The organism is Evansella clarkii, from assembly GCF_002019695.1.
Classification (GTDB): domain Bacteria; phylum Bacillota; class Bacilli; order Bacillales; family Salisediminibacteriaceae; genus Evansella; species Evansella clarkii.
The window spans coordinates 2,579,355-2,635,197 of sequence record NZ_KV917376.1; the positions used below are offsets into that span (position 1 = coordinate 2,579,355).

Genomic DNA, 55,843 nt, shown 5'->3' on the forward strand with positions numbered 1-55,843 from the left:
GCCTGAGCTGTATGAGCGAAAGAAACCCGGCAAAGGATGAGACATCATCACTTGCCGGGTTTTTACGTCTGATTTAATATAAAAGAGATCCTTCCACTGTTTTATATTCATATCCAAGGTCCCTTGCCACTGCCTCATAAGTTACATTACCCGCAGCTGTATTCACACCTTTAACAAGTCCCGGGTTTTCTCTGAGAGCTGTACTCAGTCCTTTGTTTGCGATCTGAAGAGCGTATGGCACCGTTACGTTGGTTAAAGCTATCGTTGAAGTCCGTGGGACTGCGCCAGGCATATTAGCTACAGCATAATGTACGACACCATGTTTTGTGTAAGTCGGGTCATCGTGTGTAGTAATACGGTCCACAGTTTCAAAAATACCGCCCTGGTCGATTGCTACATCCACGATTACTGAACCAGGCATCATATCTTTTATCATTTCCTCTGTAACGAGCTTCGGCGCTTTAGCTCCAGGAATCAGGACCGCTCCGATAACAAGATCTGACTCCCTTACTGCATTTGCAATATTCAGCGGGTTGCTCATCAGCGTATTAATTTCCGTTCCGAAAATATCGTCCAGCTGCCTTAGGCGTTCGTGGCTCAGATCAATAATGGTGACGTCAGCGCCAAGCCCCATGGCAATTTTTGCTGCGTTTGTTCCTACAACTCCTCCTCCAATAATAGTTACCTTTCCTCTTTTTACTCCAGGCACCCCTGAGAGAAGGATACCGCTTCCGCCTTTAGGCTTTTCTAAAAACTGGGCACCAATCTGGGATGCCATCCGGCCTGCTACTTCACTCATAGGAGTTAACAGAGGCAAAGTCCGGTTTACTTCCACAGTCTCATAAGCAACAGCCGTAACTTTTTTTTCAGTAAGTGCCTCGGCAAGCTCCGGCACTGCCGCAAGGTGAAGGTATGTAAATAAAATCAGATCTTCCCTGAAATAACCATATTCAGAAGGTAAGGGTTCTTTCACCTTCATTACCATCTCAGCAGTTTCCCATGTTTCACGTGCTTTATCCAATATAACGGCACCTGCGTCTCTGTAGTCCTGGTCAGTGAAACCGCTTCCAATTCCAGCGTCTTTTTCTACAAAGATCTCATGGCCGGCCTGATGGAGTGTAAGAACACCTGCAGGAGTTAATGCAACACGATTTTCATTATTCTTTATTTCTCTTGGCACACCGATATTCATGGATATCCTCCTTAAATTTAAATAGTATCTTAATTATTGTAGCTAATTAGCAACTACCTGTCACTTATTTGCTGTTTCAGGAAGAGTTGCATTGGTCAGCCAGAACATAAATTAAAACCAGGGGATGACAAAAGGCCCCCTGGCCAGTTTTTAGGCGTTATTTATTGTTTTAAAAGGGTAACGAGTCTGAATTCTTTCTTCAAAATACTTACTCATATTGTCACTTGAAAAGATTCCCACATAGTCGATTTTGAATACTTCGTAATAGATCAGATAATCGCCGTTTTCAAATCTCACATGCAGTTCCCGTGTCATTTCATCATATCCGATGGATTTAATATTGCCGTCGTTTAGTTCGGTCATTTCCATAACGATATCCTCCCCTTCCAAATACTGTGAGGAAAAATTATTGCTGTGAATTTTGCCATGACAGTTCACCATTTTCTTGTTATATGTTAGAATACCCAAATTTAATAAAAAGAAACCTTTAATATCTGGAGGCTTACATCGTCTACAGCAAAAGTTTGATTCTTATAGAGAGGCTTTGTCACCGTGAAAAGGGGTAAAATAGTTTAAACTAGGAATATTATACAAAGTTGTGCAAAAATATTGAAAATTGGTATGGAATAATACTAAAATTGATATATCAGCGAATAATGCAATCATTAAGGGATGCGAGGAACACATATCTTCATCTGGGCACTTGGATATGTAGGAGCAATTAGTGCAACCGGCCATTTATTCAGGCCGGCTTTTTTTATGGATAAGAACCTTACAGGCCAGAAGCAGGCAGCAGTTACTTGACGAAAAAAAATCCATATCATGACTTCCGGACCTGTATTCCGGTACAGCTGGAAATTAGCTCTCCTGGAGCAGCTATGAGAAAAGAGAAGAAAGAAGGAGGGAGAATATGAAAGAAGAACATAATGCTTTTACTATATCTGAACAGAAAGGATTCAGCATAAAAGATTCAAACGAAGAGCTGGTGAATTTGTTCCAATCATGGGACGACATAAATATGGGAGAAACGAAAGCTGGCTTTCCTGGCTTGATAAGAAATTTATTTAACGCCCTTGAAGAAACATCTCATGTAGTAATTTCAGATGAAAAGGGAAGTATGGCATATGTTAGTGAATCGTTTTGCAGCATATTGAAATACAGGAAAGAGGAACTTGAAGGAAAGTACTATACAGAACTGCGGGACCGTTTAATGACCGGAAGTGACAGGGAGAGGCTTAAAGAAGTGTTTTTATCAGGAACGAATTACGAGACAGAAACTATGCCTGTTTCTAAAGATGGCAACCCTTTTATTATGAAAACGAGTATAATGCCGCTGGTTAAATCAGAAGAAGGGATAACTAAGTTTTCGATCATACTCCATCAGGACATTACAAGACTGACGCAGGCAGAGAAAGCGATTAAGCAGCTGGCAAGTACTGATAATTTAACAGGGCTGCCAAACCGGGGCAAGTTTGAACAGGATGTTGCTGAATATATAGAAGGTGATAAGAGTCTTCAGAGATCTTTCGCTGTTTTATTAATTGATCTTGACCGTCTCGGTTATTATAGTGAAATCCTTGGCCAGCATACAGGGGATAAACTGACAAGGAATATTGCGAACGCTCTTGTAGGGCTGAATCATAAGGGGATACAAATATACAGGTACGGGGCTAATGAATTTTCCATCCTTTTGAAAGAACCTGAATCAGCTTCAGAAGCAGAAGGGATTGCTAAGGACATCCTTCAATTGTTTAACAGTCCTTTCTCAGCTGATGGTGATGAGCTGATGTTATCCGCCAGTATTGGCATTACCGTATATCCTGACCAGGGAAACACACAGGAAGCTGTTATTAATCATGCGGAAGACGCGATGCATCATGCAAAAGAAGCAGGTCAGGCAAACCTGCAATGGTTCAGACCTTCTATACGAACAAAGCAAAAGGAAAAATTAATTATGGAACGGAAGCTGCGGGCAGCAGTGGAGAATAAAGCTTTTCAATTGAAATACCAGCCTCAGATTGATCTGAAGAATATGGCAGTGATCGGTGCAGAGGCATTAATAAGATGGGAAGATAAGGAACTGGGAGCTGTTTCTCCGGAAAGGTTTATTCCTCTGGCGGAAGAAACAGGGCTGATTAATCCGATTGGGGACTGGGTGCTGGAGGAAGCATGCAGACAGGCAAAGAAATGGAGTGATGAGGGATATTCATTACGCATCGGAATTAATATTTCCCCGCTGCAGTTTCAAAAGCGAGGGTTTGTAGAAAAAGTAAATGCGGTTCTTCAGGACAGTGGCCTGGAACCTGGTAAGCTGGACTTAGAAATTACCGAAAATCATTTACTTCGTAACAGAGAAGAAAGCCTTCGTACACTTGGAAAGCTCAAAAAAATCGGTATTCGGATTTCAATAGACGATTTCGGCACGGGATATTCTTCGTTAAGCTATTTACAGCGCTTTCCTGTAGATACTCTGAAAATCGACCGGACATTCATTAAAGATATTATAAATAACAGTAAAGACCAGGCAATTGTTACATCGATTATACAACTGGCCCATAATATGAACCTGCGTGTTATTGCTGAAGGAGTGGAATCTTCGGATATGCTTCCCTTTTTAAACGCGAGAAACTGTAATGAAATGCAGGGTTTTTTATACAGTAAGCCTCTCCCTCCTTCCGAATTCACACAATACATAAAGATAATACCACCGGCTGAAATTCTGACGGGCAGCTGAAATCAGGAAGAGACTCCACCTTGTTTATAGGCGGAGTCTTTGTTTTTTACAGTTATCCCTAATAATTTATTGAAAATAAACAAAAGTTAAAATTCCTATTTGCTATTGCTTTGGTTCATTATATGATAAACAGACAGGGAGAGATGAAAGAGAGGGAAGCGCTTGAACAAAAAGATTGAGAATGCCTTATTTGGTGCATGGGCAATCGCGTTAACAGCAACAGCAGGTTCTTTGTACTTTTCAGAAATACAAAACTTCATACCGTGCACTCTATGCTGGTATCAGCGAATATTCATGTATCCTCTTGTTATTATTTTGGCGATTGCTTCGGTCAGAAAAGATCCTGGCCAGGCTGTTTACACACTTTCGCTCAGCCTGGCAGGGGGAGGAATTGCGATCTATCATTATATGCTGGAAAAAATTCCTGCGCTTAATAACCAGGCTGCAGCGTGCGGGACGGTACCGTGTAATTACGAATATGTTAATTATCTTGGTTTTATAACGATACCATTTATGTCGATGACCTCGTTTTTGCTGATCTCCGGACTGCTGATTTATATCATAAAAGTTTCTAAGGAGTGACTGTATGAAAAAGTTAATTATTTTCGCTGTTATTATAGTAGTTCTTTTTTCTGCCCTGGCATTGATCACTTCCGCACAAAATAAGCAGCAGTCGGAAGGAAATCCGTTTGGAAAGAGTACGCTGCATCCCGAAACGATTAAACAACTGGAAGATCCGAATTACCAGAATATAATTCTCCCCGAAGAACTCTATTCTGCTCTTAAACTGGAAGAGAAAGTAACGGTTTATTTCTACAGCCCAACTTGTGAGTACTGTAACCTGGCAACTCCTCAAATTGTGTCAGTTGCTGAAGAACTTGGCACAGAAGTTAAGATGTTCAACCTCCTTGAGTTTGAACAAGGATGGAGAGAATACGAAATAGACGGAACACCGACATTAGTCCATTACGAGAATGGGCGTGAAACCGCCCGAATCGACGGACTGAGAGAAAGAGAGGACTATGAAAGCTTCCTTGGAAATAATTAAGTAAGAGATACAAAACAACTTCTGTCTAAAAGACCGGGGTTGTTTTAATTTGCATATAATTTTCGAAAACAGACAGTGTTTGTTAAAATAAACACTCAAACTGTTTATAAAAAGGGTAAACAGGAAATTCATATAATAAATAATGTGGAAAATGGGTATATTTTATGTAGAAGCTGCATACTACGCTGGGAGGTGAGCGGAAATGAAGAAGTTGTTATTATACATAGGCATCGGTTTATTCACGGGCTGGATTATTGCTATGGTAAGTAATTTTCAGATTTACCGTGAGACTACACAGCAGCCAATTTTATTCAGTCCACTGATTGACGGAATTGTGTTTATGGCAATCATGCTTATATTGTATCTGGGCATTATTGGTTTATATAACCGTAGGCCGGCGAATGCCTCATATGCACTGGCAATACTGGGAGCTGTATCTCTTGGATTTGCGATCTTTCTTTATATGGCCAGTTTCCCGGGCACTTGAACCACCTCGGTACAAAACAGACCTGTTCAGGTTAAAAAGGTTCCAATCATACATTGATGATTGGAACCTTTTTTGGTGGTCTCAAACAGCCTGGCAATGTCCCGCCCCCTTTTTTATGTTATATTGATTTTGATCGAAATGTTTAGAAAATTTTGTGAGGAGCATTCAGAATGATTACACTGCTGAAAAGTGGAGAGGTATACGCACCGGATTATCTGGGGCAAAAGGATATTCTTACAGCCGGAGGAAAAATTGCTGCGATTGAAGATAACATTGAGTTGCCAAACTCATTTAATGATCATATTGAGGTGTATGACGCAGCGGGAAAAATAATAATACCAGGGCTGATTGACGGTCACGTACATATAACAGGCGGGGGAGGAGAGGGCAGTTTTAAAACACGCACCCCGGAATTAATGCTTTCTGATTGTGTTAAAGGCGGAATAACTACTGTCGTAGGAGTTATTGGGACAGATGGTTCTACGAGGACGATGACAAACTTAATCGCAAAAGCGAAAGGGCTTACTGAAGAAGGGATTACCTGTTACTGCCTTAGCGGTAACTATCACGTTCCTGTGAAAACAGTTACCGGCTCTGTGGAGACAGATATTATCCTGATCCATGAGGTAATCGGAACAGGGGAAATCGCCATCGCAGACCACCGCTCATCACAGCCTGCCTTGCAGGAGCTGGCCCGCTTGTCAAGTGAATCGAGGATCGGAGGTTTACTTGCCGGAAAAGGAGGCGCTGTAGTAGTCCATGTAGGTGACAGCAGACAAAGGCTGACTCTTCTTGAGAAACTTGTAGAAAAAACAGACATTCCCATCAGTCAGTTTATTCCGACTCATATTAACAGAAACAGGGAACTTCTTAAGGCAGGAATCGAGTATGGGAAAAGAGGGGGCTATATTGATTTAACGACGAGCAGTGTTCACGGAGAAGACAATGAACTGAGCAGCAGCAAATGCCTGAAAAAGCTTCTAGACAGTGGGGTTGATATATCAAGAATCAGTTTTACTTCTGACGGGCAGGGAAGCCTTCCAAAGTTTAATTCCTACGGAGAGCTGACAGGGATGGAAGTTGGCAGAGTAACAAGTCTTTTCCAGGAAGTCAGGAATGCATTTTTAAAAGAAGGGGTAACTATGGAAGACGCAGTGAGAACAGCAACTTCCAACCCTGCTGAGATGCTGAAGCTAACTGAAAAAGGAAGGATAGAAGCTGGAAAAGACGCAGATTTTGCGTTACTGGACAGAACAGATTACTCAGTTAGCGGGGTCATAGCTTTAGGAAAATGGATGATGAAGGAAAAGGAAATTATTAAAAAAGGGACATTTGAATAAGCATTAAACAGCAGCCAGGAGGATCTTTCTCCCAGGCTGCTGTTTTGCCTTTTTTAAGCTTTCTCACAGATAAAACAGGCATAATCAAAATACGCAAGATATTTATTTGTCAGCTCCATATGTTTTTCCAGTGTTTCAATGTGTTCTTGCTGAAGCTGAGGATCGAGTACAAATTCAGGAATATTACTCTCTTCTTCAGGTTCGCCTGTAACATCGTCACCGTATACAATTTCTTTACTGGTAAACTGATAGCGGGAAAACAGCTTTTTCCATTCGTTCTCACTTAAAAGTGATTTAAATCCATAAAACTTTTTGTATTCCTGCAGTATTTCTTCGGGAAGTCCTCCTGAATAGACTGGTTCCAGCATACATACTTTTCCCCCAGGTTTCAGCAATCTGCAGAATTTCTCTATACAGTTTTCCGGATCAACGAAGGAGAGAACGGATTCACCAATAATAAGATCAAACTGTTTGTCCTGGAAATTCTGTTCAAGAAAACAACCTTCTATCCATGTTATTCCTGGAACCCCTTCATGTCTCTGCCTTGCTTTTTTGATCATTTTTCGGTTTTTGTCAATGGCCGTTACTTTTGCCTTACTGTTACAGGCAAGTTTTTTGGCTGTATCTCCTAAACCACAGCCTATTTCCACAACCTCCTTACCTTCGGTTACACATAAGCGTTCAAGCAGCTGGTCGGTAAAATCTCCTCCTCCAGGATGGGCGTTAGTCACTCCATATGCAGCAAGCATTTCCGTGTATTTACTCATAGCAAACCTCCTTTGAATCAATATATGCAAAATGACTGCAAGGTCGTGACAGTTGTCCAATCCTTCTTTTGACTATGAAATACAATATGAGTGTAAGGGATAAAAAGGAGGTGCTGTCTATGGGAAATGGCCATCATTATTATGATCTGTGCTGTAAACACAAAGGGAAAGTGGTTACAATTCATGACCGTTCAGGGAAGGTATATACAGGAAGGATAATGCATGTTGACCATCAGAACGTGTGGCTTGAACCAGTCCGCTCCGGAGCAGGAGGATTTGGCTTCGGATGGGGGTGGGGCTGGGGAGGATTATGGTTCCCGGTTGCTTTAGCTGCCATTGGAGGATTTGCATTGGGTGCCGCATTCTTCTGGTGGTAAAACAGGAGAAGGGTGAATGCTTGCGATCATTGCCGGTTCCAGGGGAGCCGGCTTTTTTTGTTTCATTCGACAATGGGTAACAGATATGGTCAATTTAACACTCTTTTCAAATACTGTCATGGAATGATAAAATAAAAATCAATTTAAATATTTCGAAACAGGCAGTTTCCTGCTGATATTCAGGAAGATAAAAGGAATACAAAGCCCCGAAGAGAATATGCGGATATGCCCGGCAGGTAGTTTTACCTATGATTTCTTTCATATAAAGCAGGGTTCTTTTCCAAAAGAAATTATGTATAATAGAATACGGGTAATTTAAGAGAGCAATATTAAACATGCCTTAACGGCAAAAAAGGTTAAAGGAGTCAGTCCTATGAAAAGAGGGTTAGGGGCTTTTATCATCGTCTGCCTGCTATTTATAAGCGCTTGTACAAGTGATGAAACGCCAGCTGATACTAACACGATAAACGCCAGCGGGAACAGCGATCTCGATACATTAATCTTAACAAATGAACGCCTGGTGGATGAAGTTTCCGAGGAAAGAAAGGAAAACGACCGACTGAGCGAGCGTATTGCAGAACTGGAGGAAGAAAACAGGATATTGAAAGATGATTTACTTACCTATAAACAGAGGGTGATAGATCAGGAAAACTATCGGATGGATGAAATGAAATTAAAAGTTACTATTGATGAACTTGCTAAGGATATTTTCCATGCAATGCATACGGATGATCATAACTTACTAAATGAACTTACTGCTGACAATATCACATCTGTTTCCGCCAATAGTACTCTGGAGATTGAGGAAGAAGATGGCAGGCTGCAAACCTTCCATTACTTAAAGCTTAATTCAGTGAATTATTCAAGGCAGTCGGCCTTTGAATATAATCAGGAGGATAGTAAGTTCGTCGCTTTATACACTTTTTATTCTGCAGAGGAAAAGGACGTCCATCTAATAACAGAGGTTCAGCTTACTTTTAAAGAAGAGGAAAGTTGGAAGTTAGCATCTATACAATATAATCATAAATAAATTTATCCCGATGTAACCGTCCGTAATACTCCCGCCTCAAAACATGAGTGGATAACATCCCGATTGGTTCAACTAACAATCAGTGGGGGATGAATAAAACCCCAACTGATTGAAGGTTCACTTTATAAATTGAATCAATTTCATAATTCGAGATTTTCATCATTAATTCGAACTTTATCTTAAAATGTTACTTTTTTGTTCGATTTTCGCTTCAGACGGACGCGTTCTGCAGGTGCGGCTTCAACTAATTTTTTATGACGGCTGAATGCCGTCAAAAATGGATTTTCAGCTCGCACTTTTCCCGCAGGAACGAGCATCTTCTTCACCGCAAATGCATCGAGTTGTCTCGACGGATATTCTACGGAGCTAAGCTTGCAAAACTCTTTTTGCGACGAGTAACCGCAGGAGCAAAACTCTTTTTGCGACGAGTAACCGCAGGAGCAAACTCTTTTTTGCGACGAGTAACCGCAGGAGCAAAACTCTTTTTGCGACGAGTAACCGCAGGAGCAAAACTCTTTTTGCGACGAGTAACCGCAGGAGCAGAGGAAGAGACAGTCACCGCCGTCTTCCGTTACAATCGAAAAGTAATGTTCGTCTTTTTTTATGCCAAGTCTATATATGAAATTCATTCAATTAAGCCTTAAATGAAATAATTAGTTAGTACAGCAGCCAGGGGGGAGCAGCCCTGGCTGTTTTGCTTATATCTGTTATAAAAGGAAGAAATATATAAAATGAACACTTATGTAGAAAAGATAAATAGCTGCTGACACGAAGAAAAAAGGTATAAAACGTTTTAATAATTTATCCAGAAGATTCACCGTTCCAGTAACGGCAAGTTCTTTTTTTTCTGAGATGTTATCATCAGCTGTACTACTTATATTATTCTTCTGATTATAAACAGACGGATAATTATTAATAAGTGGTGATGTAAGAGACAGTGTTTTCATTTTTTTCCTCCTTCAGGCTTGTCCATTTTATTTCCTTCCCCATTTGTTCTCTTCAGCATTTACCGGCCGGAGTTGAACGGGTTAGTTATATCTTCTCCGGCCAGTTTCTGCATAATTTCTTCTTATACATAGAAGAACTAGTCCAGTGAAAGCTTTTTTAAAATCTATGCGGTTTCTGCTGAAACTATGCTGTGTGCTCTCAATTTTATTTTTCCATGTTTATTTTCTGCTTGCCGCCAGGGTGAACGGGCCACTCGGGGACGGGGTCAGAATCTGATGGCTGGAAACCAGCATCATGCTGATAAAGCTTTGCCAGGTAAAGAACAGAATGATTTAACTGATCGAGTTTCTTTTCAATTCGGTAGAGCAAATAAAAAGTTACAGCGACAGGAAAACCATATTCTCCTATAAGGACTGGCCAAAATTCCATTGGGTATTTCCTCCTTCCTGTATGAAAGTGCTATTCCTGCGTTTTTTCGGCTATTTAATAAAACACGGAGAGAAACGCTTCTCTCCGTGTACTTCCAATTAATCTTCAAACTCAAAGTTCTGAACGGTACGTTCAACTAATCTGGCGCCACGCTTTTTTACAAATGCTCCTTCCCGTGATGTGAAAACATTGTTGCTGATTATTTCATCCATCGCTGCTTCAACTGCCTGTTCGTTCACAGGCTCAGCAGGTTCGTCAATAGAAAGTGTTACACTTTTTCCTCCCTGGTTTAGAAAAAGAAGTTCAAGTTTTTTTGCCATTTAACGGCACCTCCTCTCTTTTAAATTTCAGCTGATACTATTCAGCCAGTTCGTAACTGTTGTTTCGCTCCACCCTATGGAGTTCGTGCTGCTGTAAGGAAGAAATTGCTACAGCCGCGTTAAACAAATTTTCATTTGAAGCCTGAGGCAGAATGTTTCTGAACTGTCTTACTTTAAAAACAGGGTCCCCGTCAGTTGTGTAATCCGCAATATACACCACAGACAGCCGGGTAGATGTTAAGTCTCCCATTCTTATCACCTCCTTTCACTTTCTATGTACACAAAAGTGATGAAAAAGGAGGGGGGGAAATAAAATTTTTTTCAGCTGGTTTATGAGACTGGGACCCAATGCTGCTCCTCGCATTAAGTCCAAGGTTGCATACGCCATTGTTTTACCGGGAAATAGGACCAATCTGCCAAGCAATTCGGGGCAATAAAAAAGCGCCTCATTCCTTAAGAGGAATCAGGCGCATGATGCATTTGAGAAAAGCTTTATTTAATTTTTGTGTAGTCTACAAGGATTTTTTCCAGGTCTTCTGTTTCCTCATTAGCAATTGAAGTCTTAATTTTCGTGCCTTTATCAAGCTCCATGATGAGCTTTGTCCGTTTTTTTCCCCGCTTCCCCCAGGTAAGGCAGCGGATTCTGCTCCACGGAGCATGGTAACCAGCGAACAGCAGAGAATTAGTCCGCAGCTCAAATGTTCTGTCAATCGTTAACAATACATATATGCCAAAGGAAAAGATAATAAAAAAGAGAAGTGTTGCTGTATAAAAGCTGGTGAATATGGCGAGATACATGAAAATTACAAGAAAAAGAATAATATAGGAAAAGGGGATAGTCAGTGCATAATAAACAGACCTGGACGATAATTTTCCTGGATCCTTCAGTGTATACAGTATTTCGTCGTTGGCTCTGATTCTTTTTCTATGTGAAAAAATATGATAAACAGCTATAAGCGCGAAAATGGTACCGAAAATAAAATAAAGCAGATACATAAAGTCCTCCATATTAAATTATGTTAAATAATTATCCTGCTGGCAGACTTGAACGGCCAGTTATTTGAAAGACAATTCTAACATATTTTCGGGGGAATGAAAATAACAGGAAAAGCAGCCCCAGGGAGAGGCTGCTTCATAAGGCAATTGTTATGCGACCGTCTTAAATATACTTCTCATATGTACGGTCATAAGCATAAGCAGATTCAAAGTCTTTTTGAGTTAATCCTTGTTTATCCATGGTGCTGAGCTTAACCTGAACTCTTCTGCGGTCGATTGAAATTTTCGGGTGATGCTGCCGGTCCTGGGCAAGTCCTGCAATTTCATTCACAAAGCTGATGGCTTTTCTGAAGCTCCTGAATTCATACTCCTTTTTAATCCATTTTCCGTCTTCCGCGTCCCAGCCTTCTGAGTCATACAAACTTGCTTCTACTTCTTCGGCAGTTAATACCATGCAACAATCTCCTCCTTTTGTTCTGAAGCTCTTAGTCACCTGTGAAAAGAAAGAATGTTCCAAAAACTTGTTATTATAATAACAAACAGGAGGAGATTTTTAAAGTGGTATACAAGTTAAATTTTATCTTTTTTTCTCTGAAAATGGTTTTGTTAAATGTTGCAGTTGTTATTTATAAATCTTCAGGCGGGTATGGCGTATCAGTTGGATCAGCATAAATGGAATAAGTTTCATCAATATATTCTCTGATTTCAGTTAAAGGCTTACCGTCTTCTTTCATGTCTTGCACATCCAGTGCAATATCTATACAGATTCCTCAGCCGGCGCCATGAGGGTCGTATACGATTGTTTCACTGTCAGAATGCTCATTATTTATAAAGCAGTCTTTGACGTTTCGATGGTTGAATGGATCTACATAACAATTACAGTAGCATGGGATGTATTCTAAATATTCTCCGTTATCAACTGCATATTTATAAGCATCGACAGCGCCCGGGTGATTTGCTTCCATCACATAATCGGGAAAATTATATCCATCTGTTTCTGCTGAGTCTTCCGTACTGCACCCGGCAGCCAGCAGCAGAAACAGACTCAAAAAAACAAGGCATGCGAAAAGTTTTTGCATATTGCCTCCTCACTTTCAGGTTAATAAATTTCATCTGACTTTAATATTATACAATAACAAAGGACAGGGCAGAGCCCATACAGCCATCTGTCAAAAATTCCTCACTTTTTAGTAACCTTATTAGAGGAAATGAATTTCATATATAGACTTTGTATAAAAAAAGACGAACGTTTCTTTCGATTGCAGAGTAAAACGGCGACTCTTGCGGGAACAGCGCGAGCTGAAAATCCATTTTTGACGGCGTTCAGCTGTCAAAAATTAGTTGAAGCCGTGCCTGCAGAACGCGTCCGTCTGAAGCGTAAATCGAACAACGAGTTAACCTTTTAAGATAATGTTCGTATTAAATTGAAAAATCTTGAATTATGAAATTGATTCAGAGATTAAAAAATCAACAATAAAACAAAAGAAGTAATGCAAGTTGTTCCAAAAATAAGTATCATGGAAAAGAGAGAAAAAATGGAAGGGGAGAAAAGAATTTGAGGGAGCTGGAGGTCGAGATTTTAAGAAGTTTTACTAGCCTGCAAAATCCCGTACTTGATTATTTTGCATGGTTTCTGACTTTTTTAGGTAATGAGGAATTTTATTTCATTATTCTTCCTTTTGTTTACTGGTGTATTTCTAAAGGATTCGGTATCAGGCTTTTGTATGTATTTATTATTTCGGTATATATTAATTCCTTTATAAAAGTACTTACTGCAGTAACTCGTCCAATTAATATTGAAGGTGTGAATTCATTGTTTATCGACTCTGCGGAAGTAGGGTCTCACTATCCTCATGACAGTTTCCCAAGCGGGCACGCCCAAGGATCTGCTACGCTCTGGGGATTCATCGCCTACAAAGTCAACAGACGAAATGTGTGGCTGGCCCTGGGGTTGCTTGTTTTGTTAATTTCTTTAGCACGGCTGTACACCGGAGTGCACTGGCCTCTTGATATTATAGTGGGCATTGCTATAGCTGTAATCATTATCACAGTTTATCACTTTGTTGTAAAAGGGCTAAGCAGGCTGGAGGATATTTGGAAAATCGCTCTCGCTGTAATTATACCTGTCATTATGATTCTTTTGTTTCCACACCCTGAAGGTTATTCGTACGGCGGATTCCTGCTCGGTGCGGGGCTTGGTTACTTTCTGGAGAAAAAATATGTCTCAATGAAAATTCCCTTTTCATGGGGACGCAAAATCACCGCTTATATTATTGGAGCCGCCGGACTTTTTGCCTTGCAGGCTGGCCTGAAGCTGGTGCTGCCGGAAGCAGATATCTTCAGCGCTGTCCGTTATGCAGTAATGGGCATCTGGGGGATATGGCTAGCTCCTTACTTGTTCGTGAAAACTGGCCTTTATAAGCGCAGCTGATAATAGCGGATAAGCAAGTTCAATAAAAAAGGACTTTGTGTACTAAAACACAGAGTCCTCTTTTGTTATATTCCCGGGGTTATATATGCCATATTGCCGGTTATGAGAAGAATACCAAGGATCAGAAGGAGTATTCCGCTGATTGTGGAAAGTATTTTCACATGTTTTTGCAGAAACCGAAGTAGCTTAAGGCTTGAAGCACTCGCAAATCCTATGAGAATAAAAGGCAGGCCAAGACCAGCTCCATATACGAGGAGCAAACCGCCGCCTCGCCACACTGTCTCGGAATCAGCAGCAAGTATTAAGATAGAACTCAGCATGGGCCCGATGCATGGAGTCCAGCCGAAGCCAAAGGCCATTCCCATTAACCCGGTTGTTAATAAACCGCCTTTTCTCTGAAATACCTTGTTAAAACGTATCTCCCGCTGAAGGAAACGAATATTCAGCAGTCCCAACAGGTGCAGACCAAATATGATAACTAAAAAACCGAGAAGCTGTGAAAGAAAATCTGAAAAAGCAGGTGTGAAAAACCCTCCGACAGTTGTTGCTCCCATTCCTATTAAAATTAAAGGAATAATGAGTCCAATTACGAATGCTGCTGACTTTGGGAGAATTTTAAACCTTTCCAGTTTATCTGTACTTTTAAGTTCTGTGACTGTCAGCCCGGTTATAACAGCTATATAACCAGGAATTAACGGCAATATACATGCCGAGGCAAAAGACAGAACACCGGCTGCGAAAGCGAACAGTATGTCCATTATTATGCCCCTTCGCCGTGGAACTCTTCGTCATTATATCTCTCCCCTAGTTCCTCGCCTGTTCCAATAATGTATGGGTGAGTGCCAAGTATGTTTCCATCCTCATCGAAAAAGACATATGTTGGGGAAACAGAAACACCGTAATGATTGGCAAGGCTTCTGTCCAGATCGACGCCCCATAAATGCTCTGCTGTGTATTCATTAGTGAATTTATCCAGTATCTCTTTTTCCCTTCCGTAAAATACAATAGTTATAACTTCGATCTCATCCTGATTCCTTACAAACTCCTGAATAAACGGCATGGAATAGCTGCAGCATTCGCATGGGACGGCTACGAACTGCAGAATGGTTTTCTTCTGTCCGATGAATTCGTCAAGCTGAATCGGTTCATTACCATCAATACGTTCTACTATAGTAAGATCTCCCGGGTCGCCGGCAAAGAAATAAGAATAAGCAGTATATCCCATACCGGCAGCAATGAAAATTATTAATAGTATACCAATTTTATTTGCCATCCTTTTTCCCCCCTCAAAAGTTCAGGAATTATTCATAATGAATTTACTCCTTACCCCTTATAATCATATTAGACAGCTACTATTATCATAACTAAGCGAATGGGGGATGCAGATGAAAAATATCGTCTATTTATTGACAATTTTATTTATGATTACAGCTGCCGCAGCTGGATGCAGCAGCGTGGGTGCTCTGGGGAATACGGATATTCAGCTGGAAAATGCAGGGGAAACGTATCAGACGAAAGAGTTTATTACTTTTGAGGTTAATCTGCAGGACAAGGATGGGGAAGCAGTTTCTCCTGAGAGAGTGTATCTCTATATGAATATGGAAAGGATGCACCATCCCATGGAAGGTACAATGAAAGAAACGGAACCTGGAAATTTTGTGATTAATCTTCCACTTGCCATGGAAGGGGAATGGTATGCAATTGTCACCATTTCAGAAGGGGAGAAAGAAGTGGAAGAACGGTTTGAGGTTTTCGCAGAAGGTGAAATGGAACCTGAACTGCTTAAAGGGTATAATGCAGATGAAGCAGAAAACGGAGATTAATTTCGGGAGGCGGAAGAATGAATCATCTGATCGTATTTATGCACCCTGACAAAAACAGTTTCAACGGAGCGCTGTTAAAAGAATATAAAAATAAACTTATTGATCTGGGAAACACTGTAACCGTAAGGTATTTGTATGAGGATAACTTTCAGCCGCTTTTATCTCAAAAAGAGTATGATCATAGTTTACAAGAGAATTATTTGCCTGATATAAAAACAGAACACGAAGAAATAGAAAAGGCAGATGTTATCTCATTTATATTTCCTTTCTGGTGGGGCGGGTTTCCGGCTTCTGGAAAGGGATATATTGACCGTGTTTTTTCATATGGCTTTGCATACAAACTTAAAGGGGAGTCACCCATACCGTTACTTTCGGGAAAAAAAGCAGTTCTTATTTTTACCACAGGCACTCCTGAAGAAGAAATGCACGAATCAGGAATGTATGAGAACTTTAAAGACCTGACAGAGAAAAGCATTTTCCAGTTCTGCGGTATAGAACTGGAAAAGACAGTCCATTTTGGAGATGTAATTCAATGCACCGTAGAGGAACGTGAAAAAATGCTCAGGAGGGTGAAAGAAACTGCAGAAATCCTTTCTGGCCAGAATGGCAGGAAGATGTGATTGTTTTTAGGAGCGTCCATCTTTTGTTACAATATAAAGTAATGGAGGATTACACGTCTGATAGTGTTGCCAGAATTTAACTAATACATACAGAAAGGTGGTTCCTCTTTTGCGAAAATGGGATAAGCTCCAGTATGAAACAACAGCAGTACTGAACTCCTTTACAGATAACGTATTTATTGCGGATACAGATTTAAAGTTAGTCTGGATGAACGAAGCTGCAGAAAAGCTTATCAGTAAATTCACCCATCATATTAAAGTATCAGATCCTGAAGAATTAATCGGGATAGATCTTACAAAAATGCACGGTAAGGAAACAAGGTTTCTGCGAGTAATGACAAAGCATGAACTCCCATACAGAGCGACGATTAATATTTTTGACGGTTATGTTGCTGATATTGTGATCAGCAATCTGGAAACGAAAGAAGGAAACCACTATGGTTATTTGTTGTTCTGGAGGGATGTCACCACCGAAGAGAAGAGAAAAGAAAGGGACCGGGCTTTAATTGAAGAACTGTCCACACCTGTTCTTCCAAGCGTACTGGATAATACACTGTTTGTGCCCCTTATCGGTAATTTTGACGAGAACAGAATGGAGCACCTAAAGGAAACGGTGCTTCATGAAGTAGTCAGGAGAGGCTCGGACTATTTAATTTTTGATATGTCAGGAATCAGGGCTATGGAAAACAACTCTATGATCGCACAGTTCCATAACTTTAATGAAACAGTAGCGCTTACTGGAGTTGAAACTTATTTCGTAGGGTTTACAAGGGATCTCGTAAAATCCTTTATTGCCGGTGGGGTGAAAGTAGAGTCAAAGTCTTTTCCGCATTATCGTCAGGCAGTGCTCCATATATTGAAGCAAGAAGGACTGGAACTGCAAAAAGCAGCGAATAAGGATAAAAATAAGAACAGGAAGAACAAGAGTGAATAATCAAACCGGAAGCCGCAATGGGGGCTCCGGTTTATTTTTACAGAATTACTAAAGTGCTATAAGGGAGGAGTTTTCTGGACAAATCCCATGTCAAAAAGCAAAATTTGTCCAGAAACGCAGGCTATCTGGACAAATTAACTGAGGTTGGGACAAATTTGTCCAGAAAAAACGATTTGCAGGACAAATCTCAGTAAAGGAGCGAAGATTTGTCCAGAGTAACTTACTTATATTTACAATTATAACTATTAAAGGAATCTTTCTGGACAAATCCCATGTCCAAAAGCAAAATTTGTCCAGAAACGCAGGTTATCTGGACAAATTAACTGAGGTTGGGACAAATTTGTCCAGAAAAAACGATTTGCAGGACAAATCTCAGTAAAGGAGCGAAGATTTGTCCAGAGTAACTTACTGATATTTACAATTATAACTATTAAAGGAATCTTTCTGGACAAATCCCATGTCAAAAAGCAAAATTTGTCCAGAAACGCAGGTTATCTGGACAAATTAACTGAGGTTGGGATAAATTTGTCCAGAAAAAAAGATTTGCAGGACAAATCTCAGTAAAAGAACGAAGATTTATCCCGCTTGGACTTAATATATTCACAAAATTAACATAGAGCAATTAAATCTTAATACCTTCCGTTCCGAACTAATTTTTATACCCCCGTACCGCTTTTTTCCAATGGTTTCATTGGAGCAGGCTGTTTTCCTTTTATGTTAATCAGGAAAACAGCTGAAATGACAAGAAGCATACCAAACGTCTGCCAGCCACCCAGGACATCATGGAAAATGAAAACTCCGATCAGCGCGGCAACAACCGGCTCGATTGTAGAAGCTATGGAAGCTTTACTCGATTCCACATAGTGAAGGCCCGTCGTATACAGTAAGTAAGCAACTACGGTAGGAAGGAGCCCGAGTCCAATGCTGTACCAGAGCACTTCAGCATTCCATACTTCCAGGCCTTTTGTAAAGAGGCCGGTTGTAGGAAGGAGTGCAGCCGAAGCAACGAGAAAGGTATAAGTGGTCGTCGTAAGAGATGAATACGAAGAAAGTGCCGCTTTCCCAAATATACTGTACAGCGCGTAGCCAAATCCGGAAATCAGACCAACCATTATTCCGTAAAATGATAATGTGCCAGTATTTAACGGAAATAAACCAATTACAAAAATACAGCCAATAAACGTGGTACATAAAGCTGCTATTTTCTGCTTAGTCAGGAGCTCCTTAAAGAATATCCTGGCAAGAATTGTAACAAAAACAGGGCCTGTATATAGAAGAACAGCAGCGACAGATAAGTTCATTTCCTGAATTGCAGTAAAGTAAGCCCAGTTAAAAAGAACAATGCTGCAAATCCCGGTACCAATAAAAAACGGGAAGTGCTTCCATTTAATTTTTATTGCTTTTGCGTCTTTAATGAGCAGGTAAACCACCAGGAAGATAAAAGCGACAGTAACCCGGATTGTAACGACTTCAATAGGGGTAAAACCCAAGTCATAAAGCGCCTGAACGAAAATCCCGATCGAACCCCAGAGAGCGGCTCCAAGTATTATTAATAGTAATGCGAATTTATGCATCCGGTTTCCCCCTTTAACTGCGTCTGCTTAAATAAATGAAGCAAGAATTTAATAGACTAATTCATTTTTTACTCTTGAATAAAACTTCTTTGATTCCTGTCCTGGCTGGTAATGTACGACAAAATAATATTCCCCTTTTATAAGCTCTCTGTCGGTTATCCAGGCAGAAGCATCAATGGAAAGTTCTTCTGCAATAATGTTTTTCATGAGACTTTTTCGATTCTGGCTATCCGCACCGGGAATAACTTCTTCTATAGTCAGGCTGCGAAACTCCTGTTGTTTTTTTGTCCCGGTTTCATGATCCCACCATTTCTTCCTTGGCTTCTGTTTAAAATGAAGCAGATAATCCACCTTCATCAGATCTCTTATGATCGTTGGATTTTCTGGCTTCCAGTTCTGTAAAAACGAATCAAGACGCTGGAAAAGGTCTTCAAATTGATGCCCGATTTTTCCCCAGCCTTTTTCATCCCAGAAATCCCCGAATAACTGAAAAAAGTCAAAAGGAGTAGCAAATTCGTGTCTGATAAGATACTCTACGGTATTATCAAAACGGTGGTCGTTCCAGAATTTTTCAAGTATATCTTCCGCCCGTTTAATCCGTGTTATTTCTTCAAAGCTGAGAACGTTATTAGATAAGATCTCATAAGGGGCGTTGTCCATAAATGTATAGTTGAATTTCTCTGCCATGGCTCTCATGCCTGTTCCTCTGAGCATCTTCAGAAAACCAAGCTGCAGTTCTTCCGGCCTCAGTGCAAAAACATCGTTAAAAGTCTTTTTAAATCTGTCATAATCCTCTTCAGGAAGGCCGGCTATTAAATCGAGATGCTGATCGATTTTGCTCCCTTCTTTAATTAATGTTACTGTCCTGGAAAGCTTCCTGAAATTCTGCCTCCGTTTAACGATATCGTTAGTCGGATCATTCGTAGACTGGACGCCGATCTCGAACCTGAAAATACCATCAGGAGCATTCTCATTGAGAAATTCAAGGACTTCCGGGCGCATGATATCCGCTGTGATTTCAAACTGGAATTCACAGCCTTTATGGTTGTCTATGAGAAACTGGAATATCTCGAGAGCGTAATCCCGTTTAATATTGAAAGTCCTGTCAATGAACTTAATCATTTTAGCCCCATTGTCTATCAGGTACAGTAAATCTTCTTTTACTTTATTTATATCAAAATAACGGACACCGTTCTCAATAGATGAAAGGCAGAACTGGCACTGGAAAGGGCAGCCTCTGCTCGTTTCAAAATATACTACCCGGCGGCTCAGGTCTGCCCGGTCTTCATCAAATCTGTACGGACTTGGTATGGACTGGATATCCAGATTCGGCCTTGAAGGGGTAAGAATGACTTCCCCGTCATTTCTGTATCCAATACCGGCAAGACGGCTGAAATTCTGTTCTCCTTCAATCTCTGCCAGGAGCTGTTTAAATGTTTCCTCACCTTCGCCACGAACAATGAAATCTGCTTCAGGAACCCGGTCGAGCCATTCTTTAGTATCGTAGGATACTTCAGGCCCGCCCAGAATAATTTTAGTATTTGGGAGCACCTTTTTTATTATTTTTACAACTTGTATTGTCTTTTCAATATTCCATATGTAACAGCTGAATCCGATAACGTCAGGACGCCTTTTATGTAAATCGGATACTATGTTAAGTTCCGGATCTTTTATTGTATATTCAGCCATTTCCACCTCGTATTCAGGGGCGGAATAAGCTTTTAAAAGCCGTAACGCAAGACATGTGTGGATGTACTTTGCATTAAGTGAAGCAACGACGATGTTCATAAAAAAACCTCCATTCCATCAAGGACTATCCAGGTTATCATACCATATTTAACCTGGTGTATAAATGAAATGGAGAATGCATGGGAGGTGAGGGGAGAGGATTATACAAAAAGCCCCATCTTTATTAACTGTTCATAATTCCCAGGACCGTGTTTGACAGCTTTAGAAGTTACGCCTTCTGTCTTAAACCCAAGATTTTCATAAAGAGAAATGGCATGTTTGTTCGTTTCAAGCACTTCCAGTTCAATTTTTTCAAATACATGATATCGTTTATTCCATTTTAGTGCAGATTCCATCATTCCCCGTCCAACTCCCATAGCCCTGTGGCTTTTTGCAACAATAATCCCCAGAGTTCCTCTGTGTATGGTCTTTGCCAGACCTTCAGGTTCGATCGTTAATATACCGATACAGTCGCCGCTATGTTCAGCCAGTATGGAAAGAGCTTGCGGAAAATGGAGAAAGCTTTCATTTTTTAACGCCTGGTCCTCTGGAGTCATTTGAAAATCAGACAGAATCATAATTAGTCCATTATTCTGTTCCTGCAGTATGTCTTTAGTAAGCCGGTGCATTTTTAATCCGTCTTCTCTTCTTGAAGTACGTATATTAACAGCTCCCCCGCCTTTAATAAGTAAACTGGTTGGGTCCATGTATCCCATTTTTCAGTCCTCCTTCTGCAGCCATATTCCAGCCTATGCGAAAAACAGGAGTTTGTTCTGGGTTATCTACACAGTGTCTGGGGATTTAACTGTAACGGCAGAAGAACCAGGAGAAAGTCACATTTTCCTTCTGTGGTCATACTATGAATCAGTGAGCAGCAGCTGTTTGCTTAATTATTCAATGTCTGAATCTGCAGATACATGCTTTGTATAATTGAATTCATTGCGGCAATGGTCGTGATTGTCTTTTATAAGGCAAAATAATGCAGGGCAACAGAACTTTTTTGTAAGTATCAATGCAGTTATGAAAGGAGAGCATAAGTTGACTTGTAAATGTGGTGCAAACAAAACTAAAGCAGGAACTATGGCGCATGGGCAGCAAAATGTAGCAGGGGTACAGCAATTTCCGGGGCACAGCCATCATGAGATGATGGCAAATCATCAATTCAGCCAGGGTCATGGACCGGGGCAATATGAAATGCAGCAGTACTTTATGCCCCAAATGAACCACCACCCCGGAATGCAGCCTGGACACCAGCCAGATTATCATCATGTTCATCAGCAGCATGGGGGAGCAGGAATGCATCCCCAGCAGCATGGGGGTGTACCATATGGATATGGGGGGATGCCTGCCGGACAGCAAATGATGCATGGAGGTGCTCCGATGCATCAAGCCCCCTTCCCGATGCATGGCGGGGGCCCAGGAGGGGCACTTCCATACCCGGGACATCAGCAGTACGGGGTTCCGGGAGGATACGGTGGAGGCCAGCCAGGAGGTCAGTATGCTATGCCTGGCAGCCACCATACCCAGCAGCATAGCCACTATGGAGGAATGCCTGACCAGCACCAAAGCTTTGGACCAGGGATGACTGAAAGCCCTATGCAGTTCAATGGTTATATGCCGGCGGATGACGATGACTTTTAAAATCCCTCTTTCTTCCTCTTAAAACACATGAAAAAAGCTGCTGAGATTTTGTTTCAGCAGCTTTTTTATATTCAAGTTAAGGAGTTGCCTCTGTCAGAGGAATATGAAATAAAGTGTTCATTTCTGGTATATAGGCAGATGTTCTGTCAATGACAAACTCTGCCGGTAAAGAAACAGGGTATGCAAATGTTACTTCAATGAAAGATCCTGTACCGTCCGTTTTACTCGAAGTATGTACAGGATATACATAATTTCCATCCTTGATCATGCGATAGCTGTATGAAAGGTTTCGGGCTTTCTTTTCCGGATGATTATCAATCAGATGGAAAGAAATAGTTGTTTCCTCAGCTGTAATGTTTTTCATTTCAATTTCTCCTGCAGTAATAGTGTCGTGGAAGTTCGTCTCTATTCTAAATACATAACCATGTTCAAATACAGCGGGGTAGACAGTTAGTGGAACATAAAGGGTTGTATTCTTCCCGCTGGGGGCTGGGCTAAGCTGGATATGCACAAATATAAGCTCTCCGTTTTGAGCCCTGTCTGCTGGAACGATTTCCATATTTGTCACTTTATAAGGGATATTTTCAGTATCAAATATATAGGGAGGAAAACTATAGTGGAAATCCTCGCCGGCTGCCGGAAGGCCATGTTCGTTTTCAGCAGCAAATATAAGCTCTATCTTCCCGTCTTTTATATCGGTGTCCATCAGCTCGATATGAAGAGGAGGCTTTTGGAAGCGATGAACCTCCTTTGAAGGTAAATCTGCATTTTTACCTTGAGCTCCCTCTCCGGAAGAGCAGGAGATTAGTAATAATAAATTCATCAGAGTGAACATAGGCAGGAGGAATTTCATAATTATCGACTCTCTTTTTAAAGCGTTTAGTTATATATTACTGGAATCGGTGGCTGGTGGAAATGATTTTCTGTAAAAAAGAGGCACCAGCCCAAGCCTGTGCAGGGATGAATGCCTCTCCATTTTTTATTTACTGGGTCTGGCCCAGACTCTGTACATTAATTCAATTCTTTATATTGGCTGTCCGGAAATCTTTTCATTTGCTCCAACAAATGATTCAAGTTTCTTTTTAGGTTTTGTCCAGTATTGTTCGTTCCCAGGAAGATCATCAAACCAGGCCGCATCTTTCGGGCAGTCGAGCACCATAAACTTCCCGTATTCATTATCTCTTGACTGGTGATATTTCAGGTAAGCCTTACCATCTTCAATAGCAAGAATTTCAATCTTACCGGAAGTATGGCTCATAGAGAGGCGAACCCGCTTTCCTAGTCCGCTCGTTTTAGCTTTAGCAGCTTCTACAGCGTTATATGCTTCTTCAAGAGTAAGAACGAAATCGTTGTTGCCGGCAACTGGGCGGTTGATGAAGAAGTAGTATGGCGTAACACCAGCCCATGAAAGTTTATCAAGGAGCTCTGCAAGCACTTCAGGATCGTCATTAATGCCTTTAAGAACCGGCGTCTGATTTACTACGATTGCTCCAGCTTTATGCAGAGCATCGAAGCCTTTTTTCGCTTCTTCCGTGATTTCAACCGGGTGATTAATATGCGCCATAACGTAGATACGTTGTTCCGGAGTAGAATATTCGCTGATCAGCTTAAGAAGTTCTTCATCCTCGTAAATTCTCATTGGATTAAACACTGGCATTTTAGAGCCAAGGCGAATGATTTTTACATGAGGGATTTCCCTTAGCTGTTCAATAATGCCCCGTAATTTTTTTGTGGCGAGAATGAGAGAATCTCCACCAGTAAGCAGCACATTGTTTATTTCAGGGTGCTCTTTAATGTAGTCAATTCCTGGCTGTACATCGGCCATTGCTTCTTTAATATCATTGCGGAATAGACGCTTGCGGAAACAGTAACGGCAGTATGCACCACAAACTTCAGACACAATCAGCAAAGCTGTAGTAGCATATTTATGCTGACAGCCTGGAGCTGCATAGTTCGTGTCTTCATCGGAAGCATCCCAACGGCCATATTCTTCAAGTTCCCCCTCGTTAGGAATAACGAGTTTGCGGATTGGATCGTTCGGATTATTCCAATCAATTAAATTTAAATAATAGTCGTTTACACGGAAAACAAACTTGTTTGTAATCTGCTTTAGTTTCTCCCGCTCTTCTTCTGGTATCTGCGTTAACTTGTCGATGTTCATGATGTACTTCGGCTGTGCCATATAAATCCCCTCCAAAATCGGTTTAAAAAATATTCAGTTTATTTCATTATAACAATGAATGTTAAATTTGGTCAAAAACGGAGGAAATAATCTATTTAAGAAGATTAGTGAAGGAAATCCTCCAAATTACTCCCGGTTTTTTCAGTTTAGGAGAATTTAGATTTTTTCTTTTAAAATATGCATTTTACCCTTTCTAATTGGGTAACAGTATCATAGAATGAAATAAATACTCCAAAAATATGAAGGAATGAAGGAAAGGGGAATGTAAGTAAAAATGGCCATCAGGAAAGTTGACGATCACCCGTATATCAAATATGGGAACAAAACAAAAAGATCCTATGAAGAAATGAGAAAAGCGGAGGACTTTTTACCAGGTGGAGTTACTGCAAATATAAAACACTTTGACCCTTATCCTATTGTCATGAAAAAGGGAAAGGGAGCGGTTGTGGAGGATGTGGATGGCAACGAGTATGTAGATTATTTAATGGGATATGGAGCTCTTGCTTCCGGCCACGGTCATCCTGAAATAAAGAAGGCAGTGGCAGATCAGATGGAGACGGACGGTACATTTTTATTTGGCACCCCTCATGCACTGGAAGCAGCCTTTGCTGAGAAGCTCCAGTTTCATTATCCGTCTATGGAAAGACTAAGATACACTAATTCAGGTACAGAGGCAACGCTTCTGGCAGTCAGGCTTGCGAATGCGTTTACCGGCAGGAAAAGGATTGCGAAATTCGAAGGACATTACCACGGTGGCTATAACGAAGTGCTGTACAGTATTAATCCACCTGAATCAGAAGCCGGGGAGGAAGATAATCCAAAGGCGGTTCCTGAGTCGGCAGGTCTCGATTTATTTGGAGAACATAAGCCGCTTATTCTTCCATTCAATAATATTAAAGCCACAGAAAAACTGATTAAAAAATATAAATCGGAGCTTGCAGCGGTTATAATTGAACCGGTGCAGGGAGGCTTTATTCCGGCAGAAAAGAAATTTATGAAAAAATTAAGGGAAATTACTGAGAAAAATAATATTGTACTCATCTTTGATGAAGTAAAAACAGGGTTTCGGACAGCACTTGGAGGCGGCCAGGAGTTATACGATGTGAAACCGGATATAACCACTCTTGGAAAAGTCATTGGGGGAGGATTCCCGATCGGTGTAGTCGGGGGACGAAAGGATATTATAAACATCAGCCGGCCAAAGCCATCTGGAGATGTATTTGATGCAGGGCATGGAAAAAAGTCCGCCTCAAAGGAAGTACTGTTCCACAGCGGTACGTATAATGGGCATCCTACCATTCTTGCAGCCGGTCTGGCTACGATTAATCTCCTCGAAAGGGAATTTAATTCCGTAGTGGAGCATACAAAAAGACTGAGGGAAGGAATAGAGTCTGCAGGGAAAAAAGCCGGAGTTCCTTTAAGAACAGTTGGCCTGGGAACGATTTTTAGTGTAGTATGTACCCGAGAGGAAAAGATCAGAAATTACAGAGATCTTCAGAAAACAAACTTAGAACTGCGGAAAGAAATGGACTTTCATCTCCTGAACGAAGGTATTTACACTAAACCGCTTAATCGTTACAGCATATCTACAGCACACGGGGAGAGAGAACTGGAAGCAACTTTAAAGGCCTATGAAACTGTTTTAACTGAACGTTTAGGGGGTTAGAAGGTTAAAAGGGGGAGGTATATTGCTCGAAAGTGATGTTTACCGGAGAATAATCGAAAACAGGGATAAAATGAGTAAATCCCACAAAAAGATCGCTAACTATCTTATAGAAAATAATGAAACCGCTCCGTTTTTAACCGCTTCCAGACTGGCCAAAAACGTGGGGGTAGGGGAAGCTACGGTTATCCGCTTTGCTTTTTTTCTTAATTACAAAGGGTATCCTGATTTACAAAGACATATGCAGGAAGCCTTGCAGAGAAAGATGACATCAGCAGAGGTACTCGCCCGTACTACTGACGAGAATGAAAAAACGGAACATGTTGTCACTGAAATTTTAAATGATGATATACAAAATTTACGAACTACATTGAGACAGGTGGATCCGGAAGTATTTGAGAAAGTAGTCAGGCAGATGATAGAAGCAAAGCGGATATACATTATTGCATACCGCAGCGCTACAAGCGTTGGGGCATTCCTGGAATTTTATCTTGATCTTGTATTGCAGAACACTGAACTAATACGCCAGGCTGACGGGGTATCAGAACATCTTCTGGATATAACCGAGGAAGACCTTGTAATCGGGTTTGGGTTTTCACGATACACCAAGCGGACAGTTGAGGTATTAAAGTATGTAAAACAACATAATGCAAAAACAGTGGTAATAACTGATCATTTAATGAGTCCCCTTGTCCCGTATGGGGACATGAAGATCATTGCCTCTACGGAGATAAATTCATTTATTGATTCCTTTTCAGCTCCTATGAGTATAGTCAGTGCTTTGATCACTGCTTTGACGCGTTCAGAACATAAAAAGGTTGAAAAACGACTAAAGGAACTGGAAGACCTGTGGGAAACTTTCGATGTGTTTTATGACTGAGTGGCTGTGCTTTCTAACGGGGAAGGGACAAATCTAGCTAAAAATGAATTATAAAAGGTTCCTAACATCAAAAATTGATGTTAGGAACCTTTTTTGTTGGATATTTCGTGATTTATTGTCCCATTAACAACAAAGTTACAGAGCATAAAAGGAAAGAGAGACACCCATCCAAACTTTTTGGCATGAGTGCCTCTCTATTTTTATTTAATGGGTTTTGTCCCAGCCTCGTTTTTCTTTTTAAGGTATTCACCCTTTTGATTTAAGCTGTTTGCGGATCGTTCTTTTCATCGCGCTTTTTTCGCATACGCTGGAAAAGGCCTATAGCGATCAGCAGTGCAAGGCCAGTTAGCTCAACCGGGAGATTTTCCGGAATAATGAGCATAATACCACCGGCCAGAAGAAGGATTCGTTCAAACCAGTATGGTTTGTATACGAAATAATTCATCATGGCGGCACTTACTGCGGCCATACCTATAAGCGCGGTTATTATTACCGGAATCAATGTCAATGCTGTTGCACCCTGGAGTACGAGAACAGGGTTGTAAACAAAGACGTAAGGAATTATGAAACCGGCAATTGCGAGCTTGAAGGCGGTGACACCTGCTTTCATCGGGTTTGCTCTTGCAATCCCGGCACCTGCATAAGCTGCGAGACAAACAGGCGGCGTAATATCAGCGATAATTCCAAAATAGAATACAAAGAAGTGAGCTGCTACTTCAGGCACTCCATAAGCAATTAACGCAGGAGCTGCCATTGAAGCTGTTACAACGTAGTTTGCAGTTGTAGGAAGCCCCATACCAAGCAGTATACATGCGATCATCGTAAAGAACAGAAGCAGGAACAGATTATCCCCTGCAAGATTCAGGAGTCCTCCGGCTATTTTGCCTCCGAGTCCTGTAAATACTACGATACCAACAATGATACCGGCAGAGGCACAGGCAGCGATAACAGGAAGTGCAACTCGTGCACCCTGTTCAAGTGCATTGATCATATCCCGCGGTGTCATTCTTGTATCTTTTCTGAAGAAAGAAATAACAAAAGCTGTTGCGATACCAGTCAGCGCGGCAGTCGTAGGTGTAAATCCGCTGACAAGCATATATACGATTGTGACGAGGGGAAGAAGCAGGTCAATCCGCTTAAGCAATCCCTTCATAGTCGGAAGCTGGCTTTTCGGCAAACCGGTAATTCCCTGTTTTTTTGCTTCGAAATGAGTTCCGATAAATACGCTGGCAAAGTAAAGTAAAGCAGGAATAATACCGATGATAATAATGTCACTGTATGAAACACTGGATACATACTCTGCCATAATAAACGCGGCAGCACCCATAATCGGAGGCATGATCTGTCCCCCTGTAGATGCTGATGCTTCTGTAGCGGCGGCAAACTCAGGTTTGAAGCGTGCCCGTTTCATCATTGGGATCGTAAATGAACCTGATGCTACGGTATTTGCCACCGAGCTTCCAGTTACTGTCCCCTGCATTGCAGAGGCAACAACCGCTGCTTTCGCGGTTCCTCCTGTATATCTTCCTGTCGCTCCAAAGGCAAGGTCGTTAAAATACTGTCCGACCCCTGTTTTCGTAAGCATGACTCCGAAGAAAAGGAATAAGTAAATATATGTTGACGAAATCTGAATTGGTGTTCCAAAAATAGCGTCGGAAGAATAGAACAATCTTCTGGCTAAGCCTGACCAATCGAAGCCACCATGGCCAAAGTACGGTATGTTTGTACCATAAAGTCCATAGAGAATCGCTAGTCCTGCTATAATAACGATTGGTATTCCGACTGCGCGGCGGGTTGCTTCCAGGAGCAAAATGATTCCGATTGTTGCCACAACAATATCTATTGTTTCAAAACCAAGAATTCTTGCCGGGCCGGTAATCCATTCATATCTGAACAGTATATAATAAATAGACCCCATTGACATGAATGCAAGGACGACATCATACCAGGGAACACCCTTCTTTTTAATCCCTGTTTTTCTTGCTGGATATAATAAGAAAATAAGGCCTAAGGCAGTACCTAAATGTACAGCGCCCTGAAGCAGAAATACGAGAGGCCCATTTGTCGGAAGAGCTCTCCACAAGTGAAAGACAGTAAGAGAGATTGCTAGAAATGCTACAACCCAGCCCCATTTACCGAGATTCTGCCTGTATGCAGATTCTTTATCGTATTTGGCAAGAAGTTCATCCGGGTTTCCTCCGGTTGCCGGTTCTTTTTCTTTCATAAGTTCACCACCCTGAAATCACTGGATAATATAAATCGACGAAAAAGTAGGAGGCTGCTGTCCTGCGTTTTCGTCGAGCTTCCGCCTTTACTTAGCCTGGAATATTCCTGCGACTAAAACGCGGATAAAAAGTTACTTGGTTATTTTAAACGATACACTCTGTCATTGCATATATTAAGTAATATTCCTGTTACTGAAAGGAAAGACATAATAACTTTAGTATGTATTGTCCTTTCTCAAAATATTACAGGAAATTCCTTGGTCCTGTATCGTTTATCCCAAATTTTTCTTAAAAAAAGGCCGGACGCTGCGTGGAGGTCCGGCCTCAAAAACTGAAAGGTCTCTTAAATTATTCTAACAGGCCTTCTTCTTCAAAATATCTTTCTGCACCAGGATGCAGCGGAAGACCTTCAGAACCATTCATTGCGTTCTCTTTTGTTAAGTGAGCGCCTTGTGCGTGGGAGATATCTCCACTGTTTTCGAACAGAGCTCTTGTGATTTCATATCCAAGGTCTTCATCGATTGTGTCAGTAGAGCCAACGAGAATCGCATAGGCAGTGATTGCCTGCACAGGCTCATCCATGAAGTCATATGAATCAGCTGGAATTTCCATTCTCTCGTATCCGCTGTTAGCTTCGATTTCGTCAAGAGCTTCTTCAGAGAGTGTCAGAAGTTCAATATCACGCTGAAGTGATAATTCTTCAATGTTACCAGCTGGTAAACCTAAAAGACCGAATGAAGCATCAAGGTTACCGTCCTGAAGACGTCCGGCAGCGTCACCGAAACCTTCTTCAAAAGCAGTATAGTCTCCATCTTCGAGTCCATATGCTTCAAGAATCAGACGGGCAGCAGCCTGTGTACCTGATCCAGGAGGTCCGATAGCAATGTTAGAACCCTCAAGGTCAGCTACAGACTCAATACCTGCATCAGCACGTACTACAATCTGCATAACCTCCGGATAAATATGGCCCATAAAGCCAAAGTTATCAACTGAAAGGCCAAGTTCTTCGAAATCGCCTGTTCCGTCAAGAGCGTCACGTGCAGGAATATGAACTGTCATGCCAAGCTCAAGTTCTCCCTGATAAATAGATGCGAGGTTTTCAACAGATGCACCTGTTGAAACAGCACTCAGGTCAAATCCATCGAAACCTTCAATATTAGCGTTAATTACATTAGCCATTTCCTGGCCTAACGGATAATAAGTACCTCCAGTACTACCAGTACCGAGCTGAAGATTTCCTATGTTTGCGTCTGAAGCAGCACCGTCATTTGCTTCATTGTCATCGTTGCCGTTATCAGCAGCATTGTCGTTGTCTGCGTTGTCCACTGTGTTGTTGTCATTTCCTACGTTTGCGTCGTTGCCGTCGTTACCGTTACCATCGCCGCAGGCAGCCAGCAGAAGACTTCCAGTAAGAATCAGTGCAGAAATTGAATAAGCCTTTTTCTTCATTCTTTTACCCCCTGTTTACTAGAATTTAAGATAGCACCAGCAATTGTAAAAAAGCAGGTACTTGATTTTATTTAAGCAAAAAAGAAATAGATTGTCAAAACTAATAGTTCTACATATTTTTCATGGAGTGTTATCCCGGGGAGGCAGGCGGGTATGTGCTATAATATAACTTATTTTAATGAAGGCTGGTGAAAAATATGCTTTTTACACGTAAATATTACCGTTTTCTCGTCGCAACAATATTTGTTCTTCTTATCATCTACCTTGCAACACTTGTGCCGTTTATTTTCCAGCCTTTAGTAATCATCTTTCAGACGTTATTTATTCCGTTCCTGATAGCGGGAGTACTGTTTTATTTGCTGAGGCCGATAGTTTCATTTTTACATAAACATAAATTTCCCAAGCCTCTGGCGATTCTGACTATCTTTCTCGCCCTGATCGGAATAATTACCGGGCTTGTGTTCCTTGTCGGTCCAACACTGCAGGAACAGGTGATGAACCTTGTAGACAACCTGCCGGGGCTGATTAATGAACTGAATCAAATGCTTGTTCAGGCTCAGAATCATCCATGGGTAGAACAATTCCAGGAAACGGATAACTTCTCACTTGAAGATATAGGTGACTTTATTACAGAGAATGTGGCAAATGCAGCAGAATTCATTGGGAGCAATATTGCTGCCTTTATTGGAGCAGTAGCAAATGCTCTCATTGCAGCGGTTGTCATACCATTTATTTTGTTTTTCCTGCTTAAGGATGGACATAAGGCGCCGGAGCAGGTGCTCCGTTTTCTTCCGGAAAAGCAGAGGAAAGAAGGAAGGTCTATTGTAGAAGATATGGACGGAGCGTTAAGTGCATATATTCAGGGACAAATTATAGTAAGTTTTTGTGTAGGGGTTCTGATGTATATCGCGTTTCTTATTATAGGCCTTGAATATTCATTAATATTGGCTCTTGTAGCTATGTTTACGAATGTTATTCCGTTCATTGGTCCTTGGATCGGTGCCATACCGGCTGCTATCGTAGCATTTATTGATTCACCAGTAACTTTTCTGTGGGTAGTCCTTGCAATTGTTATCGTCCAGCAGATTGAGAGCAATCTGATCTCCCCGCAGGTAATGGGAAAGAAACTGCATCTCCATCCATTGACAGTTATTCTTCTCCTTCTCGTAGCGGGACGTTTTGGCGGTCTTCTTGCAATGATCCTCGCCATTCCCACATATGCAGTATCAAAGGTAATTGTTAGTCATATGTACCGGCTGTTTAAGCTTCGGGAAAAACTTGATGAAGAACTAAACGGAGATAAAAAATAATTAGGTTAAATGGACCGGAGATTTTACATGATGAATGAATTAGGTGTAAAATACAGTATCATCATGTAAGAGGTGAGATAATATTATGCCATATGAACTCGAAGGTGTTAACCAGGTAGAGACAGAGGAACTGAAAGAAATACTTGAGAACGATGATAATGAAAAAGTCATTCTTGATGTGAGGGAACCGGAAGAGTATGAAGCTGGCCATATTCCCGGCATTCCATTAGTTCCAATGCATACAATTCCTGAGCTTGTTGAAGCTTTCCGTGAGGATAAAGAATATGTTTTGATCTGCAGAAGCGGTAACAGGTCTCAGAAAGTATCGTTATTTCTTAAGGCTAATGGGATTGAGAGAGTGACAAATTTTAATGGAGGGATGCTTTCCTGGGATGGAGACATTAAAGCAGGGAAAGAACATCACCTCAAAAGTGAAAAAGAACTGACCGAATGGAAAAAGTAGATGCGTTTTCAGACCCCTTGTTTAAAACAAGGGGTTTTTTATTTTCACAAAACGGTAATAGTATCACCAACGACACGATAAGTCAACATAAAAATTTACCAGAGTAAACAATTCAATTTTACAAGGAGGAATAATAATGCTTTGGACAGTTGTAGGGATAATTATAATATTATGGCTATTAGGATTCAGTTTTGAAATTGGCGGAGGACTAATTCATATTCTGCTCGTGATCGCGTTGATCGTAGCTATTTTCAATCTTGTTTCAGGCCGGCGTGCATAACGGTTCAGACAAACAGCAAGAGGGGACAGGATCCCCTCTTTATTTTTTGAACAGAGCGACCGGGGCTGTCTTCATTAAAACATTAAACATAGCAGAAAATTATTACTGTTTATACAGTAAAGAATAAGGGAAGGTAATAAAAAACCTTCATTAATAAAGGGAGGATTACTGGTGAATTCTAAAAAAATATTTACCTCAACAGCAGTGGCCACAGCGGTGGCAGCAGGAACATATTTTCTTGGAAAGGAAGAAAACCGGGAAAAGATTATGCATAATCTTAATAGAGTAAAATCGAAGTTATCAAACAGTACGAAAGAAGACTATCAATCATATTATGACGAAAAGATGGGATACTCTGACCCGGAGGATATTTCTGATAATAAAATGGTTGGCGAAGGATCAACTTATGCAGTTAAATATTATAATGAGAAGGAACAGGGAAACGAGGATGAGAAAGAGGAGCCATCATAATCCATGATGGTTTTCTTTTTGGCACAGGTTTTCCCAGTCCTCCTGTTCGTGGGTATAAATTTCAGCGAATCTCAGGCTGGGTGTCTGAGGCCAGCAGAATATTTTTTATAGTAAATACTCATTTTAAGAAAACATACTAATTTTATGAGAAATACATAAACCATTCAATTGCAGCTTTTATACAGAGAGGAGAAAGACTAAGAAATGCAGAACTATTTGAAGAACATAGATATACTGGAAGAAGGAAAAAAATTCGCAGTTGCAGTCTGCAGTGCTTTGCTGCTTGCCCTGAGTCTTAATCTGTTTCTTATTCCGGCTAATGTATTTGCCAGTGGCTTTACAGGTGTAGCTCAGATTCTATCCGAACTTACAATGCTTTCCCCGGGGCTGCTGCTCCTCCTCCTGAATATTCCTGTTGCCATACTCGGGTGGATGAAAGTGGGAAAAAGCTTTACATTTTACAGTTTTGTAAATGTTGCGTTTACGACCTTTTTTCTTGAAGCTCTGCCTGTTATTAATATTTCACAGGATATTATTTTAAATTCCGTTTTTGGAGGAGTGCTTGGAGGTATGGGCGCCGGGCTCGTGCTTAAATTCGGGGGATCTTCGGGAGGCGTTGACATCCTGGTGCTGTTACTGGCACGTAAAAGCGACAGGCCGCTTGGGATATATTTCTTTATTTTAAATGCAATGATCGTTTTAACTTCCGGAGCTATGTTCGGGATGGAAATTGCTCTTTATACATTACTTACTCTTTACGTGAGCTCACGCCTTATTGATGCTCTCCACACCCGGCATGTCAAGCTGACTGCGATGGTAGTCACTAATAAAGGAGATGAAGTTCAGGAAGCTCTCCACAAAAATATTACAAGAGGTGTTACGAGGATACCTGCTAAAGGGGGATATTCAAAGGAAGACAAAGAGGTCCTTATGATAGTGATTACGAGATACGAACTGTATCTGCTGCATCAGATTGTAAACGAAGCCGACCCTGCAGCCTTTACGAACATTGTACAGACAACCGGAGTGTTCGGTATGTTCAGAAAAGATCAATAGACTGAAACTAAATGGCAAAGGCTGCCGTCTCACATTGTAAAGGACAGGGAGGTAATTGGATGAAAGCTTTCAGCGCTATACTGGTAATGAGCCTGGTATTTCTTTTTGCCGCGGCGGCATGTGGGACAGGAGATGAGAATACTGGGTCACAGCCTTCGGGAAATGAACCGGCTGGTGAAGAAAATAATAACAATGATTCTGTGAATAATGAAGAAAATTCAGGAGAGGGGGAAGCACCTGTGGAAGCTGAGGGATTAAGTTTTAATACGGTTGTGCAGGCAGAAGAAGACACTTTGCTTGTTACAATGGAGATTACTAACAATTCCGAAGAAACGAAACGAGTTGATTTTTCTTCGGGGCAGCAGTTTGATGTCCTGGTCAGGGACGAATCAGGTAATCAGATTTACCATTATGCAGAGGGGAAAATGTTTACACAAGCGCTCATAACTGAAGAGATTGGACCAGGAGAAACACTGACGTTCCAGGATGAGGCTGTTTCGGAACAATTTCCTGCGGCTGAAAGCCTGACAGTGGAAACTACCCTGCTCGTATACGCAGTTGACGGAAAAGAAATCGGAAAAGGAACATACAGCCAGTCAGTCAATATAGAGTGAAACTTCAATCAGCGGGGCATCCCGCCTGACGAATACCTTCAAAACCTCACATTGTTTTATCAATGTGAGGTTCTTTTCCTGTTCAGGAAACTACATTGCACAACGTCCAATTCAGGCAATGGGCGTGACTCCGTATGTTTTAAGCTCTCCCAGAGTATATAAATAGGTTGCACGGAGGTAGTGCAAGAGCAACTTCCCTCCCTTCAAAGAGAGGAAATGGTGAACTCAAGTAGTGCAAGAGCGTCTTGCATCCCTTCAAAGAGAGGAAATGATGAACTCAAGTGGTGCAAGAGCATCTTGCATCCGTTGAAAGAGAGGAAAGGGTGAACTCAAGTAGTGCAAGAGGGTCTTGCATCCCTTCAAAGAGAGGAAAGGGTGAACTCAAGTGGTGCAAGAGGATCTTGCATCCCTTCAAAGAGAGGAAATGATGAACTCAAGTGGTGCAAGAGGGTCTTGCATCCCTTCAAAGAGAGGAAATGATGAACTCAAGTAATGCAAGAGGGTCTTGCATCCCTTCAAAGAGAGGAAAGGGTGAACTCAAGTGGTGCAAGAGGGTCTTGCATCCCTTGAAAGAGAGGAAAGGGTGAACTCAAGTGGTGCAAGAACATCTTGCATCCGTTGAAAGAGAGGAAAGGGTAAACTCAAGTGGTGCAAGAGGGTCTTGCATCCCTTGAAAGAGAGGAAAGGGTGAACTCAAGTGGTGAAAGAGCATCTTGCATCCCTTCAAAGAGAGGAAATGATGAACTCAAGTAATGCAAGAGGATCTTGCATCCGTTGAAAGAGAGGAAAGGGTGAACTCAAGTGGTGCAAGAGGATCTTGCATCCCTTCAAAGAGAGGAAATGATGAACTCAAGTAATGCAAGAGGGTCTTGCATCCCTTCAAAGAGAGGAAAGGGTGAACTCAAGTGGTGAAAGAGCATCTTGCATCCCTTCAAAGAGAGGAAATGATGAACTCAAGTAATGCAAGAGGGTCTTGCATCCCTTCAAAGAGAGGAAAGGGTGAACTCAAGTGGTGAAAGAGCATCTTGCATCCCTTGAAAGAGAGGAAACAGAAACTCAAGTAGTGCAAGAGTAAAGTCGCCCCATTTATAAATAATACGAGTACTTACCCTTTTTGATTAAATTATAGTTTGTCCCCAAGACTTGTTGAATTACTTTTCTATGATACAAGTGATCGCACCAATGATCTAAGGCATGTACGTTTAGCAACCTATCTGGAAACAGTAGTTTCAGGTCTTTTGCCGCGTGGAGGATGCTTGATGTGTTTTGCTCCGTATGACCGCATGCGTTACATATCGTAGTATATCTGGTCACCGTCACATTCAGTGACATGCACTTCCTGCAAGTAACACCTTTTTGAAGATCATCATACCGGTATTCCGGAAGCCTTCCGTACGGTGAATCATATACATGCCTGCTTAAAAGGAATTGTCCCAGTCGTTGATGGCTTCCATTTAAATCAAAGGGGGCTTCAGTCAATTTTTTTAACAAAGAATTTAACTGTCCCGGGAAATATGCACACAGATCAAGCGGGGCATGGTACAAGGTGAAAAGGGGATTGGTGAAGACTAGGTAAGGTTCAATTTCCATCTTGATATTCCGTGAATGCAGGAGCGAACGGAGAAGGGTTTCACACCGTTTCAGTTGGTGAACCGGATTGGTTATTGCCTTGCCTGTCGATTTTCTGAACCAATCTCCATTTTTAATGTAATAATCGCCTTCAAGGTTTTTTACTTCAAAAAGATAGATGGTCTTTTGGGAGAGCAGCAAGGTGTCGATCTGGAAAGTGGTGTTATTTTGCTCAAAGAGGAGGTCGCAGAGGATAAGAGAGTTACTTGTTAAAGTTGCGAGCAATGAGTCCAGATAGCACTCGCCTACATAACCTTTTAATTTGCTTAAATAATAGTTGTTTGTTTCTTCAGGGAGTACGAAGCGGGAACGGAGGAGTTTAAGAAGGGTTAGTTCAAGTGGTTCGGTACGAGGTTTCAAAAAGTGAGGAGTCATGGCACATCCCCTTTCAGATATTTATATTTAAGATAAACCAGCCTGGCTAAAAAGACAAGTTCAAAATATCGGTGCATGATTTCACACGCGAAAATTAAGTGCCCAAAATTCTGCTTATCCTAAAATACATGTGACTGTTGATGGCTCTGGCTGGTGTTAATTCACTTTTCCTTCGGTATGATAATATTTCAATACGAACTTGCCTCTATACTGAAACCCCTTAGCAGTTCCCCTGCTTCCCGGTGCCGTCTGTCAGGAATTTAATAGCTCTTCTGTATAAAAAACCATTCTTTTTTTATTGATGCCACATACGATATTTATAAGAAACACGAAAGGAGCGTGGTCATGAGCGAGAGTTGCTTTCAGGCAGATTTCCAGGATGTATTTATTGAGCTGCCCCGCCCGGCACTTAAGTCATTTATCCAGAAACTGCTGCAGGCACATTTCCGCATTTCCTGGCGGCATGATAAAAATACTGTTGAATTGGTAATCAAGTCTCCGGAAGGCCAGGTGTTGATACCAATTCAGCGTCCCAGTGACAAAATAACAGTCATTCAGCTAAATGAACTGAGCATCCGAATAGAGGACTTGGCAATTATCCTTGAAGAGCTGATAACAGAGACAAAGGGCAGAGCGATCGTAAAAACAGCAACTGGCGGCTGGATTTATGTAAGCTGTTTTGATAACGGAAAAATTGTATCAGTTATGAAAATCGGAGGAGGTGAAAAAGCTGAGATGGGGTCATACCGGACGGTTAAAAAAGACAGCAGTCCGATGGAAGGTGTCGACCCGGAGGTTAAATTATACATCATGACGGCACAAATCGACTATTTACTTATGGAGCTTGTGGATGCCCTGAAAGCGAAGGATAGTCTGGAAATTGCCCGAATTAAAAAGGAACTTACTTCCCTGTCTGAAAAAAGAGAGAAACTGCAGGTATTTATAAATGACAGGTAGTCATGTTGTAGGCTGCTTATATGGATAAACTCGGCAAAGCCGGGTTTTTTGTTGCAGTCTTTAAACCGCCCATTAAGCCAGCTTCCCTGGGTAAAAAAAGGATTAATTAATACATAAAGGACCGACTTTCATATATAGGTTTTGAATAAAAAAGATGAAACATTACTTTTCCGATTGCAGCTTAAGACGGGGACTGTCTCTTCCTCTGCTCCTGCGGTTACTCGTCGCAAAAGAGTTTTGCCAGCTTAGCTACTTATAATATCTCGAGAAAACTCGATGTATTGGCGGTGAAGAAGATGCTCGTTCCGGCGGGAAAAGCACGAGCTGAAAATCCATTTTTGACGGCGCTCAGCCGGCAAAAATTAGTTGAAGCGGTGCCCGCAGAAAGCGTCCGTCTGAAGCGTAAATCGAACAACGAAGTAAGATAATGTTCACATGAAATTTTTAACGATTGAATTATGAAACTAATCTAATCGTTAAAAATTTCGTTGAAGCATAGTTTTCAACGCTGACTTTTAATGTTTTATTTCAGCCTGATAAGGAAAGAGAATTATGAAATAAACATTGAGGGAGGCAACTATTATGTCTGTTAAAGTATTATTCCTTAACGGTACTCTGAAAAAAAGCCCGCAGGAATCAAATACGGAAGCTCTGATAAAGAAATCTGCTGATGTGTTCAGCAAAGAGGGGGCAGAAACAGAAGTCATTCGTCTTGTTGATTATAATATTGACTATGGAATTATGGAAGAAGACGAGGGAGACGATGAGTGGCTTGGTATCCATAACAAAATTATGGAGGCGGACATTCTCGTTATAGCCACGCCAATCTGGCTTGGTGAAAAAAGCAGCATTATAACCAAGGCACTGGAACGTCTTAACGGAGTAAGCAGCAAAACAAACAGCAAAGGCCAGTCTATCTTTTATAACAAAGCAGGAGGCGTAGTGGTAACTGGAAATGAAGACGGGGCCCAGTCAGTATCACGGTCAGTACTTTATTCTTTGTCTCAGCTGGGCTTTACCATTCCTCCTAATGTGGATACGTACTGGGTAGGAGAAGCAGGGCCAGGAGCTTCTTATATTGAGGGTGGTAAAGAAAATGATTTTACGAAACAGCAAGTCAGCATGATGTCATACAATCTGCTTCATTTTGCAAGAATGCTTAAAGACCATCCGATCCCCGCTGAAGGAAATACACTGGAATAAAACTACAGTCCATTCATTGGAGAATGGTATATAACTTCTCGCTTTTGTACTGTAATTTCGTTTGAAAATTACGCTGTACGTGATATGATAGCCGTAAATACATAAAGGAGGTGTATGTATGGCTATCGAAGTCAGAGGAGAACCAACACCTAATCCAAATGCAATGAAATTTACTGCAAACCAAGTGCTTTTTGAAGGCTCCGGAAGTGCTTCTTTTAAAAAAGGGGACGAGCCCGATCATCCTTTAGCAAAGGAACTTCTGTCTATTGACGGAGTGGATAATATCTTCGGATTTCAGGACTTTGTAACTGTAAACAAAGAAATGGGAGCCGACTGGGATTCGCTTCTTCCAAATATTGAAGAAGCATTTAACAAGGTTTACAATTAATCTTCCGAAAATGGCAGGGAATTGTTCTGTATAGCCGCGCTGCTATAAAGTGAGCGCAGAGAGACTATCCGAAGATTAATAAATACCGCTAATTAAGAAACGGCAAATCAGGTTTAGTCTGATGGCCGTTTTTTTCTGTTGCAGGAGCCTAAATTTGTCACAGTGGTTACAGATGGTTGAATGAACTGTGAAGACCGTGTGAACACTTATTGAAATGTGAGTAATATCACCCATGCACAGTTCCTTTTTAGTTAATATTAAGATAAGAAATCTATAGAAAGGAGCTGGAAACTATGTATAATTTCCACGGGTGTCTTACAAGCAGTTTTTCTAAGCCGGATAATTACTGTGAAGCGATTCGGCAGCTTCTCGAAGAACATCCATCTTTAACGAAGGAGATGGACCGGTTCCGTGAAACTGCTGCAATGCTGGCGTACAGCCCACAGCGGGAGGACCGGGACGAACTGGCCGGACAGCTCTGTATGCAAATAGAGAATTTCCATAAAAAAATATTTCTGCACGCCGAAAAAGAAGAGTATCTTTTTGATTTTGTAACAAAATATGTTGGAAACGGCTCCAGCCCTTTAACTGTAATGGAGAATGAGCGCCTGAAAGTAAAAGAGAGCCTGGATAAATTCTTCACTAAGTATTCTGAAGGTCCAGGGTTTACACCAGAAGATGTCAGAGAGCTGGCTTATATAGCAGCGGGGATATTTCACACGTTGACCGACCATTTCCTCAAAGAAGAAGAGATACTATTCCCATTTGCGGAAGGGCTTCTAAAAGATGAAGAAAAGCTCGCACTCCTTCAGAAATTCCACCATTCAACAGCCATATAATCAATAATCAAAAGCCAACGGAAACAAGATAAGCAGTCCCTTTTCGATGGAGAGATATAAGGAAAAAAACACAGACCAAACCATGGTCTGTGTTTTTTTCCTTATATTTCAACGATTGGTTGGAAATTGAGATTTGAATCAGCATACAAAACAGCAACAAATTATCTTATTACAAAGCTTTGTCATCATGTAAACTATAGGTGGATTTTGGACCATGTTCAAAAAAACAACAAAGCAGCAGATCCTCTAAATTGAGGAAGGAGCGCGCAGGGGAGGTGCTGCGGATCCTCCTTCCGCTAAATTCACGAATAGAGTGCGAGATGGAGGAATTAATGAGCCTCACAAGAAGCCCAGCGTATTATGAATTCGATCCTCCATAAGCCCATCCTCAAATTAAGTTGACGCAACGCATGGAAATCACAGATAACAATACCCCTAAACCAATTCTTTTTTTTCGAAAGGCGAAATTCTCTTGAAAGGAGGAATTAACAAGAGTAAAATAGATTATAATTTTCTGAGATTTTATCCCGATGCAACCGTCCGTAAAACTCCCGCCTCAAAACATGAGTGGAAGCGAAGATGTTCAGGGGGGAGATAACGGACGCTAACATACTGGTTAGTTCAACTAAAAATCAGTGAGGGATGAATAACCCCCCACTGATTTAAGGTTCACTTAATATATTGATAGGAGCGGTTGCAGTTATGGAAAGTCTTACTAATTCTCTTGAACAGACAGAATCAGCAACGTGGAAAAAAGGCGTTTTGGACGGTCTCCCAATAGCAATAGGCTATATGCCCGTAGCGCTTACATTCGGCCTGATTGCAGGGGCAACCGGGCTGACTGTCATGGAATCAGTCTTAATGAGCATGATCGTTTTTGCTGGCGCCTCTCAGTATATGGCCCTTTCCATGATTGCACTTGGTTCTGGGGCCCTGGAAATTATTCTTGCAACATTCATCGTTAACTTCAGGCATTTGCTGATGAGTGCTTCTATTCATGAGCGGGCAGAGAAGTCTTCTAAAAAAGTCCGGGCGGTTTATGCATTTGGGCTTACAGACGAAGTTTTTGCTGTAGCATCGTCACAGGAAGCACCGGTACGTTCAGGCTATATTATTGGGGCAGGAGCGGCAGCTTATTCGAGCTGGGTGTCCTTTACAGCCATTGGATTCTTTGCAGGGTCTTTCCTGCCGGGGCTCCTGCAGGAAAGTATGGCAGTCGCTTTATATGCCTTATTCATAGCATTATTAGTCCCTTCGATTAAGAAAGAAGGGAAAGTTGTAATTATGCTTGCCCTTCTGGGAGGAGTTTTTCACACCGTATTTCAGCTGTGGATGTCAACAGGCTGGGCTATCATGCTTGGAACGATAGCTGCTGTTATATTATTTGAAGGTATTGACCGGGTTGTCCTGAGGGAGGTTGATGAAGAATGAGTATGACAATGTTCTGGATGATCGTGGGTATGGGAGCAGTAACGTATATTCCCCGGCTGCTGCCGCTTATCATGCTTAACACTGAAAACTGGCCTAAATGGTCAAAACGTATGCTCTCGAGGGTACCTTACGCTGTATTAGGAGCATTAATTTTTCCAGGTATTCTTACTGTGCATGAGAATTTATTGTTCGGGCTGTTTGCAGGTCTGACAGCAATTGTGCTGGCAAGTATTGGTGTCCCTTTAATCGGTGTAGTGGGCGGGGCGATTGCAGGGCTTGCGCTGGTTACATATTTATTTTAAATAAGTTGTACCGGTAATTAAAATACGGAAAAATAAAGAAGAGGTGTGTTTTATTCTGCAACCTGAAGTCAGGCAGGGGAACACAACCTCTTTTTTAATTGAAGTATGCTTTAAAATTGTATTGCATGGTTTGCCAAAGCTTCAGCACCCTGAATTTAATAATGCCTATAGCTGTCTTCCGTATCTTTTAGAAACAATGTCATAAAAGCCAAGTGAATTGTACAGCTTTTTAGTGGCTGCATTATTAATACCGGTTTCCAGTTCGATTCCTTTAAAGTCTTCCTGCTCGGCCCAGTACAGAACTTTCAAAAGGAGCTTTCGGGCTATCCCCTGGCGCCGGAAATCTTTTTGTACATAAAGATCATTCAACCAGATATAAGGCCCGCCCTTATCAAGCCCAATACCTTTATTCAGAAAAGCGCAGCCCACAATTTTTCCGTTTGTCTCAGCGGCAAAGATCTCTGCTCCGGAAGACTCCTCCAGTGCAAGGTCTACCGTTTTCAACAGCTCTTCTTCATTAATATCAATACTGAGGGCACTCATTTGTTCCATCATTAATTCCGTTATTTTTAAACGGATCTCCGGATTTTCTGATTTCTCTACTTTATAAACTTTCATAGGATAAGCCTCCAATCTCCCTGCCGTACACTATAACTATTCCATAAAAAATAAATATTTCCTTCGGGAATAAATTATAGCACAGGTAGAGGGAGGAGACTTCCTTTTTACATAGACTTCTGCAATGTTCTTATCTCCTACAATCGTCAGGCAAATATAAGGGTTTTAAAGCTCCTCGTTTAAGAACTCATCTGAAATTTCATAAAGGGACTTCTGGATATCCATAAGCTGTTCCCGCTCAGCTAAAGTTGAATCGGCAAATGCCTGGGAAAGAGCTTGTCTGGCACGTTTGATTTTCTCTGTTGCTGCTGCCTGCTGTAATGGTGTATGTGTCTGTGCCATAGCCGCTGCCGCTTCATTCACTGCATCTCTTGCTTCCTGAAAATAGCGATTTCCCATTAAGAATCCTCCTGTAGTTAATTATTAATTTTTACTTTCTGCAGAGTGACCTGGAATGATCATTCTGTATTATGAAGCTATACAGGAAAAACTATGTGGAATTTTTGGCTGATTATGAATTGAAATGACAGGAGAATATGCCTTTTCAACTTTGTGGGGTGACAGGGGGGGACAACAAAAAAATGCACGGCATGAGATGTATAATCTCATGCCGTGCAGGCTTTAAATATTGAATCGGTCTTCCAGGAAGGCGGCGACGCCGTCTTCTTTATTTGTAACCGTTTGTTCATTGCTTACAGATTTCAGCTCATCAATGGCGTTGGCCATTGCTACGCCGCAGCCGGCATAATCAAGCATTTCCAGATCATTGTCTTCATCGCCAAAAGCAATGACTCTCTCTTTCGGAATACCGTAATAATCGGATATTTTCTTTAATCCAACTGCTTTACTGAGTCCTTTTCTGACGATCTCAATCACGTTCCATGGGGCTCCCCAGGATCTCTGGTCAATAACCTCCGCATGAGCGTCTTCCAACAGGTCTCTGAGCTGTCTGTAGTTTGAATCTTCCGGATGCACTAGTATTGATGTCGGGTCCACTTTTAAGAGTTCTGACAGATTACCGTACTCAACTGGTGATTGTCCCAATGTAAAAGCACCGGCGAAGCCTTTGTTTTTATAGCGAAGATAATATTCATCCATTACTTCAACCATAATATTCTGTACTCTGAAGGCCTCGCACGTTTCAATCACCGAGTATGCAGTCCTTTTATCCAAAGGGGAATGGGAGGTCTGGAATCCGGAAGGGTCTTTAGGATGATGTGTGAACGCACCATTAAAATTTACCATAGGAGAATCAAGAAAAAGTTCCTTATAATATACTTCGCTTGCCCGGTACGGCCGGCCGGTTGCAATAACTACTTTATGGCCAAGTTCTCTCACTTTCGCCAGGGCGGCCCGGTTTCTCAGGGAGATGTTTTTGTTATCATCCAATAATGTTCCATCTAAATCTACTGCGATAATATGCGGCTGCATTCTGACTCACTCCAATTCCATATTTTTAAAAATTGCATTTTAATATCAGCTCGTTTTTTCCAGCAGCTTCTTGCACCTGCTGGGGGAAAAATTAGGTTTTGCCATGCAAACATGTTATAAATATACTATACTAGTTTAGGATGAAGATAAAGTAATCACTCATTCAGTTTTTTGGATGGCACAGATATTTCTGCAGGCCATTCAGAAAGGGGAAAATTTATATTTATCAAGGAGGGAAGAGCGGTGGAGCAATTCTTTTCCACGTTCTCTGCACGGACGATCTGGACCCCTGAATTAATTGTTGTATTAGTGATCATCAGCTTTTTTTATTTTATGATTACCGGTCCCTGGCGCCATAAGTTCCCAGGATCAGAGCCTGTAAAGGTATCAAGGAAGATCTACTTCCACCTTGGCCTTATCTGTATATACTTTGGTTTTGGCGGGCCTTTGTATGTTCTGGGCCATCTCATGCTGAGCATGCATATGCTGTCCATGGCAATTACTTATTTTATTGCGCCGCCTCTGCTGCTGCTCGGGACACCTTCGTGGTTTTTCCGGTGGCTTGGAAATATCAGAGTCATTAAAGGAATTTTTGTAGTTCTCGGCGTCCCGATTATCGGGCTGGTGCTGTTTAACGCTATGATTTCTTTTTACCATCTGCCTCAGATGTTTGACCGTTTTCTTACGAATGAAGGGTGGCACAATGCGTATCAGCTGGCAATGCTTGGAGCTGCGCTGATGATGTGGTGGCATGTTATTCCCCGAATGAAGACGAAACGGGAGCTTAGTGATTTGAAAAAAATGGGCTATATGTTCGCCGGAAGTGTTCTGATTACCCCGGCATGTGTCCTGATTATATTCGCAGGAGAACCCCTTTATGAAACATACACTAATCCAGCTGTCTGGGCGGCTGCAATCAGCTACTGTCTTCCTGCCGGCGCAGATATTCCTTATGAAATTTTCACCACAGGAGACCAGACTATCGCCCTGTTGACCCCCCTTCAGGATCAGCAGCTTGGGGGAGTTATGATGAAGGTTATCCAGGAGCTTGTATACAGTGCCGCGATTGGTTATATATTCGCCCTGTGGATGAGGTCGGATAAAGCGTCCACGGACAAGCTGGATGTTGAGCTTAAAGAGTACGAAATGGTGAATCAGAAAAATGTGACAGAAGCATAAGCAGAAAAGAGGTATACAGAATGAGTAAGCTACACAGCCTGCTTTTTTTAGCAGGTCTTGCATTGCTGCTTCAGGGATGCAGTTTTCTCTATTCGGCTCCGGCGCCGCCTGAATCTGATGCAATTATCGATGTAACCCAGTCTGAAGATGACTGGGGGATAGCAGATATATCAGGTGAAAACCAGGATGGTGAGCCTTGGAGCACAGAAGAAATGGCAGGGGAGTGGTGGGTAACAAAAACTATTTTCACCCGCTGCCCGACAGTATGTATGACGATGACGCCCAATATGGCTCAGCTTCAGGAAGGGATTCTTGAAGAAGACCTTGACGTGCGAATAGTTTCCTTTACAGTGGATGCTGACTTCGATACGCCTGAAAGGCTGCGTGATTACGGAGAGTCATATGGAGCTGATTTTTCGAATTGGGATTTTGTTACCGGATATACTCAGGAAGAGCTCGAAGAATTTGCGATGGATACGTTCAGGGCACCAATAGTAAAGCTCCCGGAACAAAATGATATTATGCATCCTACCCGCTTTTACCTCATCAGTCCTGAAGGTGAACTGGTCCGTATGTACAGCGGAGAAGACGGATTCGACCTGGAAGCAACGATCGAAGATTTGAAATATCTTCTGGAACAATGACATAATTAAGTAAACTGTGCCGGTATTTTTGTGTCGGCGCAGTTTTTTTCTTACAATACATATTAAGAACGAAAAATTCAGCAATTTGTGATAAAACATACAACCTTTTTCTATCAAGGTCTGTTAAAATATCAAGGATGTCAGAGGAAGGATGTGCGGTTAAAATGTTTGAAGAGCGGACAGCTATACAGGTTAGTGAAGCGGTTAATAAAGTAATGAAGTTTTCCCGGGAAGGGGAAAAGGAATATATCGATATTGAAAACGCAGATGGAAGATATCTGGCAGAAGCTGTGAAAGCGGACCATAATATACCGCCATTTGACAGATCTCCCCTCGATGGTTTTGCTGTTAGGAGCGAAGATACAAAAAACGCAAGCGGAGAACATCCAGTCAGGCTGGAAGTTATTGAAACAGTAGGCGCGGGCGGTGTGCCTTCCGTTGAGGTAAAACCAGGGCAGGCTGTTAGAGTTATGACAGGAACGATTATGCCTGAAGACTGTGATGCAATCGTCATGTTTGAGCTTACAAAAGAAATTGAAGAAGAAGGCAGACAATATATTGAAATAAAGCGTCCTTTTAAAGAAGGAGACTTTGTTTCCTTTGAAGGGGAAGAAACACAAAAGGGAGATGTACTGCTTGAAGCCGGAAGCAAAATACACGCTGGTGTAATCGCAGTTTTAGCTACCTTCGGATATAAAGAGGTACCGGTGGTTAGAAAACCGGTCATCGGAATTTATGCGACGGGGACAGAGCTTCTCGATGTTGGTGAACCTCTTGAGCCGGGTAAAATCAGAAATAGTAACGCTTATATGATTCAGGCTCAAATCAGACAGGCAGGTGGGGAGCCAGTGTACTTTGGCCAGCTGATTGATGATTTCGACCTTAGTTTCAACGCTGTCAGTAACGCTCTGGAAAAAGTGGATGCCCTTATTACTACAGGAGGCGTTTCAGTCGGAGATTTTGACTTCCTCCCGGAGATATACGCTAAACTGGGGGCAAATGTGCTGTTTAATAAAATTGCTATGAGGCCAGGCAGTGTAACAACTGTTGCGGAGGCAAACGGAAAGCTCCTTTTCGGGCTGTCAGGAAATCCTTCCGCGTGCTTCGTCGGCTTTGAACTATATACAAGACCATGGATTAAAAGATATCTTCATTCCCGGACTCCGTATGTAGAAACGGTTAAGGGAAGTTTGACGAAAGATTTCCCAAAGCCAAATCCGTTTACTAGATTCATTCGCAGTAAAACAGATTTTGCCGATGGGGAAATTACCGCTTCTCCGGTAGGCATGGATAAATCTCAAGTAGTAACATCCCTTGCCCATACGGACGCACTTGTGGCAGTTCCTGGAGGGAGCAGAGGCTATAAAGCCGGTGACGAAGTAGATATATTACTTTTAAACCGGGAAGGTTCAGCAATTCCTCTGAAAGACCCTTTAAAAAACAGGAAGGAAAACGAATGAGAGAAACACCGATTATTTTTCAAATCGCAGGTTACTCAAACAGCGGCAAGACAACATTAGTTAAAAAGTGGCTGGAAAGGTTAAGCGAGGCGGGGATAAAATCTGCTACTATTAAGCATCACGGCCATGGCGGAAAACTAAAAGCCGCCGATACAGGGAAGGATTCTGCCGGGCACAGGGAAGCAGGTTCTTCCGGCACGATTGTTGCAAGCGGCCAGGAGCTCCAGTTTATGATGAATCTGGACAGGCCTTTAACCCTTGAGGAATTAATCAGTTTTTATAAACCGTTTTCTCCTGATATCATTATTATTGAAGGATTCAAGAAGGAAAAATACCCTAAACTTCTGTTGTTGCGCAATATGGATGACCTTAGGTTTGCGGAAAACGCCTTTAACGTGAAAGCGGTGGTTTGCTGGAATGATGACATGCTTGAGGCTGCTGAAAAAAAACTGAATGTCCCGGTCTTTTCTATTAAAGAAGACAATCAATATCTTGACTGGCTTATGAGCCGGATAAACAAGGAGCGTGATATTTGATGGCTGAGCAGAAAAACTTTTTAATTACTGAAGAAGTAATCAATATTCAGGAAGTTGTAGATAAAGTAACAGACAGAAATGCCGGAGCTATTAACACCTTTATTGGAACTGTCAGGGAATTGACTAAAGGAAAGAAGACTCTTTATTTAAAATATGATGCTTATGTGCCGATGGCCGAGAAAAAACTAGCACAGATAGGGGACGAGATCCAGATCGATTTCCCTGAAGCAAAAGTAGCAATAACACACAGAATTGGCGAGTTGGGCATCACTGATATCGCGGTAGTTATCGCCGTCTCCACGCCACACCGGGCGGATGCCTTTACTGCCAGCAGATATGCGATCGAAAGAATTAAAGAGATCGTCCCAATCTGGAAAAAAGAACATTGGGAAGACGGGGAAGAGTGGATCGGCGATCAGCTTGAAAAGAAGCCATACCCATCCGGAAAGCCTGAAAAGGAGGACTTGCAATGATAAAAGTATTGTTATTTGCTGAACTGGAAGAAAAAGCCGGACAGCGGGAAGTTGAAATTTCAGCGGAAGAAATGAAAATTTCCGATATAAGAATTTATCTCCTGAATAAATTCCCTCAGTTAACGGTTATAAATACAGCAATGCCAGCAATAAACGAAGAATACGCTGAAGACGAAGTGAAAGCGAAAGCCGGCGATAATGTTGCATTCATTCCTCCAGTAAGCGGAGGTTAATAATATTGATTTATTTAGTGCTCCTGCTGAGACGGGGGCATTTTTTATGGAATGTGAGAGGAGGCTCTTGCATGCCCGCTTAGAGGGGAATTGGGTGGAGCGGTAACGTTAGGACGTCTCGCATGCCCGCTTAGGTGAAAAATCATGTGGAGCGGTAACGCAAGGATATCTCGCATGCCCGCTCGGAGGAAAAATCACGTGGAGCGTTAACGCAAGGATATCTCGCATGCCCGCTCGGAGGAAAAATCATGTGGAGTGGTAACGTAAGGACATCTCGCATGCCCGCTTGAGGGAAAAATCACGTGGAGTGGTAACGTAAGGACATCTCGCATGCCCGCTTAGGTGAAAAAATAGGCGGAGCGGTAACGCAAGATGTTCTTGCATGCCCGCTCGGAGGAAAAATCATGTGGAGCGGTAACACAAGATGTTCTTGCATGCCCGCTTAAAATCATGTGGAGTGGTAACGCAAGAGGTCCGCACCGCCCGCCGCCCGTAAAACAATTAACTAACAAAACCGAATTAAATTAACCCCCAGCCACATAAAAAGAAAAACCGCTGCACAAAAACCAAACCTGCAGCGGCCCCGTCAAGTTCACATTCAATTTCATTTAATCAGGCGAACATGCTTCTTACTTTATCACTCATCATATCGGGAGACCAGGCTGGCTCCCACGTGAGATTAACTTCACATTTTGAAACTAGAGGATGCTGCTCCACTGCGGTTTTGACACCGTTTATCATTGTGTCGTGAAGAGGGCAGCCAGGTGTGGTAAGTGTCATTCTCACAGAAACCTCAGTATCTTTTACATCTACATTATAAATCAGCCCCAGGTTTACTACATCCACACCAAGTTCCGGATCAATTACTGTGCCGAGCTTTTCCATGATTTCTTCTTTTGTTATTTTAGCCATTTTAAATCCTCCTCAGGTTTTTAATAAATTTTTATTTCTCTTACTCTTTCTCCTGTAAGCCAATCGTCTGATTAACCCAGAATCCCCTTCCACTCCCTGAAAAAGTCTCTTAATAAGTGAAGGCCTTCCCAATAGTGAGAATATAAAAAATAATGGTAAACGCAAAGAGAATAGCAGTTCCGATAATTAAGACTTGAAGACCGGACAAGAGGCTGCAAATAAACAGGATTAAGGCAGCAAGCTGGAACCATAGTTTTCGTTCAGCGACTTTTTCATCAACCATAATTGAGAGTGACGGAGTTTCTTTCTGTCCAACCTGCCCTCCATACCGGAAGGTCCACCAGAGAAATGGGATTATTTTTGACAGATAGGCTGCAATAGATAAACTGACGAAGCCCAAAATATAAAACATCAGTATTGGACCGAGTACGGAATACTGCAGAAGAAAGTCAATATTTACTATTGAAAGTAGGAATAAAACTACTGAAAGTGCAGTAAATGCTTTTAGTAAGGTGATGAAAAAGATAATGCCTCTCCCAGGGTTTTTCTTAAATTTATTTTTTCTGATTTCGCTTATCTGAACGAGCAGCATTACAAGGCCTAATGACAATAGAGCAAGACTAAATGGGAGGAAGACGGAAGCCATTCCCGCCGCTCCGGCAGCAGCGCTGACCCAGATTGCCCCATGAAGAGCAATGAGAATCCATTTTTGCCACTTTTCGTCATGCCCATGTGCCAGAAAAAACATAGGGAGCATTTTAAAGCTGTAGCCAGCAATAAGGAACAGAAACCATCCAATCAGGCCGGCCCATAAATGGAGAAGAAAAATTCCGTTATGAAAGGTTCCCAGGAATCCGAAGCGGAAGTTTAAAACCATAATCAGTCCTGTCGCCACTGTTAATCCTAAATACAGAAGCGCGCTTTTAGTGGCTGAAATGACAGGGTTTACGAGTTGGGAATCTTTAAGAGTCAGCAGGACATTAACCAGGAAACAAACCACTCCGGCGACAGTTAGAAGTCCAAAAATGGTTAGTGCAGGTAGATTAAAGTCAGGAAGGGAGATATATAGTCCCGTCACTCCTGAGATATACAGGCCAAAGTGGATAAATCCAAGCTTACTGCTGTGGACAGGTCTCTGGGAAACTACCTGAATTAACTGATAGACAGCTCCCATAGCCAGCATCGTCGCCCAGCCGAGAATAAAAAGATGAGCCATCGCAAGGGCGGCGGGGGAACGGAGAGATTCAAAAGAAAATACTCCCGGATTGCTTGCGAGACCGACAGAGAAAATCACCAGAAAGATCAAACTTGAAATAATAAAAGAAAAGGGGAGGATAAACTGATCGGTGTTTTGTGAAGTACTTTGCTGTAATGTTTTATTCATGTCTGTCCCTCCTACTCGTCTGTGCGTGTTAAATGAACTTTTGCCGAACCGTCCGGTTGTTCTTCTATAGTGTAATTCACACCTAAATTTTTCAGTTCTTCCAGTAAATAAACCGGTACCCGGTCATTATGAATGGTCAGCGTTTCCGAAACTTTCAGCGATTCCAGTCTTTTTAAAGTTCTGACCATGGGCTGTGGTGGTTCCAGACCTCTGTTATCAAGAAAGAAAGCTCCTTTTTCTTCGTCCTTCAAAAGGTTTTCATTCGTCGGGAAAGCAGGTGCCCCGTGAACCGGTGCAGGAGTCTCTTCTTTTTTCTTTCTTTTAAAAATACTTTTTATTAGCCCTTCTTTGTTTTTTTCGAATATGGTTCTGTAATGATCTGCTGCTATTTTTTCAACTTTATTCGTGTAGCCCTTTGCTTTCATAATAGTGAGAAGCGGCACAGGTTTAATAGTGGAATGAAGAACCAGCTTTTCGTCCTTCTTAAGAGCCTTCACAGTGTTCATAATCTTTTTAAACGGATCCTTTTTGTTTTCCAGATCCTTTCGGACATCTAAATTTACTATAGTCATCTTACTGTCCTCCTTATTACCTTCTGGGTTATTACCATAACTATAGTAATTATTTGAAAAAGAAGAAGTGATTCAAGTCACAGCGCCTGTCACATGCCACAAAAATTTCACAAATCTCCTAATAAATAATTTGTATTGTGATGTAATTCACATAAAACTCAGGAAGGAGAGCTTATAATAATAAATGTGGCCGGGGAAATATACTTTCTCCGCGGTCCATAGTTTTACCTCCTGATTCATAAACAGATTAATATAGCTGATGACCCCCAATCGAATAGCGTATTAATCCACGTTACAAACCTAAAGAATGTGCAACATGTGTTGTTCATAATGACCCCCAATCATATGAACAGATTAAAGCTGCTGAAATTATTCAGCAGCTTGTTTTCTGTATAGGGAGTCATCGGGAAAACGTAATAAAAAAACTGAACAGGTAAGATCTTTTCTTAGAGATAGTTATGTAGTAAACCAGGAGCTGAATAAATGGAGGAACATCATGATGAGAAACAGAAAGGCCATGAACCGGTGAAATTTTCTTCTCCTGCCTGTAGCTTTCCGGTTACGAATCAAGCCGGATACGAAAAGAATAATAAAAATAGCTGCTGCCAGCAAGCCGGTGGCAGCCTGAATGTTTTCTCTGAAATTTAAATACTGAAATACACTGATAAAGTGGATAATTACTATAAATACAGCAGCGACTGCGAAGGGACGGTGAGTCTTCATCCAGAATCTCGCTGTCCTGGCAACCTTTTTCTGAACCGCTCTGTTTTTTGACTTGCGGATCCATAGAAATAATATAAACATGAGAAAATTACTAAGTACGAGAAAAACAGTTGTATAGCCTGATATTATTATGAAAATCTGGCTCACTTCCATACCTCCTTTGCCGGAGTAATACATAAGGCAGTGCGCATTGCACTGCCTTAAGTTTACAACTGTTTAATTTGTAATGTAAGTTTTCAGCCCATCCAGATCGTTTATTATAATATTCCCCTGATGTTTATTCAGAATTCCCTGCTGTTTAAGCTGATTCATCATTCTTGTGACACTTTCTCGTGTAGCACCGAAAAAACTACCAAGATCTTCGTGAGTCAATTTTAATTTAATAATAACACCATTTTCAGATGCCTCTCCATAATCTTCCGTGAGCCTTACAAGTGTCGCAGCCAGGGCGCCTAGTTTTCCATATAATGCAACATCTCTCAGAGTAGCCTGTGAGATTTGCAGTCTTTCGGCCATAACACGGAATATCGCCATCCCAAGCTCAGGATGCTGATACAGGAAGAGCTCAAGTTCCTCATTTCTAATGAGGGAAACGGCACCGTTCTCAATTACAGATGCAGTAGCCGGATAGGTACAGTTTGCTTCTTTAAATAATGCTACCTCCGCAAACATCTCTCCAGGCTGTCTTATACTCAGGAGAATTTCTTTTCCAACCGGTGTGCTTTTCGAGATTTTAACTTTACCTTCATTAACAAAATATACAGCTTCGGCAGGGGACGCTTCGTGAAAAAGAACTTCCCCCTTCGTGACATTTTTAGAGATAACAATCTCGCTTAACTGATCTTTTATTTTTTCCGGCAAGTGTGCAAATATTGTAATTTTATTAAGGATATCATTCATAAATAAACCCGCCTCCTTCGCTGGTCTTTATTCATATATGAGCATTGTAGCAGGAAGAAGGATTTGTAACTGTGACATTTTTCATAGTGTATCATATCAAGCCAGGCAATTATTTGTGGAAAACTGTTACAAAGTGATCTTTGTCTTTTTGCTCCACCTCATAACTGAATCCTTTTCCTTTCATTATGTTGTACAGAGGTTCAGGAACAAACGGAGTGTGCAGGACCAGCTGGCCGCCCTCTTCAACCTGTTCCACTGTTTTCATAATTCGCTGAAAAGGTTCTTTTTTCTGCTGAATATCTTCTCTTACATCGAGGGTAAAGATTTTTGACATGGAAAATCACCTCATTTATTTTTGTTTAAGTATCTGCTCTCATCATAAAAGATTCCAATACACAGAGCGGTGACTAACGTCACCTTCCCGCGATTTTAAAAATATGATCCATGCGATATGAAATTTGGCTAAAGAATTAAATCATACGTGTGATTGTTTTCACATAAGAAACAAACCAATCATGGTAAAGTATTGGCAAGCAATATATGAAAGTATCAAGGAGGTTAAATATGGTACAGTTCCAAATTAATCATCTGGGGGAAGACGACGTTATCTTAGTTACAGGGGGTACAAAACCTCATGTAGGAGCTATTGTTATTGCTGTATGGGAGGAAGGGCAGCCGAACGTAGTCAGCCATAGTCTGCCGGGCCACAAAGAAGAAGGATTATTTACTGAGCTGGCAAAGGTGTGGTGTCACACCTTTCAAAAAAATGTTGTTGTCAGCGGAGGAATACATGTTGATAATGCAACAGCAGAAGACATAGAAAATTTAGTGAATGCTGCCTGGGAAAGTTTCTTTAATCTCATGGCTGATCATAAAGTAGTTGCTCAGGAGACACATTAAGTTTTCGCCATAGCCATAAAGAGCTGGAAGGCTCGGTATGTGACAGGATGAAAAGTCTTATTAAATTCTGTTATATAAGCAAATATTAACTATAAAATAAAAACCTGTGTTATATTCTCACTACATTTAATTTTTCTAAAGGCAGGCTTGTGTTTGAATGAGACTGTGCAGGGAACTACTATAGTAATTATTAGTTAGTGGAGGGAATAACGTGGAAATAGAAGTAACGGATAAGGCAGTGGCGTGGTTTAAAAAAGAACTGGATCTTACAGACGGTGAAGCAGTGCAGTTTTTTGTGAGATATGGGGGACACGGTGACTTTCAGACAGGTTTTTCTTTAGGTGTAACGAAAAAAGATCCGGAAGACCCGGCTGTGGAAACGACCAAAGATAATATACAATTCTATATTGAAAATAAGGATATATGGTATTTCGACGGAAAAAACTTTTTAGTGGAATACAACGAAGACAGAGAAGAAATTGTTTACAAACATAATAATTAAAATAGTTATGAGAAACCGGGACATCAATTAGTCCCGGTTTTTTGCTGGGAGAAAACTTTGCAGTTTCCTTTCACATGGTGAACTTGCCCCGCCCCCTTGCTACAGCCAACTTTTCCCCCCTAAGAAACACTGCCCGGTCGGCATTTCCTCAAATCAGTTTTTCCAATTTTGAACAGTGTGTGTCAGAAATAACTCGGAATTGTGAATTAATCAGCTACTTCATAATTTGGTCATATTTATTGCCTTTTCCACAGTTGTAATGGTGATAACATTGGAATCAGCAAAAGGAAAACAAAACCAAAAAGCACATAGAAAAAAAGCAAGATGTTCAGGGAAGTGAAAAATGACGAATTTGTGAAGTTGACAGATTTGTGAACTGCAGACCAATAGATGCAGAGTCCAGCTGAACACTAGAGTCACAAGAGGTTCGCAGGGGGTTGTTCACAAAAGATTATTGGATAAGGCGTCTGGAAGTGACTTTTTTCACAGAATTGGTGTGAGAGTTTACACAGTTCCAGGATACTCAAATTTTTAAAATAAAGACATGAACAGTTGCTGAATTGACAGACAGAAATAAAGGAGGAAATGCTGTGGAAAGGTTAGAGAGGTCCTTTTATTCAAAGGCAAGTATGTATTCTTTCATAGTAGTAGTTGTGTTGTTTATGTTGATGTGGATAGGCACAGGCCAGTTTTCACATATGGACTGGATGTTATTCGGATATATGGTTTCGTCCTTTATCTTCTTTATCGGAATAACAGTCAGACTGACATCATGGATTATGAGGCCGGCCACCTATGAAGTTTTGAAACGATCAATAAAAAACATGAAAACAAAAAAGCGGCAAAAAAGAAATTTCAAAGCGATAGGTAAAACATTGTTCGACAATATCATTCTTCAAAAATTCATTTTTAAAAGAGGATGGTACAGAGGCATACAGCACTGGCTTATAGCCTGGGGTTGTATCGGGTCCCTTGCAATCACCTTCGGGCTAACGTTCGGATGGATGCACTTTAAGTTAATCAACGCAGAAACATATCAGATGGTAGTTTTCGGAATTCCAACCATCTCCATGCACCCGGACGGAATTCTCGCTTCCATGATATTTGAAGGATTGAATATAACAGCTGCAATGCTTCTTATAGGGGTAATCATGGCACTTGTAAGAAGAATCGGAAATAACGATTTGAAGGTTACTCAGAGGGCAGAGTTCGACTTGTTTCCATTATATTTGCTTCTGGC

69 protein-coding genes and 1 riboswitch (2 of these 70 only partly in view) are annotated in these 55,843 nt (G+C 41.4%); of the genes, 38 read left to right on the top strand and 31 right to left on the bottom strand.

The features are described 5' to 3' along the window. Nucleotides 1-6, top strand: partial view of a methyl-accepting chemotaxis protein gene (locus tag BK582_RS11750; RefSeq protein WP_078595219.1) — the final stretch only. Its footprint begins 1,485 nt before the window's first position; the window shows 6 of its 1,491 coding nt (coding positions 1,486-1,491); its start codon lies off the left edge, out of view; it ends in the stop codon at nt 4-6. A gap of 67 nt (nt 7-73) precedes the next feature. On the opposite strand, the gene ald is transcribed toward BK582_RS11750, so the two are convergent. Continuing rightward, nucleotides 74-1,192: an alanine dehydrogenase gene (gene ald, locus BK582_RS11755; RefSeq protein WP_078595220.1), complete on the bottom strand. Its 1,119-nt coding sequence runs from the start codon at nt 1,190-1,192 to the stop codon at nt 74-76. Nucleotides 1,193-1,342: 150 nt separating this feature from the next. Next, nucleotides 1,343-1,561 (bottom strand): KTSC domain-containing protein, encoded by a 219-nt coding sequence (locus BK582_RS11760; protein WP_167553089.1) that lies wholly within the window; start codon nt 1,559-1,561, stop codon nt 1,343-1,345. Nucleotides 1,562-1,853: 292 nt separating this feature from the next. Continuing rightward, a riboswitch (cyclic di-GMP riboswitch) is annotated at nt 1,854-1,937 on the top strand. 165 nt (nt 1,938-2,102) lie between these two features. Here BK582_RS11760 and BK582_RS11765 point away from each other — a divergent pair. From BK582_RS11765 to iadA, 5 genes are all read left to right on the top strand, one after another. Next, complete coding sequence (locus BK582_RS11765) at nt 2,103-3,926, top strand: sensor domain-containing protein (RefSeq protein ID WP_078595222.1); 1,824 nt, start codon at nt 2,103-2,105, stop codon at nt 3,924-3,926. 162 nt (nt 3,927-4,088) lie between these two features. Beyond that, on the top strand, nt 4,089-4,508 hold the full coding sequence (locus BK582_RS11770; RefSeq protein ID WP_078595223.1) for a disulfide oxidoreductase: 420 nt from the start codon (nt 4,089-4,091) through the stop codon (nt 4,506-4,508). 4 nt (nt 4,509-4,512) lie between these two features. After that, nucleotides 4,513-4,974 carry a thioredoxin family protein gene (locus BK582_RS11775; protein ID WP_078595224.1) on the top strand — a complete coding sequence of 154 codons (462 nt, stop codon included), beginning with the start codon at nt 4,513-4,515 and terminating at the stop codon, nt 4,972-4,974. A gap of 202 nt (nt 4,975-5,176) precedes the next feature. Next, complete coding sequence (locus tag BK582_RS11780) at nt 5,177-5,461, top strand: hypothetical protein (protein ID WP_078595225.1); 285 nt, start codon at nt 5,177-5,179, stop codon at nt 5,459-5,461. Between the two features lie 170 nt (nt 5,462-5,631). Then, the gene (iadA, locus tag BK582_RS11785) at nt 5,632-6,801 is read left to right on the top strand and encodes a beta-aspartyl-peptidase (protein ID WP_078595226.1); all 1,170 of its coding nucleotides are present in this window, start codon (nt 5,632-5,634) and stop codon (nt 6,799-6,801) included. Between the two features lie 53 nt (nt 6,802-6,854). On the opposite strand, the gene BK582_RS11790 is transcribed toward iadA, so the two are convergent. Further along, nucleotides 6,855-7,568 carry a class I SAM-dependent methyltransferase gene (locus tag BK582_RS11790; protein WP_078595227.1) on the bottom strand — a complete coding sequence of 238 codons (714 nt, stop codon included), beginning with the start codon at nt 7,566-7,568 and terminating at the stop codon, nt 6,855-6,857. Nucleotides 7,569-7,687: 119 nt separating this feature from the next. Between BK582_RS11790 and BK582_RS11795 the strand changes: the two genes are divergently transcribed. After that, entirely contained in the window at nt 7,688-7,945 is a 258-nt protein-coding gene (locus BK582_RS11795) for an LSm family protein (RefSeq protein WP_078595228.1), read from the top strand. Nucleotides 7,946-8,318: 373 nt separating this feature from the next. Beyond that, nucleotides 8,319-8,975 carry a hypothetical protein gene (locus tag BK582_RS11805; protein ID WP_078595230.1) on the top strand — a complete coding sequence of 219 codons (657 nt, stop codon included), beginning with the start codon at nt 8,319-8,321 and terminating at the stop codon, nt 8,973-8,975. Between the two features lie 179 nt (nt 8,976-9,154). On the opposite strand, the gene BK582_RS26970 is transcribed toward BK582_RS11805, so the two are convergent. The 9 genes from BK582_RS26970 to BK582_RS27805 all read right to left on the bottom strand — a co-directional run bounded on the left by BK582_RS26970 (nt 9,155) and on the right by BK582_RS27805 (nt 12,747). Then, nucleotides 9,155-9,301 (bottom strand): hypothetical protein, encoded by a 147-nt coding sequence (locus BK582_RS26970; protein WP_169910974.1) that lies wholly within the window; start codon nt 9,299-9,301, stop codon nt 9,155-9,157. 32 nt (nt 9,302-9,333) lie between these two features. Continuing rightward, the gene (locus BK582_RS26475; protein ID WP_139368237.1) at nt 9,334-9,534 is read right to left on the bottom strand and encodes a hypothetical protein; all 201 of its coding nucleotides are present in this window, start codon (nt 9,532-9,534) and stop codon (nt 9,334-9,336) included. A 148-nt stretch (nt 9,535-9,682) separates the two neighbouring features. Further along, a complete protein-coding gene (locus BK582_RS11810; RefSeq protein ID WP_078595231.1) occupies nt 9,683-9,922 on the bottom strand; it encodes a hypothetical protein in 240 nt (79 codons plus the stop codon). Nucleotides 9,923-10,127: 205 nt separating this feature from the next. After that, nucleotides 10,128-10,352: a YvrJ family protein gene (locus BK582_RS11815; protein WP_078595232.1), complete on the bottom strand. Its 225-nt coding sequence runs from the start codon at nt 10,350-10,352 to the stop codon at nt 10,128-10,130. A 98-nt stretch (nt 10,353-10,450) separates the two neighbouring features. Further along, complete coding sequence (locus tag BK582_RS11820; RefSeq protein WP_078595233.1) at nt 10,451-10,672, bottom strand: DUF2922 domain-containing protein; 222 nt, start codon at nt 10,670-10,672, stop codon at nt 10,451-10,453. Between the two features lie 37 nt (nt 10,673-10,709). Next, nucleotides 10,710-10,922 carry a DUF1659 domain-containing protein gene (locus BK582_RS11825; protein ID WP_078595234.1) on the bottom strand — a complete coding sequence of 71 codons (213 nt, stop codon included), beginning with the start codon at nt 10,920-10,922 and terminating at the stop codon, nt 10,710-10,712. A gap of 242 nt (nt 10,923-11,164) precedes the next feature. Then, nucleotides 11,165-11,668, bottom strand: a complete 504-nt coding sequence (locus BK582_RS11830; RefSeq protein ID WP_078595235.1) for a hypothetical protein — start codon at nt 11,666-11,668, stop codon at nt 11,165-11,167. A gap of 163 nt (nt 11,669-11,831) precedes the next feature. Continuing rightward, nucleotides 11,832-12,122 (bottom strand): 4a-hydroxytetrahydrobiopterin dehydratase, encoded by a 291-nt coding sequence (locus BK582_RS11835; protein WP_078595236.1) that lies wholly within the window; start codon nt 12,120-12,122, stop codon nt 11,832-11,834. A 172-nt stretch (nt 12,123-12,294) separates the two neighbouring features. Beyond that, nucleotides 12,295-12,747, bottom strand: a complete 453-nt coding sequence (locus tag BK582_RS27805; RefSeq protein WP_338066821.1) for a PCYCGC motif-containing (lipo)protein — start codon at nt 12,745-12,747, stop codon at nt 12,295-12,297. Between the two features lie 180 nt (nt 12,748-12,927). Here BK582_RS27805 and BK582_RS26480 point away from each other — a divergent pair, with 180 nt between their 5' ends. After that, the gene (locus BK582_RS26480) at nt 12,928-13,074 is read left to right on the top strand and encodes a hypothetical protein (RefSeq protein ID WP_169910978.1); all 147 of its coding nucleotides are present in this window, start codon (nt 12,928-12,930) and stop codon (nt 13,072-13,074) included. Between the two features lie 149 nt (nt 13,075-13,223). Beyond that, on the top strand, nt 13,224-14,099 hold the full coding sequence (locus tag BK582_RS11850; protein WP_078595239.1) for a phosphatase PAP2 family protein: 876 nt from the start codon (nt 13,224-13,226) through the stop codon (nt 14,097-14,099). 65 nt (nt 14,100-14,164) lie between these two features. Here BK582_RS11850 and BK582_RS11855 read toward each other — a convergent pair whose 3' ends face one another. Both BK582_RS11855 and BK582_RS11860 read right to left on the bottom strand, forming a co-directional pair. Continuing rightward, nucleotides 14,165-14,857 (bottom strand): cytochrome c biogenesis CcdA family protein, encoded by a 693-nt coding sequence (locus BK582_RS11855; RefSeq protein ID WP_078595240.1) that lies wholly within the window; start codon nt 14,855-14,857, stop codon nt 14,165-14,167. A gap of 2 nt (nt 14,858-14,859) precedes the next feature. Beyond that, complete coding sequence (locus tag BK582_RS11860) at nt 14,860-15,372, bottom strand: TlpA family protein disulfide reductase (RefSeq protein WP_078595241.1); 513 nt, start codon at nt 15,370-15,372, stop codon at nt 14,860-14,862. A 112-nt stretch (nt 15,373-15,484) separates the two neighbouring features. On the opposite strand from BK582_RS11860, the gene BK582_RS11865 reads away from it, so the two are divergent. From BK582_RS11865 to BK582_RS11875, 3 genes are all read left to right on the top strand, one after another. Next, nucleotides 15,485-15,922, top strand: coding sequence for a FixH family protein (locus BK582_RS11865; RefSeq protein WP_078595242.1), 438 nt, complete (start codon nt 15,485-15,487; stop codon nt 15,920-15,922). A gap of 17 nt (nt 15,923-15,939) precedes the next feature. Continuing rightward, on the top strand, nt 15,940-16,542 hold the full coding sequence (locus tag BK582_RS11870; protein ID WP_078595243.1) for an NAD(P)H-dependent oxidoreductase: 603 nt from the start codon (nt 15,940-15,942) through the stop codon (nt 16,540-16,542). A gap of 109 nt (nt 16,543-16,651) precedes the next feature. Next, entirely contained in the window at nt 16,652-17,476 is an 825-nt protein-coding gene (locus tag BK582_RS11875) for an STAS domain-containing protein (RefSeq protein WP_078595244.1), read from the top strand. Nucleotides 17,477-18,132: 656 nt separating this feature from the next. Here the strand turns inward: BK582_RS11875 and BK582_RS11880 are convergent. The 3 genes from BK582_RS11880 to BK582_RS11890 all read right to left on the bottom strand — a co-directional run bounded on the left by BK582_RS11880 (nt 18,133) and on the right by BK582_RS11890 (nt 21,494). Further along, a complete protein-coding gene (locus BK582_RS11880; protein ID WP_078595245.1) occupies nt 18,133-19,050 on the bottom strand; it encodes a DMT family transporter in 918 nt (305 codons plus the stop codon). Nucleotides 19,051-19,098: 48 nt separating this feature from the next. Continuing rightward, a complete protein-coding gene (locus BK582_RS11885; protein ID WP_078595246.1) occupies nt 19,099-20,838 on the bottom strand; it encodes a B12-binding domain-containing radical SAM protein in 1,740 nt (579 codons plus the stop codon). 101 nt (nt 20,839-20,939) lie between these two features. Next, nucleotides 20,940-21,494 (bottom strand): GNAT family N-acetyltransferase, encoded by a 555-nt coding sequence (locus BK582_RS11890; protein WP_078595247.1) that lies wholly within the window; start codon nt 21,492-21,494, stop codon nt 20,940-20,942. Nucleotides 21,495-21,816: 322 nt separating this feature from the next. Here BK582_RS11890 and BK582_RS11895 point away from each other — a divergent pair, with 322 nt between their 5' ends. Continuing rightward, nucleotides 21,817-22,419 (top strand): hypothetical protein, encoded by a 603-nt coding sequence (locus BK582_RS11895; RefSeq protein ID WP_078595248.1) that lies wholly within the window; start codon nt 21,817-21,819, stop codon nt 22,417-22,419. A 76-nt stretch (nt 22,420-22,495) separates the two neighbouring features. On the opposite strand, the gene BK582_RS11900 is transcribed toward BK582_RS11895, so the two are convergent. After that, nucleotides 22,496-23,242 (bottom strand): hypothetical protein, encoded by a 747-nt coding sequence (locus BK582_RS11900; RefSeq protein ID WP_169910980.1) that lies wholly within the window; start codon nt 23,240-23,242, stop codon nt 22,496-22,498. Between the two features lie 201 nt (nt 23,243-23,443). Further along, complete coding sequence (locus BK582_RS11905; protein WP_078595250.1) at nt 23,444-24,601, bottom strand: KamA family radical SAM protein; 1,158 nt, start codon at nt 24,599-24,601, stop codon at nt 23,444-23,446. 274 nt (nt 24,602-24,875) lie between these two features. Here BK582_RS11905 and BK582_RS11910 point away from each other — a divergent pair, with 274 nt between their 5' ends. Beyond that, the gene (locus BK582_RS11910) at nt 24,876-26,267 is read left to right on the top strand and encodes an aspartate aminotransferase family protein (protein WP_078595251.1); all 1,392 of its coding nucleotides are present in this window, start codon (nt 24,876-24,878) and stop codon (nt 26,265-26,267) included. 22 nt (nt 26,268-26,289) lie between these two features. Next, entirely contained in the window at nt 26,290-27,144 is an 855-nt protein-coding gene (locus BK582_RS11915) for a MurR/RpiR family transcriptional regulator (protein ID WP_078595252.1), read from the top strand. Between the two features lie 259 nt (nt 27,145-27,403). Here the strand turns inward: BK582_RS11915 and BK582_RS11920 are convergent, their stop codons facing one another. After that, nucleotides 27,404-29,368 carry a TRAP transporter permease gene (locus BK582_RS11920; RefSeq protein WP_078595253.1) on the bottom strand — a complete coding sequence of 655 codons (1,965 nt, stop codon included), beginning with the start codon at nt 29,366-29,368 and terminating at the stop codon, nt 27,404-27,406. A gap of 349 nt (nt 29,369-29,717) precedes the next feature. After that, nucleotides 29,718-30,818 carry a TAXI family TRAP transporter solute-binding subunit gene (locus BK582_RS11925; protein WP_078595254.1) on the bottom strand — a complete coding sequence of 367 codons (1,101 nt, stop codon included), beginning with the start codon at nt 30,816-30,818 and terminating at the stop codon, nt 29,718-29,720. A 197-nt stretch (nt 30,819-31,015) separates the two neighbouring features. Here BK582_RS11925 and BK582_RS11930 point away from each other — a divergent pair, with 197 nt between their 5' ends. The 6 genes from BK582_RS11930 to BK582_RS11950 all read left to right on the top strand — a co-directional run bounded on the left by BK582_RS11930 (nt 31,016) and on the right by BK582_RS11950 (nt 35,012). Then, nucleotides 31,016-32,128, top strand: a complete 1,113-nt coding sequence (locus tag BK582_RS11930) for an AI-2E family transporter (RefSeq protein WP_078595255.1) — start codon at nt 31,016-31,018, stop codon at nt 32,126-32,128. Between the two features lie 85 nt (nt 32,129-32,213). Beyond that, complete coding sequence (locus BK582_RS11935; RefSeq protein ID WP_078595256.1) at nt 32,214-32,591, top strand: rhodanese-like domain-containing protein; 378 nt, start codon at nt 32,214-32,216, stop codon at nt 32,589-32,591. A 136-nt stretch (nt 32,592-32,727) separates the two neighbouring features. Beyond that, nucleotides 32,728-32,871: a lmo0937 family membrane protein gene (locus BK582_RS26485; RefSeq protein WP_134163553.1), complete on the top strand. Its 144-nt coding sequence runs from the start codon at nt 32,728-32,730 to the stop codon at nt 32,869-32,871. A gap of 171 nt (nt 32,872-33,042) precedes the next feature. Then, nucleotides 33,043-33,342, top strand: a complete 300-nt coding sequence (locus tag BK582_RS11940; protein WP_078595257.1) for a hypothetical protein — start codon at nt 33,043-33,045, stop codon at nt 33,340-33,342. Nucleotides 33,343-33,546: 204 nt separating this feature from the next. Beyond that, nucleotides 33,547-34,398 (top strand): YitT family protein, encoded by an 852-nt coding sequence (locus BK582_RS11945; protein WP_177344641.1) that lies wholly within the window; start codon nt 33,547-33,549, stop codon nt 34,396-34,398. 59 nt (nt 34,399-34,457) lie between these two features. Then, on the top strand, nt 34,458-35,012 hold the full coding sequence (locus tag BK582_RS11950; RefSeq protein ID WP_167553093.1) for a BsuPI-related putative proteinase inhibitor: 555 nt from the start codon (nt 34,458-34,460) through the stop codon (nt 35,010-35,012). 1,086 nt (nt 35,013-36,098) lie between these two features. Here the strand turns inward: BK582_RS11950 and BK582_RS11955 are convergent. After that, nucleotides 36,099-37,016, bottom strand: coding sequence for a nuclease-related domain-containing protein (locus tag BK582_RS11955; protein ID WP_078595259.1), 918 nt, complete (start codon nt 37,014-37,016; stop codon nt 36,099-36,101). Between the two features lie 345 nt (nt 37,017-37,361). On the opposite strand from BK582_RS11955, the gene BK582_RS11960 reads away from it, so the two are divergent. From BK582_RS11960 to BK582_RS11985, 7 genes are all read left to right on the top strand, one after another. Beyond that, nucleotides 37,362-37,973 (top strand): hypothetical protein, encoded by a 612-nt coding sequence (locus BK582_RS11960; protein ID WP_078595260.1) that lies wholly within the window; start codon nt 37,362-37,364, stop codon nt 37,971-37,973. A gap of 281 nt (nt 37,974-38,254) precedes the next feature. Beyond that, nucleotides 38,255-38,401, top strand: a complete 147-nt coding sequence (locus BK582_RS26975) for a hypothetical protein (RefSeq protein WP_218190776.1) — start codon at nt 38,255-38,257, stop codon at nt 38,399-38,401. 154 nt (nt 38,402-38,555) lie between these two features. Continuing rightward, a complete protein-coding gene (locus tag BK582_RS11965) occupies nt 38,556-39,176 on the top strand; it encodes a flavodoxin family protein (RefSeq protein ID WP_078595261.1) in 621 nt (206 codons plus the stop codon). 118 nt (nt 39,177-39,294) lie between these two features. After that, nucleotides 39,295-39,564, top strand: a complete 270-nt coding sequence (locus BK582_RS11970) for a NifU N-terminal domain-containing protein (protein WP_078595262.1) — start codon at nt 39,295-39,297, stop codon at nt 39,562-39,564. Nucleotides 39,565-39,857: 293 nt separating this feature from the next. After that, entirely contained in the window at nt 39,858-40,403 is a 546-nt protein-coding gene (locus tag BK582_RS11975) for a hemerythrin domain-containing protein (RefSeq protein WP_078595263.1), read from the top strand. A 702-nt stretch (nt 40,404-41,105) separates the two neighbouring features. Then, the gene (locus tag BK582_RS11980) at nt 41,106-41,834 is read left to right on the top strand and encodes an AzlC family ABC transporter permease (RefSeq protein ID WP_078595264.1); all 729 of its coding nucleotides are present in this window, start codon (nt 41,106-41,108) and stop codon (nt 41,832-41,834) included. Next, nucleotides 41,831-42,136 (top strand): AzlD domain-containing protein, encoded by a 306-nt coding sequence (locus BK582_RS11985; RefSeq protein ID WP_078595265.1) that lies wholly within the window; start codon nt 41,831-41,833, stop codon nt 42,134-42,136. Before BK582_RS11980 ends, BK582_RS11985 begins: the two co-directional genes overlap by 4 nt. A gap of 165 nt (nt 42,137-42,301) precedes the next feature. Here the strand turns inward: BK582_RS11985 and BK582_RS11990 are convergent, their stop codons facing one another. The 3 genes from BK582_RS11990 to BK582_RS12000 all read right to left on the bottom strand — a co-directional run bounded on the left by BK582_RS11990 (nt 42,302) and on the right by BK582_RS12000 (nt 44,185). After that, the gene (locus BK582_RS11990) at nt 42,302-42,754 is read right to left on the bottom strand and encodes a GNAT family N-acetyltransferase (protein ID WP_078595266.1); all 453 of its coding nucleotides are present in this window, start codon (nt 42,752-42,754) and stop codon (nt 42,302-42,304) included. Nucleotides 42,755-42,919: 165 nt separating this feature from the next. Next, complete coding sequence (locus tag BK582_RS11995) at nt 42,920-43,153, bottom strand: DUF3813 domain-containing protein (RefSeq protein WP_078595267.1); 234 nt, start codon at nt 43,151-43,153, stop codon at nt 42,920-42,922. A gap of 222 nt (nt 43,154-43,375) precedes the next feature. Further along, entirely contained in the window at nt 43,376-44,185 is an 810-nt protein-coding gene (locus tag BK582_RS12000; protein WP_078595268.1) for a Cof-type HAD-IIB family hydrolase, read from the bottom strand. 243 nt (nt 44,186-44,428) lie between these two features. Between BK582_RS12000 and ctaG the strand changes: the two genes are divergently transcribed. The 6 genes from ctaG to moaD all read left to right on the top strand — a co-directional run bounded on the left by ctaG (nt 44,429) and on the right by moaD (nt 48,710). Further along, on the top strand, nt 44,429-45,364 hold the full coding sequence (ctaG, locus tag BK582_RS12005; protein WP_078597975.1) for a cytochrome c oxidase assembly factor CtaG: 936 nt from the start codon (nt 44,429-44,431) through the stop codon (nt 45,362-45,364). A gap of 20 nt (nt 45,365-45,384) precedes the next feature. After that, nucleotides 45,385-46,008, top strand: coding sequence for an SCO family protein (locus tag BK582_RS12010; RefSeq protein ID WP_078595269.1), 624 nt, complete (start codon nt 45,385-45,387; stop codon nt 46,006-46,008). 164 nt (nt 46,009-46,172) lie between these two features. Then, complete coding sequence (locus BK582_RS12015) at nt 46,173-47,468, top strand: molybdopterin molybdotransferase MoeA (RefSeq protein WP_078595270.1); 1,296 nt, start codon at nt 46,173-46,175, stop codon at nt 47,466-47,468. Continuing rightward, nucleotides 47,465-48,004, top strand: coding sequence for a molybdopterin-guanine dinucleotide biosynthesis protein B (gene mobB / locus BK582_RS12020; protein WP_078595271.1), 540 nt, complete (start codon nt 47,465-47,467; stop codon nt 48,002-48,004). The genes BK582_RS12015 and mobB overlap by 4 nt, the downstream gene beginning before the upstream one ends. Beyond that, on the top strand, nt 48,004-48,477 hold the full coding sequence (locus BK582_RS12025) for a molybdenum cofactor biosynthesis protein MoaE (RefSeq protein WP_078595272.1): 474 nt from the start codon (nt 48,004-48,006) through the stop codon (nt 48,475-48,477). The genes mobB and BK582_RS12025 overlap by 1 nt, the downstream gene beginning before the upstream one ends. Beyond that, on the top strand, nt 48,474-48,710 hold the full coding sequence (gene moaD / locus BK582_RS12030) for a molybdopterin converting factor subunit 1 (protein WP_078595273.1): 237 nt from the start codon (nt 48,474-48,476) through the stop codon (nt 48,708-48,710). Before BK582_RS12025 ends, moaD begins: the two co-directional genes overlap by 4 nt. A gap of 612 nt (nt 48,711-49,322) precedes the next feature. Here the strand turns inward: moaD and BK582_RS12035 are convergent. The 6 genes from BK582_RS12035 to BK582_RS12060 all read right to left on the bottom strand — a co-directional run bounded on the left by BK582_RS12035 (nt 49,323) and on the right by BK582_RS12060 (nt 53,535). Then, nucleotides 49,323-49,622 carry a metal-sulfur cluster assembly factor gene (locus tag BK582_RS12035; RefSeq protein WP_078595274.1) on the bottom strand — a complete coding sequence of 100 codons (300 nt, stop codon included), beginning with the start codon at nt 49,620-49,622 and terminating at the stop codon, nt 49,323-49,325. A 109-nt stretch (nt 49,623-49,731) separates the two neighbouring features. Beyond that, nucleotides 49,732-51,006 (bottom strand): heme-copper oxidase family protein, encoded by a 1,275-nt coding sequence (locus BK582_RS12040; protein WP_078595275.1) that lies wholly within the window; start codon nt 51,004-51,006, stop codon nt 49,732-49,734. A gap of 11 nt (nt 51,007-51,017) precedes the next feature. After that, on the bottom strand, nt 51,018-51,578 hold the full coding sequence (locus BK582_RS12045; RefSeq protein ID WP_078595276.1) for a DUF2249 domain-containing protein: 561 nt from the start codon (nt 51,576-51,578) through the stop codon (nt 51,018-51,020). 456 nt (nt 51,579-52,034) lie between these two features. After that, nucleotides 52,035-52,448 (bottom strand): hypothetical protein, encoded by a 414-nt coding sequence (locus BK582_RS12050; RefSeq protein ID WP_078595277.1) that lies wholly within the window; start codon nt 52,446-52,448, stop codon nt 52,035-52,037. 69 nt (nt 52,449-52,517) lie between these two features. Next, nucleotides 52,518-53,201: a Crp/Fnr family transcriptional regulator gene (locus BK582_RS12055; protein ID WP_078595278.1), complete on the bottom strand. Its 684-nt coding sequence runs from the start codon at nt 53,199-53,201 to the stop codon at nt 52,518-52,520. Between the two features lie 109 nt (nt 53,202-53,310). Beyond that, on the bottom strand, nt 53,311-53,535 hold the full coding sequence (locus BK582_RS12060) for a DUF2249 domain-containing protein (RefSeq protein ID WP_078595279.1): 225 nt from the start codon (nt 53,533-53,535) through the stop codon (nt 53,311-53,313). 230 nt (nt 53,536-53,765) lie between these two features. Here BK582_RS12060 and lpdD point away from each other — a divergent pair, with 230 nt between their 5' ends. From lpdD to BK582_RS12075, 3 genes are all read left to right on the top strand, one after another. Next, entirely contained in the window at nt 53,766-54,101 is a 336-nt protein-coding gene (gene lpdD, locus BK582_RS12065; RefSeq protein ID WP_078595280.1) for a prenylated flavin chaperone LpdD, read from the top strand. A 211-nt stretch (nt 54,102-54,312) separates the two neighbouring features. Next, nucleotides 54,313-54,603: a HesB/YadR/YfhF family protein gene (locus BK582_RS12070; protein WP_078595281.1), complete on the top strand. Its 291-nt coding sequence runs from the start codon at nt 54,313-54,315 to the stop codon at nt 54,601-54,603. 590 nt (nt 54,604-55,193) lie between these two features. Then, nucleotides 55,194-55,843 carry the 5' portion of a respiratory nitrate reductase subunit gamma gene (locus BK582_RS12075; RefSeq protein WP_139368239.1) on the top strand. 499 nt of this gene lie beyond the right edge of the window, so only the first 650 of its 1,149 coding nucleotides appear in the window; its start codon is at nt 55,194-55,196; its stop codon lies beyond the right edge, outside the window.

Coding starts and splice junctions, on each gene's coding strand:
- BK582_RS11860 (WP_078595241.1), bottom strand. CDS start 15,372: ATGGCAAATAAAATTGGTATACTATTAATAATTTTCATTGCTGCCGGT.
- BK582_RS11900 (WP_169910980.1), bottom strand. CDS start 23,242: ATGAATTTATTATTACTAATCTCCTGCTCTTCCGGAGAGGGAGCTCAA.
- BK582_RS12035 (WP_078595274.1), bottom strand. CDS start 49,622: ATGGCTAAAATAACAAAAGAAGAAATCATGGAAAAGCTCGGCACAGTA.
- BK582_RS11880 (WP_078595245.1), bottom strand. CDS start 19,050: ATGCATAAATTCGCATTACTATTAATAATACTTGGAGCCGCTCTCTGG.
- BK582_RS11955 (WP_078595259.1), bottom strand. CDS start 37,016: ATGACTCCTCACTTTTTGAAACCTCGTACCGAACCACTTGAACTAACC.
- BK582_RS11945 (WP_177344641.1), top strand. CDS start 33,547: ATGCAGAACTATTTGAAGAACATAGATATACTGGAAGAAGGAAAAAAA.
- BK582_RS11810 (WP_078595231.1), bottom strand. CDS start 9,922: ATGAAAACACTGTCTCTTACATCACCACTTATTAATAATTATCCGTCT.
- BK582_RS11925 (WP_078595254.1), bottom strand. CDS start 30,818: ATGAAGAAAAAGGCTTATTCAATTTCTGCACTGATTCTTACTGGAAGT.
- ald (WP_078595220.1), bottom strand. CDS start 1,192: ATGAATATCGGTGTGCCAAGAGAAATAAAGAATAATGAAAATCGTGTT.
- BK582_RS11910 (WP_078595251.1), top strand. CDS start 24,876: ATGGCCATCAGGAAAGTTGACGATCACCCGTATATCAAATATGGGAAC.
- BK582_RS12000 (WP_078595268.1), bottom strand. CDS start 44,185: ATGCAGCCGCATATTATCGCAGTAGATTTAGATGGAACATTATTGGAT.
- BK582_RS11795 (WP_078595228.1), top strand. CDS start 7,688: ATGGGAAATGGCCATCATTATTATGATCTGTGCTGTAAACACAAAGGG.
- BK582_RS11990 (WP_078595266.1), bottom strand. CDS start 42,754: ATGAAAGTTTATAAAGTAGAGAAATCAGAAAATCCGGAGATCCGTTTA.
- BK582_RS11935 (WP_078595256.1), top strand. CDS start 32,214: ATGCCATATGAACTCGAAGGTGTTAACCAGGTAGAGACAGAGGAACTG.
- BK582_RS11905 (WP_078595250.1), bottom strand. CDS start 24,601: ATGGCACAGCCGAAGTACATCATGAACATCGACAAGTTAACGCAGATA.
- BK582_RS26485 (WP_134163553.1), top strand. CDS start 32,728: ATGCTTTGGACAGTTGTAGGGATAATTATAATATTATGGCTATTAGGA.
- lpdD (WP_078595280.1), top strand. CDS start 53,766: ATGGTACAGTTCCAAATTAATCATCTGGGGGAAGACGACGTTATCTTA.
- BK582_RS11790 (WP_078595227.1), bottom strand. CDS start 7,568: ATGAGTAAATACACGGAAATGCTTGCTGCATATGGAGTGACTAACGCC.
- BK582_RS11825 (WP_078595234.1), bottom strand. CDS start 10,922: ATGGGAGACTTAACATCTACCCGGCTGTCTGTGGTGTATATTGCGGAT.
- BK582_RS11865 (WP_078595242.1), top strand. CDS start 15,485: ATGAAAAATATCGTCTATTTATTGACAATTTTATTTATGATTACAGCT.
- BK582_RS12025 (WP_078595272.1), top strand. CDS start 48,004: ATGGCTGAGCAGAAAAACTTTTTAATTACTGAAGAAGTAATCAATATT.
- BK582_RS12010 (WP_078595269.1), top strand. CDS start 45,385: ATGAGTAAGCTACACAGCCTGCTTTTTTTAGCAGGTCTTGCATTGCTG.
- BK582_RS11870 (WP_078595243.1), top strand. CDS start 15,940: ATGAATCATCTGATCGTATTTATGCACCCTGACAAAAACAGTTTCAAC.
- BK582_RS11775 (WP_078595224.1), top strand. CDS start 4,513: ATGAAAAAGTTAATTATTTTCGCTGTTATTATAGTAGTTCTTTTTTCT.
- BK582_RS11960 (WP_078595260.1), top strand. CDS start 37,362: ATGAGCGAGAGTTGCTTTCAGGCAGATTTCCAGGATGTATTTATTGAG.
- BK582_RS11805 (WP_078595230.1), top strand. CDS start 8,319: ATGAAAAGAGGGTTAGGGGCTTTTATCATCGTCTGCCTGCTATTTATA.
- BK582_RS11855 (WP_078595240.1), bottom strand. CDS start 14,857: ATGGACATACTGTTCGCTTTCGCAGCCGGTGTTCTGTCTTTTGCCTCG.
- BK582_RS12040 (WP_078595275.1), bottom strand. CDS start 51,006: ATGAATAAAACATTACAGCAAAGTACTTCACAAAACACCGATCAGTTT.
- moaD (WP_078595273.1), top strand. CDS start 48,474: ATGATAAAAGTATTGTTATTTGCTGAACTGGAAGAAAAAGCCGGACAG.
- BK582_RS11835 (WP_078595236.1), bottom strand. CDS start 12,122: ATGGTATTAACTGCCGAAGAAGTAGAAGCAAGTTTGTATGACTCAGAA.
- BK582_RS11920 (WP_078595253.1), bottom strand. CDS start 29,368: ATGAAAGAAAAAGAACCGGCAACCGGAGGAAACCCGGATGAACTTCTT.
- BK582_RS11815 (WP_078595232.1), bottom strand. CDS start 10,352: ATGGAATTTTGGCCAGTCCTTATAGGAGAATATGGTTTTCCTGTCGCT.
- BK582_RS11970 (WP_078595262.1), top strand. CDS start 39,295: ATGGCTATCGAAGTCAGAGGAGAACCAACACCTAATCCAAATGCAATG.
- BK582_RS11950 (WP_167553093.1), top strand. CDS start 34,458: ATGAAAGCTTTCAGCGCTATACTGGTAATGAGCCTGGTATTTCTTTTT.
- BK582_RS11965 (WP_078595261.1), top strand. CDS start 38,556: ATGTCTGTTAAAGTATTATTCCTTAACGGTACTCTGAAAAAAAGCCCG.
- BK582_RS11765 (WP_078595222.1), top strand. CDS start 2,103: ATGAAAGAAGAACATAATGCTTTTACTATATCTGAACAGAAAGGATTC.
- mobB (WP_078595271.1), top strand. CDS start 47,465: ATGAGAGAAACACCGATTATTTTTCAAATCGCAGGTTACTCAAACAGC.
- BK582_RS11980 (WP_078595264.1), top strand. CDS start 41,106: ATGGAAAGTCTTACTAATTCTCTTGAACAGACAGAATCAGCAACGTGG.
- BK582_RS12045 (WP_078595276.1), bottom strand. CDS start 51,578: ATGACTATAGTAAATTTAGATGTCCGAAAGGATCTGGAAAACAAAAAG.
- BK582_RS12060 (WP_078595279.1), bottom strand. CDS start 53,535: ATGTCAAAAATCTTTACCCTCGATGTAAGAGAAGATATTCAGCAGAAA.
- BK582_RS11760 (WP_167553089.1), bottom strand. CDS start 1,561: ATGGAAATGACCGAACTAAACGACGGCAATATTAAATCCATCGGATAT.
- BK582_RS11995 (WP_078595267.1), bottom strand. CDS start 43,153: ATGGGAAATCGCTATTTTCAGGAAGCAAGAGATGCAGTGAATGAAGCG.
- BK582_RS11780 (WP_078595225.1), top strand. CDS start 5,177: ATGAAGAAGTTGTTATTATACATAGGCATCGGTTTATTCACGGGCTGG.
- BK582_RS12015 (WP_078595270.1), top strand. CDS start 46,173: ATGTTTGAAGAGCGGACAGCTATACAGGTTAGTGAAGCGGTTAATAAA.
- BK582_RS11830 (WP_078595235.1), bottom strand. CDS start 11,668: ATGTATCTGCTTTATTTTATTTTCGGTACCATTTTCGCGCTTATAGCT.
- BK582_RS11820 (WP_078595233.1), bottom strand. CDS start 10,672: ATGGCAAAAAAACTTGAACTTCTTTTTCTAAACCAGGGAGGAAAAAGT.
- BK582_RS11885 (WP_078595246.1), bottom strand. CDS start 20,838: ATGAACATCGTCGTTGCTTCACTTAATGCAAAGTACATCCACACATGT.
- BK582_RS11975 (WP_078595263.1), top strand. CDS start 39,858: ATGTATAATTTCCACGGGTGTCTTACAAGCAGTTTTTCTAAGCCGGAT.
- BK582_RS11985 (WP_078595265.1), top strand. CDS start 41,831: ATGAGTATGACAATGTTCTGGATGATCGTGGGTATGGGAGCAGTAACG.
- BK582_RS12055 (WP_078595278.1), bottom strand. CDS start 53,201: ATGAATGATATCCTTAATAAAATTACAATATTTGCACACTTGCCGGAA.
- BK582_RS11890 (WP_078595247.1), bottom strand. CDS start 21,494: ATGGGATACATGGACCCAACCAGTTTACTTATTAAAGGCGGGGGAGCT.
- BK582_RS11930 (WP_078595255.1), top strand. CDS start 31,016: ATGCTTTTTACACGTAAATATTACCGTTTTCTCGTCGCAACAATATTT.
- iadA (WP_078595226.1), top strand. CDS start 5,632: ATGATTACACTGCTGAAAAGTGGAGAGGTATACGCACCGGATTATCTG.